At 62.6% G+C, this 57,671-nt stretch carries 46 protein-coding genes and 1 pseudogene (1 of these 47 only partly in view); 39 read left to right on the forward strand and 8 right to left on the reverse strand.

The genetic code is table 11. The features are described from left to right. Positions 1-93 precede the first annotated feature (93 nt). A complete protein-coding gene (locus ACTJLC_RS08110; protein ID WP_006050811.1) occupies positions 94-372 on the reverse strand; it encodes an HU family DNA-binding protein in 279 nt (92 codons plus the stop codon). 415 nt (positions 373-787) lie between these two features. On the opposite strand from ACTJLC_RS08110, the gene mnmC reads away from it, so the two are divergent. From mnmC to ACTJLC_RS08145, 7 genes are all read left to right on the forward strand, one after another. Beyond that, on the forward strand, positions 788-2,764 hold the full coding sequence (gene mnmC / locus ACTJLC_RS08115; RefSeq protein ID WP_310131459.1) for a bifunctional tRNA (5-methylaminomethyl-2-thiouridine)(34)-methyltransferase MnmD/FAD-dependent 5-carboxymethylaminomethyl-2-thiouridine(34) oxidoreductase MnmC: 1,977 nt from the start codon (positions 788-790) through the stop codon (positions 2,762-2,764). A gap of 826 nt (positions 2,765-3,590) precedes the next feature. Beyond that, entirely contained in the window at positions 3,591-4,796 is a 1,206-nt protein-coding gene (locus ACTJLC_RS08120) for a cation:proton antiporter (protein WP_073427932.1), read from the forward strand. A gap of 125 nt (positions 4,797-4,921) precedes the next feature. Next, a complete protein-coding gene (locus ACTJLC_RS08125; RefSeq protein WP_073427871.1) occupies positions 4,922-6,037 on the forward strand; it encodes a YbdK family carboxylate-amine ligase in 1,116 nt (371 codons plus the stop codon). Positions 6,038-6,569: 532 nt separating this feature from the next. Continuing rightward, positions 6,570-7,208 carry a MarR family winged helix-turn-helix transcriptional regulator gene (locus ACTJLC_RS08130; protein WP_073427870.1) on the forward strand — a complete coding sequence of 213 codons (639 nt, stop codon included), beginning with the start codon at positions 6,570-6,572 and terminating at the stop codon, positions 7,206-7,208. 128 nt (positions 7,209-7,336) lie between these two features. After that, positions 7,337-8,050 carry a glutamine amidotransferase gene (locus ACTJLC_RS08135; RefSeq protein WP_310131147.1) on the forward strand — a complete coding sequence of 238 codons (714 nt, stop codon included), beginning with the start codon at positions 7,337-7,339 and terminating at the stop codon, positions 8,048-8,050. Between the two features lie 73 nt (positions 8,051-8,123). Next, a complete protein-coding gene (locus tag ACTJLC_RS08140; protein ID WP_310131149.1) occupies positions 8,124-9,236 on the forward strand; it encodes an NADH:flavin oxidoreductase/NADH oxidase in 1,113 nt (370 codons plus the stop codon). Positions 9,237-9,452: 216 nt separating this feature from the next. Continuing rightward, complete coding sequence (locus tag ACTJLC_RS08145; protein ID WP_083086037.1) at positions 9,453-9,995, forward strand: SET domain-containing protein; 543 nt, start codon at positions 9,453-9,455, stop codon at positions 9,993-9,995. Positions 9,996-10,052: 57 nt separating this feature from the next. Here ACTJLC_RS08145 and ACTJLC_RS08150 read toward each other — a convergent pair whose 3' ends face one another. Both ACTJLC_RS08150 and ACTJLC_RS08155 read right to left on the reverse strand, forming a co-directional pair. Beyond that, positions 10,053-11,567: a sensor histidine kinase N-terminal domain-containing protein gene (locus ACTJLC_RS08150; RefSeq protein WP_310131151.1), complete on the reverse strand. Its 1,515-nt coding sequence runs from the start codon at positions 11,565-11,567 to the stop codon at positions 10,053-10,055. 134 nt (positions 11,568-11,701) lie between these two features. Further along, positions 11,702-12,388 (reverse strand): response regulator, encoded by a 687-nt coding sequence (locus tag ACTJLC_RS08155; RefSeq protein WP_073427865.1) that lies wholly within the window; start codon positions 12,386-12,388, stop codon positions 11,702-11,704. 142 nt (positions 12,389-12,530) lie between these two features. Here ACTJLC_RS08155 and ACTJLC_RS08160 point away from each other — a divergent pair, with 142 nt between their 5' ends. Beyond that, positions 12,531-12,755, forward strand: coding sequence for a DUF3717 domain-containing protein (locus tag ACTJLC_RS08160; RefSeq protein WP_073427864.1), 225 nt, complete (start codon positions 12,531-12,533; stop codon positions 12,753-12,755). A gap of 106 nt (positions 12,756-12,861) precedes the next feature. On the opposite strand, the pseudogene ACTJLC_RS08165 reads toward ACTJLC_RS08160, so the two are convergent. After that, positions 12,862-13,155 (reverse strand): annotated as a pseudogene (locus ACTJLC_RS08165) (4a-hydroxytetrahydrobiopterin dehydratase); the annotation flags it as partial. A gap of 227 nt (positions 13,156-13,382) precedes the next feature. On the opposite strand from ACTJLC_RS08165, the gene ACTJLC_RS08170 reads away from it, so the two are divergent. Further along, positions 13,383-13,874 (forward strand): Lrp/AsnC family transcriptional regulator, encoded by a 492-nt coding sequence (locus ACTJLC_RS08170; RefSeq protein ID WP_310131154.1) that lies wholly within the window; start codon positions 13,383-13,385, stop codon positions 13,872-13,874. A gap of 45 nt (positions 13,875-13,919) precedes the next feature. On the opposite strand, the gene ACTJLC_RS08175 is transcribed toward ACTJLC_RS08170, so the two are convergent. Together ACTJLC_RS08175 and ACTJLC_RS08180 are read right to left on the reverse strand one after the other, a co-directional pair. After that, entirely contained in the window at positions 13,920-14,456 is a 537-nt protein-coding gene (locus tag ACTJLC_RS08175; protein WP_073427861.1) for a class IV adenylate cyclase, read from the reverse strand. A 310-nt stretch (positions 14,457-14,766) separates the two neighbouring features. Next, positions 14,767-15,666 (reverse strand): LysR family transcriptional regulator, encoded by a 900-nt coding sequence (locus ACTJLC_RS08180; RefSeq protein ID WP_310131157.1) that lies wholly within the window; start codon positions 15,664-15,666, stop codon positions 14,767-14,769. A 131-nt stretch (positions 15,667-15,797) separates the two neighbouring features. On the opposite strand from ACTJLC_RS08180, the gene ACTJLC_RS08185 reads away from it, so the two are divergent. The 26 genes from ACTJLC_RS08185 to ACTJLC_RS08310 all read left to right on the forward strand — a co-directional run bounded on the left by ACTJLC_RS08185 (position 15,798) and on the right by ACTJLC_RS08310 (position 46,175). Continuing rightward, positions 15,798-17,336, forward strand: coding sequence for a CoA-acylating methylmalonate-semialdehyde dehydrogenase (locus ACTJLC_RS08185; RefSeq protein WP_310131159.1), 1,539 nt, complete (start codon positions 15,798-15,800; stop codon positions 17,334-17,336). 120 nt (positions 17,337-17,456) lie between these two features. Then, on the forward strand, positions 17,457-19,172 hold the full coding sequence (locus ACTJLC_RS08190; protein ID WP_310123466.1) for a GMC family oxidoreductase: 1,716 nt from the start codon (positions 17,457-17,459) through the stop codon (positions 19,170-19,172). A gap of 318 nt (positions 19,173-19,490) precedes the next feature. Next, positions 19,491-20,270 carry an ABC transporter ATP-binding protein gene (locus tag ACTJLC_RS08195; RefSeq protein WP_073427857.1) on the forward strand — a complete coding sequence of 260 codons (780 nt, stop codon included), beginning with the start codon at positions 19,491-19,493 and terminating at the stop codon, positions 20,268-20,270. Beyond that, positions 20,267-21,025, forward strand: a complete 759-nt coding sequence (locus ACTJLC_RS08200; RefSeq protein WP_073427856.1) for an ABC transporter ATP-binding protein — start codon at positions 20,267-20,269, stop codon at positions 21,023-21,025. Before ACTJLC_RS08195 ends, ACTJLC_RS08200 begins: the two co-directional genes overlap by 4 nt. A 53-nt stretch (positions 21,026-21,078) precedes the next feature. After that, positions 21,079-22,293 (forward strand): ABC transporter substrate-binding protein, encoded by a 1,215-nt coding sequence (locus ACTJLC_RS08205; RefSeq protein WP_073427855.1) that lies wholly within the window; start codon positions 21,079-21,081, stop codon positions 22,291-22,293. Between the two features lie 222 nt (positions 22,294-22,515). Continuing rightward, positions 22,516-23,400 (forward strand): branched-chain amino acid ABC transporter permease, encoded by an 885-nt coding sequence (locus ACTJLC_RS08210; RefSeq protein ID WP_073427854.1) that lies wholly within the window; start codon positions 22,516-22,518, stop codon positions 23,398-23,400. Beyond that, complete coding sequence (locus ACTJLC_RS08215) at positions 23,400-24,371, forward strand: branched-chain amino acid ABC transporter permease (RefSeq protein WP_440843635.1); 972 nt, start codon at positions 23,400-23,402, stop codon at positions 24,369-24,371. The genes ACTJLC_RS08210 and ACTJLC_RS08215 overlap by 1 nt, the downstream gene beginning before the upstream one ends. Before the next feature lie 524 nt (positions 24,372-24,895). After that, positions 24,896-26,062 carry an ABC transporter substrate-binding protein gene (locus ACTJLC_RS08220; RefSeq protein ID WP_114163370.1) on the forward strand — a complete coding sequence of 389 codons (1,167 nt, stop codon included), beginning with the start codon at positions 24,896-24,898 and terminating at the stop codon, positions 26,060-26,062. A 359-nt stretch (positions 26,063-26,421) separates the two neighbouring features. Then, positions 26,422-27,582, forward strand: coding sequence for an ABC transporter substrate-binding protein (locus ACTJLC_RS08225; RefSeq protein WP_073427851.1), 1,161 nt, complete (start codon positions 26,422-26,424; stop codon positions 27,580-27,582). Positions 27,583-27,793: 211 nt separating this feature from the next. Further along, positions 27,794-28,849: a branched-chain amino acid ABC transporter permease gene (locus tag ACTJLC_RS08230; RefSeq protein WP_440843546.1), complete on the forward strand. Its 1,056-nt coding sequence runs from the start codon at positions 27,794-27,796 to the stop codon at positions 28,847-28,849. Between the two features lie 4 nt (positions 28,850-28,853). Further along, complete coding sequence (locus ACTJLC_RS08235) at positions 28,854-30,638, forward strand: branched-chain amino acid ABC transporter ATP-binding protein/permease (RefSeq protein WP_440843548.1); 1,785 nt, start codon at positions 28,854-28,856, stop codon at positions 30,636-30,638. 11 nt (positions 30,639-30,649) lie between these two features. Beyond that, positions 30,650-31,402 carry an ABC transporter ATP-binding protein gene (locus tag ACTJLC_RS08240; protein WP_310317355.1) on the forward strand — a complete coding sequence of 251 codons (753 nt, stop codon included), beginning with the start codon at positions 30,650-30,652 and terminating at the stop codon, positions 31,400-31,402. A 172-nt stretch (positions 31,403-31,574) separates the two neighbouring features. Then, on the forward strand, positions 31,575-33,533 hold the full coding sequence (gene mnmG, locus ACTJLC_RS08245) for a tRNA uridine-5-carboxymethylaminomethyl(34) synthesis enzyme MnmG (protein WP_440843551.1): 1,959 nt from the start codon (positions 31,575-31,577) through the stop codon (positions 33,531-33,533). Continuing rightward, complete coding sequence (rsmG, locus tag ACTJLC_RS08250; protein ID WP_440843553.1) at positions 33,530-34,213, forward strand: 16S rRNA (guanine(527)-N(7))-methyltransferase RsmG; 684 nt, start codon at positions 33,530-33,532, stop codon at positions 34,211-34,213. The genes mnmG and rsmG overlap by 4 nt, the downstream gene beginning before the upstream one ends. A 78-nt stretch (positions 34,214-34,291) precedes the next feature. Beyond that, positions 34,292-35,083: a ParA family protein gene (locus ACTJLC_RS08255; RefSeq protein WP_083086018.1), complete on the forward strand. Its 792-nt coding sequence runs from the start codon at positions 34,292-34,294 to the stop codon at positions 35,081-35,083. Positions 35,084-35,100: 17 nt separating this feature from the next. After that, the gene (locus tag ACTJLC_RS08260) at positions 35,101-35,988 is read left to right on the forward strand and encodes a ParB/RepB/Spo0J family partition protein (RefSeq protein ID WP_114163362.1); all 888 of its coding nucleotides are present in this window, start codon (positions 35,101-35,103) and stop codon (positions 35,986-35,988) included. 554 nt (positions 35,989-36,542) lie between these two features. Further along, the gene (locus ACTJLC_RS08265) at positions 36,543-37,088 is read left to right on the forward strand and encodes an ATP synthase subunit I (protein WP_310131182.1); all 546 of its coding nucleotides are present in this window, start codon (positions 36,543-36,545) and stop codon (positions 37,086-37,088) included. Positions 37,089-37,247: 159 nt separating this feature from the next. After that, entirely contained in the window at positions 37,248-38,099 is an 852-nt protein-coding gene (atpB, locus tag ACTJLC_RS08270) for a F0F1 ATP synthase subunit A (protein WP_073427842.1), read from the forward strand. A gap of 80 nt (positions 38,100-38,179) precedes the next feature. Continuing rightward, positions 38,180-38,449 carry a F0F1 ATP synthase subunit C gene (atpE, locus tag ACTJLC_RS08275; RefSeq protein ID WP_007180033.1) on the forward strand — a complete coding sequence of 90 codons (270 nt, stop codon included), beginning with the start codon at positions 38,180-38,182 and terminating at the stop codon, positions 38,447-38,449. 139 nt (positions 38,450-38,588) lie between these two features. Then, entirely contained in the window at positions 38,589-39,059 is a 471-nt protein-coding gene (locus ACTJLC_RS08280) for a F0F1 ATP synthase subunit B (protein ID WP_073427841.1), read from the forward strand. Positions 39,060-39,061: 2 nt separating this feature from the next. Next, the gene (locus ACTJLC_RS08285) at positions 39,062-39,601 is read left to right on the forward strand and encodes a F0F1 ATP synthase subunit delta (protein ID WP_073427840.1); all 540 of its coding nucleotides are present in this window, start codon (positions 39,062-39,064) and stop codon (positions 39,599-39,601) included. A gap of 58 nt (positions 39,602-39,659) precedes the next feature. Continuing rightward, entirely contained in the window at positions 39,660-41,201 is a 1,542-nt protein-coding gene (atpA, locus tag ACTJLC_RS08290; RefSeq protein WP_073427839.1) for a F0F1 ATP synthase subunit alpha, read from the forward strand. Positions 41,202-41,292: 91 nt separating this feature from the next. Continuing rightward, entirely contained in the window at positions 41,293-42,177 is an 885-nt protein-coding gene (gene atpG, locus ACTJLC_RS08295; RefSeq protein WP_073427838.1) for a F0F1 ATP synthase subunit gamma, read from the forward strand. 107 nt (positions 42,178-42,284) lie between these two features. Then, positions 42,285-43,679: a F0F1 ATP synthase subunit beta gene (atpD, locus tag ACTJLC_RS08300; RefSeq protein WP_073427837.1), complete on the forward strand. Its 1,395-nt coding sequence runs from the start codon at positions 42,285-42,287 to the stop codon at positions 43,677-43,679. Between the two features lie 109 nt (positions 43,680-43,788). Continuing rightward, entirely contained in the window at positions 43,789-44,214 is a 426-nt protein-coding gene (locus ACTJLC_RS08305) for a F0F1 ATP synthase subunit epsilon (protein WP_073427836.1), read from the forward strand. Positions 44,215-44,444: 230 nt separating this feature from the next. Next, positions 44,445-46,175 carry an AMP-binding protein gene (locus tag ACTJLC_RS08310; protein ID WP_440843559.1) on the forward strand — a complete coding sequence of 577 codons (1,731 nt, stop codon included), beginning with the start codon at positions 44,445-44,447 and terminating at the stop codon, positions 46,173-46,175. Between the two features lie 802 nt (positions 46,176-46,977). Here the strand turns inward: ACTJLC_RS08310 and ACTJLC_RS08315 are convergent. After that, positions 46,978-47,775, reverse strand: coding sequence for a transporter substrate-binding domain-containing protein (locus ACTJLC_RS08315; protein WP_440843561.1), 798 nt, complete (start codon positions 47,773-47,775; stop codon positions 46,978-46,980). A gap of 230 nt (positions 47,776-48,005) precedes the next feature. On the opposite strand from ACTJLC_RS08315, the gene hemE reads away from it, so the two are divergent. After that, positions 48,006-49,106, forward strand: a complete 1,101-nt coding sequence (gene hemE / locus ACTJLC_RS08320; protein ID WP_073427930.1) for a uroporphyrinogen decarboxylase — start codon at positions 48,006-48,008, stop codon at positions 49,104-49,106. A 463-nt stretch (positions 49,107-49,569) separates the two neighbouring features. Next, positions 49,570-51,813 carry a primosomal protein N' gene (locus ACTJLC_RS08325; protein ID WP_440843563.1) on the forward strand — a complete coding sequence of 748 codons (2,244 nt, stop codon included), beginning with the start codon at positions 49,570-49,572 and terminating at the stop codon, positions 51,811-51,813. A 459-nt stretch (positions 51,814-52,272) separates the two neighbouring features. Here ACTJLC_RS08325 and ACTJLC_RS08330 read toward each other — a convergent pair whose 3' ends face one another. Continuing rightward, on the reverse strand, positions 52,273-52,440 hold the full coding sequence (locus ACTJLC_RS08330; protein ID WP_167363269.1) for a hypothetical protein: 168 nt from the start codon (positions 52,438-52,440) through the stop codon (positions 52,273-52,275). 315 nt (positions 52,441-52,755) lie between these two features. Between ACTJLC_RS08330 and putA the strand changes: the two genes are divergently transcribed. Together putA and ACTJLC_RS08340 are read left to right on the forward strand one after the other, a co-directional pair. Continuing rightward, positions 52,756-56,694: a trifunctional transcriptional regulator/proline dehydrogenase/L-glutamate gamma-semialdehyde dehydrogenase gene (gene putA, locus ACTJLC_RS08335; protein WP_440843566.1), complete on the forward strand. Its 3,939-nt coding sequence runs from the start codon at positions 52,756-52,758 to the stop codon at positions 56,692-56,694. Positions 56,695-56,781: 87 nt separating this feature from the next. Then, positions 56,782-57,671, forward strand: partial view of a branched-chain amino acid ABC transporter substrate-binding protein gene (locus ACTJLC_RS08340; RefSeq protein WP_073427832.1) — the 5' portion only. Its footprint extends 259 nt past the window's final position; only the first 890 of its 1,149 coding nucleotides appear in the window; the start codon lies at positions 56,782-56,784; its stop codon lies beyond the right edge, outside the window.

Below are 57,671 nucleotides of genomic sequence, written 5' to 3' on the forward strand. Positions count from 1 at the left end.
TGCGAGGCGTCGCGGCCAATCCATTCCGCGCAAAGCTTGCGGACGAAAAAAAACCCGCCGTTGGCGGGTGTCAACTGCCAGGCAGTAATCTGCTTAGCGCTTGTTGACTGCGTCCTTGAACGCCTTGCCAGCCGTGAACTTGACGGTCTTGGCTGCCGGGATCTTGATGGTCTCGCCGGTCTTGGGATTACGACCCGTACGTGCTGCGCGCTTGCCCGAACCAAAGCTGCCGAAGCCGATCAACTGGACCGCGTCGCCCTTCGACACGGACTTCTTGATCACTTCAAGCAACGTGTCCAGCGTCTCACCGGTTTGAGCCTTGCTGGCGCCCGTCTGTCCTGCGACGGCGTCGATCAGTTCCTGTTTGTTCATTAAGGTTCCTTTCTGAGTTTAGGTTGATACGAACAGCGCGAACGCGCCGATTATACGTGCGCGGGCCGCGCCGTCGAGCAGCTGCGGCTCCGGATCCCGTCCGGACCAATAGCGCCGGACAGATAACCGTCCGTCGGCCGTGCTGCCGCTCCCTTCGCGGCGCTTGCTATGATAGCGCAGCGCAAACCCAATCAGGATAAGGGTTTCGAAGATTTCAGCGGTTCCAGGGCCGTGACAGCAAGGAAACCGCTCTTTTTGCTGTTCGAGGGCGCCAACCGAGGGCTGAAACCCAGCATGGACGGGGCTTGACGTTGGTTTTTGCCAACGTTCGGCGCGTCTTTTTCGCCGTCCGGCGAGCTGCCCGCGCTGGCGGTAACGTTTGATCCGCTCTTTCGAGCGTCATTTTTCGCCGCGCATGACCGATCCGCTGATCCCCGCCGTCCTCGCGTTTCGCGACAACGGCACGCCTTTTTCCCCGTTTTACGACGATATCTATCACAGCGCCGTCGGCGGTCTCGAACAGGCTCACCACGTTTTCCTGCGCGGCAACTCGCTGCCTGAGCGGTGGCGCGACCGCCGCGTTTTCACGGTGCTCGAGACAGGCTTCGGCATGGGCATCAACTTTCTGACGACCTGGGCCACGTGGCGTGCCGATCCGTCACGCTGCGAGCGGCTGCACTTCGTGTCGACCGAAAAACATCCGTTTACGCTCGCCGACTTGCGCAGCGTGTATGCGGCCACCGTTTCCGATCCGTCGATCGCGGCGCTGGCCGACACGCTTGCGAGCGCATGGCCGATGCTCGTGCCCGGCACGCATCGGCTCGAATTCGAGGGCGGCCAGGTCGTCCTCACGCTCGTGTTCGGCGACGCGCTACAGACGCTGCCAGCCTTGAGGCTGCGCGCCGACGCGTTTTACCTCGACGGCTTTGCGCCAGCCAGGAATCCCGAGCTCTGGGCCCCCGCGATCTTCAAGGCGCTCGCGCGCGTGGCGGGCGAGGGCGCCACTTTCGCCACCTATAGCAGCGCCGGCGAAGTCAAGCGCGCGCTGACGCAATGCGGCTTTGTGTACCAAAAAATCGACGGCTTCGGCTGGAAACGGGCGATGCTGGCCGGCCACTTCGCGCCGCGCTGGCGCGTGCGCCGCCATGAGCCGCCCGCGCCGCTCGCAGTCCACGAACGGCATGCGGTCGTGATCGGCGCGGGGCTCGCCGGTTGCGCGGTCATCGAACGGCTCGCGGCGCGCGGCTGGCGCGTTACCTCGCTGGAACGGCATGCATCGGTCGCGCAAGATGCGTCGGGTAATCCGGCCGGTGTTTTCCATCCGATGATCTCGCGCGACGACAGCGTCGCCTCGCGCGTGACGCGTGCCGGCTTTCTGTACACGCTTGGGCGCTGGGCCGCGCTCGAACGGTTGGGTCACCAGCCGTTGCGCGGCGGCCGGGGCTTGTTGCAAATCGCCACGGACGACGAAGAAGCCCGCTCGATCAGCGAGGCGATCGCCGCGTTCGGTTATCCGTCCGAGTACGTGACGCCGGTCGGCTCGAGCGAAGCGCACAGGCTCGCCGGCGTGCCCCTCGCGCGCGGCGGCTGGTTCTTTCCGCACGGCGGCTGGATCGACCCCGCGTCGCTGTGCGCCGCGCAATGCGCCGCGGCGGGCGGCTTGCTGGACCGGCGCTTCGGCGTCGACGTCGCGCGCATCGAGCGCTCCGGCGATCAATGGACGGTGTTCGACACAGCGGGCCAAGCCGTCGCCCGCGCGCCGGTAGTGGTGGTGGCGAGCGCCCACGATGCCGCGCGCATCGCCGGTTTGCGGTATGCGCCGACGCGCAGCATTCGCGGCCAGTTGACCTTGCTGCCGGCCGGCACTGTGCCGCGACTCGAGGTGCCGGTGATCGGGGAAGGCTACGCGGTGCCGCTCGCAAACGGCGTCACGCTGACCGGCGCCACCTACGAACTCGACGATCCGCATACGCTGCTGCGCGCGGGCGGTCATCTGGAAAACCTCGAGCGCGTGGCGCTCATGCTGCCGTCCTTCGCGGGCGTCGCCGGCGAGGCCAGAAACGCTCAGTCGGCCGAGTTCGCCGGACGGGTCGCGTTCCGCTGCGTCACCAGCGACCGCATGCCGATGATCGGCAATCTCGCCGATGAAGCGCAGGCTGCGCTCGACGCGCGGCAACTGCGTGGCGCATGGCCGCTCGACCTGCCGCGTAGCCAGGGCTTGTACGGCGCGTTCGCCTATGGGTCGCGCGGGCTCGTGTGGGCCGCGCTCGGCGCGGAACTGATCGCTTCGCAGATCGAAGGCGAGCCGTGGCCGCTCGAACGCGATCTGGCCGAGGACATCGATCCCGCCCGCTTCCTTTTGCGGGCATTGCGTCAAGGGGTCGTAGGTTAACCGCGCGCGGGACTTATCCACCGCGGGATGTGGATAAGCAGGTGGTTTACCGGCGCAACTCGTGTGGAACCGTTGTGGACGTAAACGGGGTAACTTGACCGCCGTCGAAAATCGCCGAAAGTTACCCTTGAGTCCCGGCTGTTCCCTCACATGCTGTGCATCCGGTTATGCCGTCGGCAAGCTCATGATTTGCTTCGGTAAAAATGGGTTATCCACAGAAACCGAGGCAGCTTGTTAACTGTTACTACGTATACATACAGTAAACCTGTAAACAGAAAGGCCTAGGGCAGCCGAAGACATTCGGCATGAGCAAGGCCTTCAAAAATCCGCGGCACGGCCCCTGCTGTGTGAACGCGCCGATGCGAGGTCCCGCGACGGTTCGTTATCCGCTATCGCGATCGAATCACGGCCATAAAACGGTCGCTTTTTCCTGGCATCATGAAGATAAGGTGCGTTTTTACCGTTTTGACGGCGCGTTCGTGTCTTTTCGGTCAAGGCAGAAAAAGCTATGGCACAATCGCCGTTCTTTTCCGCGTCGTGCCTCGCCTCGAACGGCACACGCAACCACGGAACGGTGCCGGTCAATCAGAATCTGATTCAAGTCGACGGCTTCCTTTCACCGTGCCGTGCCGGTTGCTGCGGCCGCACCCCCGAACGCGCCGAGCTCCCTGCGGCCGCGGCGCGTTCCGATCATCCGATCGTTGAAAACTCGCAACGCTGGTCACGCGAAGCGATCGCGATAGTGAGCGCCTCACGCGCCACTCGCTCGCCGGTGTTTGCGCCGGTTCGTGTCGTCCGCCGTTGCTGCAAAGGAGAACCCATCACGATGAAGTCGGCGTTTTCATTTTTTCCGGCCTGGCCTCTCGCACCCGACGCCATTTTTTGGGCTGGCCTGGCTTTGCTCGCCGCGGGTCTGTGCGGTGAACTTTGCTATCGCGCGTGGCGTTTGCCGCGCATTTCCGGGTATGCGGTCATTGGTTTGATAGCCGGCGCGGCGGGTTCGGGCGTGATCGACTCGGATTCCGCGAGCGCCGCGCGGCCATTGCTCGATGTCGCGCTCGGTTTGCTGCTGTTCGAACTCGGCAGCCGGCTCGATCTGCGCTGGATCCGTCGCAATCCCTGGCTGATCCTGTCGAGCGTCGCCGAAGCCACGCTTACTTTTGCACTGGTTTTGCCGGTCTTGCTGTTCCTCAACGTGCCGCTGATGGTGGCGACCGTGCTCGCGGCGATCGCCATGGCGACTTCGCCCGCGATGGTGATTCAGCTCAAGACCGAATTGCGCGCGGAAGGCCAGGTCACCCAGCGTCTGTTGACGCTCACCGCGCTCAACAGCATGTATGCGGTGGTGATCGAAAAGCTCGTGTCGAGCTGGCTGCATCAGGAGGTCTACGGCAACGTTTTCGCCACCATTCTGCAGCCGCTGTATCTGCTGGTCGGCTCGCTCGTGCTCGCCTATCTGCTCGCGCGCACCTGCACGTTCTTTTATCGGCGGCTGAGCATGCAGGACGAGCATTCGTTCGTCGCGCTGTTCGGCCTCGTGCTGCTGGCGATCGCACTCGCGCATCTGTTCAAGCTGTCGACGATTCTCGCGCTGCTGGCCGCCGGCATCATCGTCAAGAATCACGAAGCGCGCCCGCAGTTGTGGCCGCAGCATTTCGGCACGGCCGGCTGGCTCCTGACCGTGATTCTGTTCGTGCTGACGCTCACGTCGTTCGAATGGAAACACATCGCGCTCGGCGGTGTCGCGGCGCTGGGTCTGATTGTTGCGCGCCTCGTCGCGAAACTGGTCGGCGTCCTCGCGTTCGCCAGGCCGAGCGGCTTGAACTGGAAGCAGGGCATGGCGCTCGGTTTGTCCTTGTCGCCGATGTCGGCGCTGGCTTATCTGCTAGTCGACGACACCTACAACCTTTATCCGAATTTCGATCCGCAGTTGCGGGCCATCGTGATGTGTTCGATTTTCGTGCTGCAGATTCTCGGGCCGTGGCTCGTGTATCGCAGCCTCGCGCTCGTGGCCGAACGGCGCGAAGAGTAGGCGTATCTAAAGGCACGTCAGCGCGCGGTGCGCTGTTCGGGCCCGACGCGCCTGATCCAACTTATTCGATTCAAAATCGGCCGGGCATCTGACACATACCGGGCCGATCCGACCCAGGGGACGCCATGTCACTCGAACCCTTCATCGATTCGAAACCGTTCACATTCGGCGTCGAACTCGAGATGCAAATCGTCAATACGCACGACTACGATCTGACCCGAGCCGGCTCCGATCTGATGCGGCTCATCAAGGACGAAAAGATTCCGGGCAACATCACGCCGGAAATCACCGAAAGCATGATCGAGTTGTCGACCGGCATTTGCACGACGCATGAACAGGCCGTCGCCGATTTGCGCAAGATTCGCGACACGCTGGTTTCCGCGGCGGACCGCCTGAACGTGGGGTTGTGCGGCGGCGGCACGCACGCTTTCCAGCAATGGAGCGAACGGCAGATCGTCGACACGCCGCGCTTCCAGTACCTTTCCGAGTTGTATGGCTATCTTGCCAAGCAATTCACGGTGTTCGGCCAGCATGTGCACATTGGCTGCCCGGATCCGAACAGCGCGCTCTACCTGCTGCATTCGATGTCGCGCTTCATTCCGCATTTCATCGCGTTGTCCGCCTCGTCGCCGTTCGTGCAGGGCGTGGATACCGGTTTTCATTCGGCGCGCCTGAACTCCGTGTTCGCGTTTCCGCTGTCGGGCCGTGCGCCGTTCGTGCTGACGTGGGACAGCTTCGAGGAATATTTCTCGAAGATGGTGCACACGGGTGTCGTCAACAGCATGAAGGATTTCTACTGGGACATCCGGCCGAAGCCGGGCTTCGGCACGATCGAAGTCCGCGTGATGGACACGCCGTTCTCGGTGGATCGCGCCGCGGCGATTGCCTGCTACATCCAGACGCTGGCGCGCCATCTGTTGCTCGACAAACCGATCACGCCCCGCGAGGACGATTACCTCGTCTACACGTTCAACCGTTTCGAGGCATGCCGTTTCGGGCTTGCCGGCACCTGCATCAATCCGCAAACGGGTGAACGCAAGACGATCTCCGAAGACATTCTCGAAACGCTCGATCTGATCGCACCGCACGCCGAAGCATTGGGTTCGGGCAAGGCGCTCGCCGAAATCGGCGCGATCGCTCGCAATCAGGTGAACGATGCGACGTGGTTGCGCGGCGTCGTCGATCGGGAAAAGTCCTTGCATGAAGCCGTTCGGCAGCAGTGTCTGCAATGGCGCGCTTAGCTCGACCCGCGTTGCGGGGAATTCGTAAGGAAACCCGCCTCGAGCGGGTTTTTTTCCGTAATTTATTTTCCAGATCGGCGCGCTTAAGGGTTTTTAGAAATCCCGTATACAAAAGTAGTAATAGTTAACAAGCATCGCATCCGCCTGTGGACAACTGACCAATGTCGTTCAAAGTCAAGACACTACGTAAACCATAACCGGGCTGATCGAAGGTGGGCCGATGCCGCGACGCGAGGACAACTCAGAGACGGGCAGCGCGGTCAGCCGGCTTATCAAGAATCGGTGCACAGGTCGTCCCCGTGTTTTCCCGCGGTTATCCACAGATCGCGTTGGATAAGTTAGCTGTACGATTCGCCGCTCTCGCATAGAATGTCGTTTTCGCCGCCTTGGCCAGTCAGGCGGTAAATTTTTGAGATAGTCGAAACGGTCTCGCCCGCGACTGGGACGAGGCTACCCCACAAAGGCTACGGGCACGGTCGGCAGAACGGTCGCCGATCCTGCACGAGGGCTGTAAATAAACCAATCGAAGATTATGAGCGAAGGCGTATACGGAGAACAGGCGACCGGGCGGGTGACCCACAGCCTATTGCGATTGAGCACGGCGATGCGAAGCCAGGCTTGGGAATGGGCCGAAGGCGCGGGTCTCACGCCGACTCAGGGCGAGATCCTGGTCTTGTTGATGCAGCGCAAGGGTCCGATGCGCCTGGGCGAGATCGCGCGTGAAACGGCGCTGACCGCCGCGACCACCAGCGATGCGGTGAGCACGCTCGAAGGCAAGGGTCTGGTCGAAAAGCGCCGCGCGCTCGACGACGGCCGCGCACTCGCGGTTCGCCTGACGGCGCGTGGCCGCACGGCCGCCAAGCGCGCCGCGCAATGGCCGGACTTTTTGGCCAAGGCGGTCGGCACGCTGCGCGACGACGAGCAGACCATGTTCTATCGCACGCTGCTGAAAACCGTTCATCAACTGGAAGCGCAAGGCACCATTCCGCCGCACCGCATGTGCCTGAGCTGCGCGCACTTCGAGCCGAGCAAGAATCCGAAGAAGACGCCGCATTACTGCGCGCTGCTCGACCTGAAGCTGTCGGATACGGATGTGCGCCTCGATTGCTCGGTGCATGAAACTGCCGACGCCGCCACCCAGAAAAAGACGTGGAAGATCTACGCCCAATAAGGCGGCTTCTTTCACGACAATCCGCTACACTGCCAAGCCGGCTACGGCGGTCGGCGCACATGCCGACCGCCAGCCGTTCGAGCGCCGCATAGCGGCAAGTCCTTAGTCAATCTGAAGGTGGGCAGCCGATGAATCGCGAAGTTCTGGCCATTCGGCACGTGTACTTCGAGGATCTGGGCAGTCTCGAGCTGGTGCTCGGCGAGCGCGGTCGCCCGGTCCGCTATCTCGACGTCGGCTTCGCACGTATCGAGGCGCCCGACCCGGTTGCCGCGTCGTTGATGGTGGTGCTGGGCGGTCCGATCAGCGCAACCGACGACGCGCTTTACCCGACACTCGGGCCACTGCTGTCCAAGATCGAAAAACGCATCGCGGCCGGTTTGCCGACGCTCGGCATCTGCCTCGGCGCTCAATTGATCGCGCGCGCGCTCGGCGCGCGCGTCTATTCCGCAGGCCATACGGAACTCGGCTGGACGCCGCTCACCCTCACCGAGGCGGGCCGCGCTTCGCCGGTGCGTCATCTGGATGGGGCGCACACGTCCATGTTGCATTGGCACGGCGACACCTTCGATTTACCTGACGGCGCCACGCGGCTTGCTTCGACGCCGGCCTGCGAGAACCAGGCGTTCGCCTTTGGCGATCACGTTCTGGGTCTGCAATGTCACCCGGAGATTCGTGCCGACCGCTTCGAGCCCTGGCTGATCGGCAATGCCGGCGAGATTGCCGGTCACGGTATCGATGCCCGTCAGTTGCGCGCCGAGACCGCGCGTCTTGGTCCGGCGCTGGAAGCCGCCGCGCGCCGCATGTTCGGCGAATGGCTCGATCAGGTCGAGGCGACACCCTGACCAGGGCTTGACTGCAGTAAATCACTCGCGATGCTATGCTCGACCGCTCTCGGGTTCTTACTGGGCGGAATTCATGAGCGCGCTTTTTTCTCCGCTCACGCTGCGTAGCGTGACGCTTCCCAACCGTATCGTCGTGTCCCCGATGTGCCAGTACTCCGCCGAGCGCGGCGAGGCGACTGCATGGCACATGATCCATCTCGGCAGTCTCGCCTTGTCCGGCGCGGGCATGTTGTGCATCGAGGCGACCGCGGTCGAGCCCGATGGCCGCATCACGCCCGGCGATCTTGGACTGTGGGACGACGCCACGGAAGCCGCGCTCGTGCCGGTGCTGGCCGCTATCCGCAAGCATTCGCGCATCAGCGTGACGATGCAGTTGGCGCACGCGGGGCGCAAGGCCTCGAGTCATGCGCCGTGGGAAGGCGGGCAACTGATTCCGGTGTCGCAAGGCGGCTGGCTGCCGCACGCGCCGTCCGCGTTGCCGCATAAGGCGGGCGAAGAGCCGCCTCTCGCGCTCGACACAGCCGGCTTGAACCGGATTCGTGAAGCATTCGCGGCGTCTGCGCGGCGCGCCGCGTGCCTGGGTATCGATGCGTTGGAAGTGCACGCGGCACACGGCTATCTGCTGCATCAGTTCCTCTCGCCGATCGCCAATCAACGCGGTGACGAGTACGGCGGCTCGCTCGGCAACCGCATGCGTTTTCCACTCGAAATCTTCGACATCGTGCGCGCCGCATTTCCCGCCGACAAACCGGTGGGCGTGCGGGTTTCCGCGACCGACTGGGTCGAAGGCGGCTGGACACTTGAAGATACGATCGCATTTGCCGACGAGTTGAAAAAGCGCGGCTGCGACTGGATCGACGTGTCATCGGGCGGTGTCTCGCCGCTTCAGAAAATCCCGCTCGAACCGGGCTATCAGATTCCGTTCGCCAGGGCGGTCAAGCAGGCCACCGGCCTCACCACCATCGGCGTGGGACTCATCACCGATCCGGTCCATGCCGAGCAACTGATCGAAGCCGGTAACGCCGATCTGATCGCATTGGCCCGTGCCTTGCTGTACAACCCGCGCTGGCCCTGGCACGCCGCGGCGCAACTCGGCGCGACGGTCGAGGCGCCGCCGCAGTACTGGCGCTCGCAACCGCGAGAGCAGAAAGCGCTGTTCGGCGAGATCTCGTTCGGACAACGGTGAAGATGCCGGCGCGTCTTGCGCTGAGCGCTTATTGACGGTTGAACGAAGCCGTCTTGAGCGTGTAGGATGCCGGTTGTGGCGCATGGGCGTCCAAGGTTCGCGGCGCTCGCAAGGCGCCGCGTTTGCTATCGGCGTCAGCAAAAGCAGCGCGTCAGACGCGAGCATGGCTGACGGCTACCGGAACTTCACTTTCAGTTCTTCACAAGGATTCATTCAATGAGTTCACGCAGGATCGCCGTGCGTCGTTCGGGTGTGCACGGCAAAGGCGTGTTTGCCCTCGAACCGATTGCGGCCGGCGAACGGCTGATCGAATACAAAGGTGAGCGGATCTCTTGGAAAGAAGCGTTGCGCCGTCATCCGCATAATCCGGCGGAACCGAATCACACGTTCTATTTCGCGCTCGACAGCGGCAAGGTCATCGACGGCAAGGTGAACGGCAATAGTGCGCGATGGATCAACCATTCATGCGCGCCGAACTGTGAAGCCGAGGAAATCGACGGTCACGTGTACGTGCATGCGTTGCGCGACATTGTTGAGGGCGAGGAAGTCTTTTACGACTATGGCCTCGTGATCGACGCGCGTCAGACCAAGAAGCTCAAGAAGGAATACGAATGCCGTTGCGGCGCGCGCAAGTGCCGCGGCACGATGCTGGCGTTGCCCGAGAAAGAGAAGGGCGCGGGAAAATCGGACAAGGCGGCGAAGTCGGTCAAGTCGTTGAAGAAGGCCGCGGCGCCGGCGAAAAAAGCGAAGAAGAAATGAAACGCGGGCGGCCTGAGTCGACGATAAAGTCCAGGCCGCCCGCGTTGACCCGCATCGTCACATATCGATCGGCGCCGAGTGCGCCGATTTTTTTTCGGGCTGTCCGGGGCCTTCTTCTGTCTGCGCACCGGGGCTGCTCTGAGCGGTGGTGGGCACGAGCGGAATGCGGACGATAAAACGTGCTCCGCCTTCCGGTGCGTCTTCGTAATGCACGCTGCCGTGATGCAGCACCATGATGTCGTGAACGATCGCGAGCCCGAGACCGGCGCCGCCGTCCACGCCGGAGTCGCTCTGGCCATCGCCGCGGAAGAATCGTTTGAACAGATCGGCTTGCTGCGTGAGCGGCACGCCCGGCCCGTTGTCCTCGACGATGATCTCGGCCATGCGCACCTGGTCGATCACCGTTTGCGACACCGTCACCGTGATGCGCCCGCCATCGAAGCGCGACGGCGGCACGTACTTCAGCGCGTTATCCAGCAGATTCGCCATCACTTCGTGCAGCAGCACGGGATTGCCGCGTGCCATCAGCGGATGATCGTTGGCGGGATCGTCGAGCCGCTGGAAACCGAGGTCGACGTGAAACGCCAGCGCGCGCGGCACCCATTCCGCACCCGTGTCGAACGCGAGCGCGGCCATATCGACATCGACGAAGCGGGCCGCCTGTTCGCCCGGCTCGGCGCGCGCGAGCGACAGCAGTTGATTCGACAGCCGCACCGCGCGGTCGGCTGCGGCGCGCAGCTCGCCCACCGCGGCCAGCGCTTGCTGCGGGTCGCGCGCCACAGCGGCTTGCTCCGCATGCAGCTTGACGGCGGTGAGCGGCGTGCGCAGTTGATGCGCGGCGTCGGCGATGAATTTGCGCTGGCCGTCGAGCGCGGTTTTCAGGCGATCGAGCAGGGCGTTCAGCGCGCCGGTGAGCGGCCGGATTTCGACCGGCACGTAGGTTTCGTCGACCGGTTCGAGCGAGGTGTGGGTCTGCCGGTTCAGCGAGTCGGCAAGATCGGTCAGCGGATTGAGCTGCTGATTGACGACGCGCCACACGATGATCCACCCCGCCAGCAGCAACAACAGCAGCGGCATCATGATCGCGACCAGAAACTCGGCGGCGATTTGAAAACGGTGATGCACCGGCTGACCCACTTCGACGACGATCGGATTGCCGACCGGCTGGTCGACGCGCACCTGCGCCACGCGCACCGTCACGCCTTCGTGCTGCGTTTCGAACACATACGCGTAGTGCATGCGCCGCACGCTGGTGCCTTGCAGCGGCAGCTTCGGATCGCCGGCGATTTCGGTTTCGCCGTTGCTGATCCGGTAGACCAGGTGTTCGACCGGATCGGAGAACATGGCTTGCGCGAGCGGCGGCACGGTGAACCGCGCATCCGCTCCGGCAATCTGGATCTGTTTGGAGATGGCGGTGGCGAGATCGGCGAGCGAGCGGTCCACCACGTGCTGCGTGTACTGCCACGCGAGCCAGTAAGCGATCAGGCCGCTCATCAGCGCGAGCAGCGAAAGGGGAGCGGCGAGGCGCCGCAGCAGCGTGCGGCGCAGACTATTGGCGGCCGGCTGGGGCATGATCGAACGCGCGGGAAAGTGGCAACGGCGAAGGCGCCGTGAAATTCCGCCGGATGCCGGCGAATCGCGCACCATGTGCGCGGCGCCGGCCCGGCGCCGTCAGGCCGCGACGAAGATCGCGGCCCTCAGGGCGATTATGCGGCCTGGCGGATTTCCTGCAACAGATAACCGAAGCCGCGCACCGTGACGATTTCGACGCGGCAGCTTTCGAGCTTTTTACGCACCCGGTGCACATAGACCTCGATCGCGGTGTCGCCGAGATCGCCGCCGAAGTGCGTCAGATGGTCTTGCAATTGCGCCTTGCTGACCACGCGGCCATGACGCAGCAACAGCATTTCGAGCACGGCGAATTCACGCGGCGACAGTTCGAGCGGCTTGTCGTCGTTGAAAATGCGGCGGTCGACGCCCGACAGGCGCACGCCGCCGAGCGACACTTCCGGACGCGGCATGTCGCCGTGCGGACCGCTGCGGCGCATCACCGCGCGAATGCGCGCTTCGAGTTCCGCGGGTTCGAACGGCTTCAGCAGGTAATCGTCGGCGCCGGAATTCAGGCCTTGAACGCGGTCGTTCAATTCGTCGCGCGCGGTGAGGATGATCACCGGCGTATGACGATTGCTCTGACGAAAACGTGAGAGCAGCGTCATGCCGTCGATACCGGGCAGACCCAGATCGAGGATCACCAGTTCATGGCGGTTTTGCGTGAGGGCCTGCTCGGCGAAGATGCCGTCATGGACCATGTCGACGGTGAAGCCGGCTTGTTCGAGACTGCTTTGGATGCCGCGTGCGATGGGGCGGTCATCTTCAATCAGAAGGAGTCGCATGGGTTTCGCTCAATTACAATGGGTTAGGCATGTGGGCAAGCGGTTCGCCGGGGCGCCTGCCGCACAGCCGGGGCGTGCGCCGCGGCCGTGCCGATAACCGGCACGAACCGCCGCGAAGCAGCCACTGAGCGATCACGAAGTCATGTCCGAGATAACGATTCACGAACTGGAAGCCGCGATCAACTTCTGGCGCGCCCGCTCACCTTCGAGCGGCGACGAACTCGTTCTGTGCAAGGAGGCAAGCGCGCTCTCCAAGCCGTATGCGTTGATGATTGTACAGCGTCAGCAGACGCTATCGCGGGATCGTTTGGACGCGGTTGCGCGGCAGGCGTGGGATTCTTACGTGTACCTTAAGAACAGCCTGTAGAACTGAAGGTTTGGATGCCCGATAGCCTGCAATGCCCTTTCAGTACTGACCGAATCGTTCGATAAACCTCGATCGAACGCCCCGGCACGCAACCTGAGCGCAGGTGTTACGAAGTAATACTGTCGATGAACCGGGCCAGTTCGATGTCGCGCTCGCTCAAGCCGTCGACCTCGTGCGTGGACAACGTGATTTCCACCTTGTCGTAGACGTTGAACCATTCCGGGTGGTGGTCCATCTCCTGCGCCTTGATCGCCACGCGCGTCATGAAGCCGAATGCTTCGTTGAAGTCGGCGAATCTGAACTGCCGCTGGATTGCGTCGCGGCCGGCCACGGCTTGCCAGCCGTGCAGTTTCGCAACCTGCGTCGCACGTTGCTCGGAAGTCAGTTTATGAATCATGGCGCTACCTCGTTGGGCTGGACAGGCGCGCCGAAAAAGCCGGGCGCGTCCATTATCTTTTCACGGATCCGGCGAGCTTGCCGTGCGTGTCGTCGGCGTTTGTCTTCGGATATCGCCGCGCGCTCGCCGGCCTTTGCGTGAGCCGCTTCCGCCGGGGCGACCGTGCTCGAGTCTGGGAACCCGCGTGCAATAATCGCGCATTCAACGGCGATTCCGTGCGGACACTCATCATGTTGGAACTCGATCACTTCGATCTCGCGTTGCTGGACGTTCTTCAGCGCTTTGGCCGCGCCACGCATCAGCAATTGGCGGAGCAAGTGCCGCTGTCGCCGTCGCAGATCGGACGGCGTTTGCAGCGGCTGGAGCAACTGGGGGTGGTGGACGGCTATCGTGTCGTGCTGCGTCCGGAGAAGCTCGGGCTCGGCGTCACGGCCTTCACGAGCTTGAAGTTGAAGCACCACGGCGATTCGGTCATCGAGCAATTCCAGCAGCAGATCGAGGTGCTGCCTGAAGTGCTGGAATGTCACGCGGTAGTCGGCGACGCCGACTACTTGTTGCGCATCGTGGCGCCCGATCTGAACTATCTGTCGACGTTCGTCATGAAGAAGCTGATGCGCGTGCCGGGCGTCGATAGCGTGCGCTCGAATATCGTGCTCACCACGTTCAAGCGTAACGGGCCGTTGCCGCTCGGCCATCTGTCGCCCGGAGCGGCTGCGGTTTAAGTAACGGCTGTTGCACGGGCTCGCCCGCAACCGCGCAGCGATCATTCATGCCGCTTGCTTCGGCTCGCTTTCCGGGCTCAGCAAATCGACGTAGGCCACCGCCACCAGATCCGCTTCCGGCACGCCGAGGCTCGCGAACATCGCATGCGCTTCGGCGTGGCCGCTTTCTTCGTCGTCATCCTGGGCGAGCACGACTTCGAGTTCGACGAAGTCACCGAGACCGTCCACGCGGTCCAGGTGAATCCGCGTGCGCCCGGTCAGATACACATGACGTTCCTTCGTGACGATGCCGCGCGTGGTCAGCGCGGTGGCGAGCAGCGCGTGCATCGCTTCGGGGTTGGTGACGGGGCTGCGCGTGTAATACGACGCTTTCGGGCCGTCGCGGTCGTCGCGCTGATAGAAGATCAATTCGGCCGGCGTGCCGTCGTCGAACTGGCGCAGTTTCAGGCGGCCGCGCGGCACGTCGTAGAAAAAGTCCTGCTGGCGGAAGATCAGCGGCGCGTCGGGCGCGAGCTGCGCGGCGCGTTCGCGCAGTTGCTCGAAATGCTGGGCGCGGGCTTTGATTTCAATGTTGCGTGCCATGTCAGGCTCCTGTCGATGAATGGAGTGGTCGGCGGCTTCCGGTGTTGACGGGCGAAGCTGCCGGGAAGGACGAAGTCAGACGGAACAGAAAACGATGCGGGGCCGGCGCGTGAGCGCGAAGCGTCAATCTAACAAAAAGTCCGTGACGGCGTGGTTTCAGATGAGAGCATGGCGCGCGGAACTGCGCTTGGCCGGCCGCTCGGGCCAAGCGCGGACGAACTGGCAGCGAGCATGAGCATCGAACGTGCGGCTGTCATGAGAACGGCTCATATCGGTTCCGCGCCGCTTCCAGCCGCGTCCACGTCCACCCTCATGCCGCCCATTGCTGTTCGATCAGCTTCAATGCCGCCGCGATCGCCGGCTCGTCCTTGCGCGCCGCGAGCGTAATGAAACTGAGCTGGGTCGGCACGGTGACGCCTTCCACGATGGTCAGCGCGTGCGCATGCGCTTCGGCGATCGCGGTGGCGTCGCGCGCCAGCGTCAGGCCGACGCCCGACTTGACGAGATCGAGCATCGACGGCTCCTGATCCACTTCCGCCACTTTCAGCGGTTTCACGCCCGCTTCGCCGAAGCAGCGCGACAACAAGCGGTTGTGCGCGGAGGCGGGCGGCGTCCAGATCCACGGCAGCGCCGCGAGCGAGCGCCAGTCGCGCGCGCCCTTCACGCGGTCCTTCCAGCCGGGCGGCGCCAGCACGCGATACTGGAAATGCGTGAGCGTGACGGCGTGGAAGGCCGCGCCGTCGCGTGGATCGTCGTCGGAGGGCAGGCCGATGTAGTAGCCCACGTCCAGTTCGCCCGCGCGAACCTGCTCCAGCACCCAGCCCGACATGCCATGCCGCAAGGCCGTCTCGATGCGCGGCCAGGTTTCCACCAGTTGCTTCAGAAAGCCGCCCAGGCGCAGAAACGTCGGGTCGAGAATCGTGCCGATCTGCAAGCGTCCGCGCACTTCGTGACGCAGCGACTCCGCCGCCCGCTGCACGTCGCTCGCGGCGGCGAGCGCCCGCTCGGCGTGCGGCAGAAGCGCCTGACCATCGCGCGTGAGCGAGAGCCCGTGGGAGGTCCGCGTGAACAGCGTGACGCCCAGCGTCTCCTGCAAATGTTTGATTTGCAGGCTGACGGCGGGTTGGGTCAGGTGCAGTTGCACGGCGGCACGCGTGAGGTTGCCCTCGCGTGCGACGGTAACGAAAGCCCGGAGCAGAGTCAGATCCATATCCTGATATTAGCGCGGCTTATAGCGCAATTGAGCATTACTCATTGGATTTGTGCGCCCGAAGCGCCTTACGCTTGCGTTCATCACGCCGGTCGCGTCGGGCGGAAGACCTTCACACCAAGAGGAACGAGATGAGCGAGACACATCAGGACGAGACCGTCCGCAGCGAAACGAGCGCCCGCGCGCTGACCCATTTCATCAACGGCAAGACGGTCGACGGCACCAGCCATCGTTTCGGCGACGTCTTCAATCCCGCGCTCGGCGCCGTGAGCGCCCGCGTGCCGCTGGCGAGCGTCGCCGAAGTGGACGCGGCGGTCGCCGCCGCCCGCGACGCGTTCCCCGCATGGAGCGAAACCGCGCCGATCAAACGGGCGCGCGTGCTGTTCAAATTCAAGGAATTGCTCGATCGCCACCACGACGAACTGGCGGAATTGATCACACGTGAACACGGCAAGGTGTTCTCGGACGCGAAGGGCGAAGTGATGCGCGGCATCGAGATCGTCGAGTTCGCGTGCGGCATTCCCAATCTGCTGAAGACCGACTTCACCGATCAGATCGGCGGCGGGATCGACAACTGGAATCTGCGGCAGCCGCTCGGCGTGGTCGCCGGAATCACGCCGTTCAATTTCCCGATGATGGTGCCGTGCTGGATGTTCCCGGTGGCGATCGCGTGCGGCAACACGTTCGTGCTGAAGCCGTCGGAGCGTGATCCGTCCGCGTCGATCCGTCTCGCCGAATTGTTCAAGGAAGCCGGCTTGCCGGATGGCGTGCTCAACGTCGTGCATGGCGACAAGGTCGCGGTCGACGCCTTGCTCGTGCATCCCGAAGTGAGCGCGTTGTCGTTCGTGGGCTCGACGCCGATCGCCGAATACATCTATACGGAAGGCACGAAGCACGGCAAGCGCGTGCAGGCGTTGGGCGGCGCAAAGAATCACCTGGTGGTGATGCCGGACGCGGATCTCGATCAGGCTGTCGACGCATTGATCGGCGCGGCCTACGGTTCGGCGGGCGAGCGCTGCATGGCGATTTCGGTGGCCGTCGCGGTGGGGCATATCGCCGACGAATTGATCGAGCGGCTCACACCGCGCGTGAAGAGCCTGAAGATTCTCAACGGCATGGAATCGGCCGCCGAAATGGGGCCGCTGGTCACAGCCGCGCATCGCGAGAAAGTGACGGGCTATATCGAAGCGGGTGTCGCCGCGGGTGCGAAGCTGGTGGTCGACGGACGCGGTCATCAGGTGCCCGGGCACGAGCAGGGCTTCTTTCTCGGCGGCACCTTGTTCGACGATGTCTCGACCGACATGAAGATTTACCGCGAGGAGATTTTCGGACCGGTGCTGTGCGTGGTGCGGGTGCCGGATTTCGCTTCCGCGGTGGAGCTCATCAACGCCAACGAGTTCGCCAACGGCGTGTCGCTGTTCACTTCCGACGGCGGTGTCGCGCGGGCTTTCTCCCGTCAGATCCAGATCGGCATGGTGGGGATCAACGTGCCGATTCCGGTGCCGATGGCGTGGCATTCCTTTGGCGGCTGGAAGAAGTCGCTGTTCGGCGATCATCACGCTTATGGCGAGGAAGGCGTGCGGTTCTACACGCGCTATAAGAGCATCATGCAGAGATGGCCCGACAGCATCGCCAAGGGTGCCGAGTTCACGATGCCTGTCGCCAAATAGTTTGAGACGTTTGCCTTCGGCGGCGCTGTTTCGCGGCGCGCCGAAGGCACGAAATGAACGGGCGCATGCAGGCAAACAGCAAACCAGACGCCTTGCGGAAAAAAGCCAGGAGACAAAACAATGAGCGACACCGATAGCCCATCCCGGGCAGCCCGGCGCCTGGAAGGCGAATTCGATTACATCATCGTCGGCGCGGGCACGGCGGGTTGCGTGCTCGCCAATCGCCTCACTGAAGATCCGGAAATCCAGGTGCTGCTGCTCGAAGCCGGCGGCAAGGACGATTACCACTGGATTCACGTGCCGGTCGGCTACCTCTATTGCATCGGCAATCCGCGCACGGACTGGCTTTATAAAACCCAGGCGGAGCCCGGCCTCAACGGCCGCGCGCTGTCCTATCCACGCGGGCGCGTACTCGGCGGCAGTTCGTCGATCAACGGCATGATCTACATGCGTGGTCAGCGGGAGGACTACGACGAGTGGGCGCGCGTGACCAACGACGCGTCGTGGTCCTGGAACGCGGTCCTGCCCATCTTCAAGCGCAGCGAAGACCACCACGCCGGCGCGAATGAATCGCATGGCGCGGGTGGGCCGTGGCGGGTCGAAAAGCAACGACTCAAATGGAAAATCCTCGAGGAGTTTTCGCACGCCGCGCAACAGACCGGCATACCCGCTACCGATGACTTCAATCGCGGCGACAACACCGGCGTCGGCTACTTCGACGTCAATCAGAAACGCGGCATTCGTTGGAACGCATCGAAGGCGTTTCTGCGTCCCGCGCTCAAGCGGCCGAATCTCACGATCATCACCGGCGCGCACACGCAGCGCGTCGTGTTCGAAGGACGCCGCTGCACCGGTGTCGAATATCGCGGCGACAACACCGACTATCTCGCCAAGGCCCGCTGCGAAGTGATCCTCAGCGCGGGCGCGGTCAATTCGCCGCAACTGCTCGAGCTATCCGGCATCGGCAACGGCGCGCGTCTGCAAAATCTGGGTATCGCCGTCGTGAACGATCTGCGCGGCGTCGGCGAAAACCTGCAGGACCATTTGCAATTGCGGATGGCTTATCAGGTCGACGGCGTGCGCACGCTCAATACCGCGTCCGCGCACTGGTGGGGCAAGCTGATGATCGGCGTGCAATACGCGCTCTTTCAAAGCGGGCCGATGTCGATGTCGCCGTCGCAACTCGGCGCGTTCGCCAGGTCCGACCCGGATGACCGCTCGATTACGCGCCCCGACCTCGAGTATCACGTGCAGCCGCTCTCGCTCGATCGCTTCGGCGAACCGCTGCATCGCTTCAATGCGTTCACAGCCTCGGTGTGTCATTTGCGGCCGACTTCGCGCGGCAGCATTCATATCGAATCGGCGGATGCGTCGGCGCCGCCGTTGATCGCGCCCAACTATCTCTCCACCGATTACGACCGGCACGTCGCCGCGAACGCGCTGCGTCTCACGCGCCGCATTGCCGCGGCGCCCGCGCTCGCGCGCTATCGGCCGCGGGAAATTTTGCCCGGTCTCCAGTATCAGACCGAGGAAGAACTGCAGCAGGCCGCAGGCGCGGTCGGCACCACGATCTTTCATCCGGTCGGCACCTGCCGCATGGGTACGAGCGATGATCCGGGCGCGGTGGTCGATAACCGGCTACGAGTTATCGGTGTTGACGGCTTGCGCGTCGTCGATGCATCCGTCATGCCCACCATTACTTCGGGCAACACCAACTCGCCCACGTTGATGATCGCCGAGCGTGCGAGCGACATGATCCGCGAAGATCGCCGCGCGCGCGTGGCCGGCAGCGTGGCCGCGCAAATCAGCGCCACGCCGTCGATGTCCGCTTTGTGACAGGCGAGAATGCTTGCCGCATAGGCGACTCGCCGCATGTGTCGGACAGACGTGTCGTGCAATGAAGAAAGGTTGAGCAAGCAACGTGCACGCATCGACCGTGCGCGAGACGGCGTCATCCACTAAGTGCAAATCCCAATGAATGCGCTGCATCATTGGCGCGACAATGGCAGCCATGCTGCGTGCCGCCTTTGGATTACCGTCCCGATTGGTGCAGCACGCCAATGAGCGGCATGGGGTGCCGCCATATAAAAAAGTCGCGCAAGGATTCGCGCGGAAGATCGTAGTGCTTCGCCTTACTCCGTCACGGAAGGGAACATGATTCTCGGCGATACGATTCTCGAAACGCGGGGGCTTACCCGCGAGTTCAAAGGCTTCATCGCCGTGAATGGGGTGAACCTGCGCGTTCGGCGCGGCTCGATCCACGCGCTGATCGGGCCCAATGGGGCAGGCAAAACCACCTGTTTCAATCTGCTCACCAAGTTTCTCGAACCCACCGCGGGTCAGATCGTCTTTAACGGCATTGACATTACCGGTGAGCGTCCCGCGCAAATCGCGCGCCGCGGCATCATCCGGTCATTCCAGATTTCCGCTGTATTTCCGCATCTGACGGCATTGCAGAATGTGCGGATCGGTTTGCAGCGCTCGCTCGGCACCGCGTTTCATTTCTGGAGGAGCGAGCGCACGCTGCGCCAGCTCGACGATCGCGCCATGGATCTGCTCACCCAAGTCGGCTTGACCGATTTCGCCGATGTGCTGACCGTCGAACTTTCATACGGCCGCAAGCGCGCGCTGGAAATCGCCACCACCCTCGCGATGGAGCCTGAACTGATGCTGCTCGACGAACCGACGCAAGGCATGGGCCACGAAGACGTCGATCGCGTCACGGCGCTGATCAAAAAAGTATCGAGCGGTCGCACGATTCTGATGGTCGAGCACAACATGAACGTGATCGCCGGCATCTCCGACACGATCACCGTGCTGCAACGGGGTGAAGTGCTGGCCGAAGGCAGCTACGCCGAAGTGTCCAAGAATCCGCTCGTGATGCAAGCCTACATGGGCAGCGCCGACGCGGCGCTCGCCGGAGCCCACGCATGAATACGATTGCCGAGCGCGAAAGCCTCGAAGTGAGCGACACGGGCGGCGCCGCGCCTGCGCTGGAGATCACCGGTTTGCAGGCGTGGTACGGGGAATCCCATATCCTGCACGGCGTCGATCTGACGGTGAACCGCGGCGAAGTCGTCACGCTGCTTGGCCGCAATGGCGCGGGACGCACCACGACATTACGCGCCATCATGGGGCTGACCGGGCGGCGCACGGGTTCGATCCGCATCGGCGGACGCGAAACCATCAACTTGCCCACGCATCGCATCGCGCATTGCGGCATCGGTTATTGCCCGGAAGAGCGCGGTATTTTTTCGAGCCTCTCGTGCGAGGAGAATCTGCTGTTGCCGCCGCCCGTCGGCGACAAGGCGCACATGATGTCGCTCGAGGAAATCTATTCGATGTTCCCGAATCTGCAGGAACGCCGCATGAGCCAGGGCACGCGGCTCTCGGGCGGCGAACAGCAGATGCTGGCGGTCGCACGCATTCTGCGCACCGGCGCGAGCCTGCTGCTGCTCGACGAAATCTCGGAAGGGCTCGCGCCTGTCATCGTGCAGGCGCTCGCGCGCATGATCATCACGCTCAAGGCGCGCGGCTATACGGTCGTGATGGTCGAACAGAATTTCCGTTTTGCGGCACCACTTGCCGATCGCTTCTATGTGATGGAGCACGGCGCGATTGTCGAGCACTTCGGGGCGAGTGAACTCGAAAGCAAGATGCCGGTGCTGCATGACTTACTAGGCGTGTAGAAACACGCCTGATTGCCTCTGATAACCACAAGCGAAGAACCCAGGAGACAGGAATGAAAAAGAACCCACTCGCGCGGCTTGCCACACTCTGTTTCGCGGTCGCCGCCGGCGCCGCTTCGACGATGGGCACCGCGCAAGCGGCTGATGATGCGGTGAAGATCGGTTTCGTTACCGACATGTCCGGCCTGTACGCGGACATCGACGGCCCGGGCGGCCTCGAGGCGATTCGCATGGCGGTGGCGGACTTCGGCGGCAAGGTCAACGGCAAGCCGATCACGGTGGTCTACGCCGATCACCAGAACAAGGCGGATATCGCGGCGTCGCGCGCACGCGAGTGGTTCGATCGCGAAGGCGTCGATCTGCTGATCGGCGGCACGAACTCGGCAACCGCCTTGTCGATGAACACGGTGGCCAACGAGAAGCACAAGGTCTATATCAGCATCGGCGCGGGCGCCGACACGCTGACCAACGAGCAATGCACGCCGTACACGATCCACTATGCGTACGACACCACCGCGCTCGCCAAGGGCACCGGCTCCGCGGTGACGAAGCAGGGCGGCAAGACGTGGTACTTCCTGACCGCCGACTACGCGTTCGGCAAGGCGCTCGAAAAGAACACAGCGGACGTGGTGAAGGCAAACGGCGGTCAGGTGCTGGGCGAAGTGCGCCATCCGCTGTCGGCGTCGGACTTCTCGTCGTTCCTGCTGCAGGCGCAATCGTCGAAGGCGCAGATTCTGGGCCTCGCCAACGCAGGCGGCGACACGATCAATTCGATCAAGGCCGCCAAGGAATTCGGCGTCACCAAGACGATGAAGCTGGCCGCGTTGCTGGTGTTCATCAACGACATCCACAGCCTGGGGCTGGAAACGACCCAGGGCCTCGTGCTAACGGATAGCTGGTACTGGAACAAGGACGCGACGACGCGCAAGTGGGCGCAGCGCTACTTCGACAAGATGCGGAAGATGCCGTCGAGCCTGCAGGCCGCCGACTACTCGGCGGCCATGACCTACCTGAAGGCCGTGCAGGCTGTCGGCTCGACCGACTCCGAGAAGGTCATGGCGCAACTGAAGAAGGCGAAGGTCGACGACTTCTACGCGAAGGGCTACATCCGTCAGGACGGCAGCATGATCCACGACATGTACCTGATGCAGGTGAAGACGCCGGCTGAATCGAAAGAGCCGTGGGACTACTACAAGATCGCCGCGACGATCCCCGGCGAGCAGGCGTTTACCACCAAGGCTGAAACGCGCTGCGCGCTGTGGAAATAAGCGCGGACCGAGCGCCTGAAAGCCTGAAGGCGGCCTGCCCGGCGTCTTGCCTCGCGCCTCGCCGTTAGTCGACGTCGAGTAGCGAGGCGAGCGCCGTGCGGACAAGCAGGCAGGCGGCAAACCGTTTCACATGCCGCGTGCGTTTGGCGATGTGCTTGCCGATCGCGCGCCGGCCGGATCGTGCGTCAGCCGATCTCACCTTGGCGATGGGTTAAGGCTTCAATGGACATCTTTGGCATTCCGCTACCGGCGATGCTGAGCCAGCTGCTGCTGGGGCTCGTGAACGGCTCGTTCTATGCGATTCTCAGCCTCGGCCTGGCGGTGATCTTCGGCTTGCTCAATGTGATCAACTTCGCGCATGGCGCGTTGTTCATGCTCGGCGCGATGCTCGCGTGGATGGGCTTTTCGTATTTCGGCCTGCCATATTGGCTGATGCTGGTGCTGGCGCCGCTGATCGTCGGGCTGTTCGGCGTGGCGATCGAGCGCTCGATGCTGCGCTGGCTCTACAAGCTCGACCATCTTTACGGCCTGCTGCTGACGTTCGGCCTCACGCTCGTCGTGGAAGGCGTGTTCCGCTCGATCTACGGTTCGTCGGGCCAGCCTTACGATGTGCCCTCGGCGCTCTCCGGCGCGACCAATCTCGGCTTCATGTTCCTGCCGAACTATCGTGCCTGGGTAGTGGTGGCCTCGCTCATCGTGTGCTTCGCGACGTGGTTCGTGATCGAGAAGACGCGCCTCGGCGCCTATTTGCGCGCGGGCACCGAGAACCCGAAACTGGTGGAAGCGTTCGGCATCAACGTGCCGCTGATGATCACGCTCACCTACGGCTTCGGCGTCGCGCTGGCCGCGTTCGCCGGCGTGCTCGCGGCGCCCGTGATCCAGGTCTCGCCGCTAATGGGCCAGCCGATGATCATCACCGTGTTCGCGGTGGTCGTGATCGGCGGCATGGGTTCGATCATGGGCTCGATTCTGACCGGCCTGATGCTCGGCGTGATCGAAGGGCTGACGCGCGTGTTTTACCCCGAGGCGTCGGCGACCGTCGTCTTCGTGATCATGGCGCTCGTGCTGCTGGTGCGTCCGGCGGGTCTCTTCGGCAAGGAAAAATGATGCAGAGAAAAGTGCTCTACGGCCTGCTGCTGGTCGCGCTCCTCGCGGTGCCCGTGCTCGGCATCTATCCGCTCTTCGTGATGAAGGTGATGTGCTTCGCGCTGTTTGCGGCGGCGTTCAATCTGCTGATCGGCTACACCGGCCTGCTGTCGTTCGGCCACGCGATGTTTCTCGCCTCGGCGGGCTACGTCACCGGCTATGCGATGCAGACGCTCGGCTTCTCGCCGGAGCTGGGCGTATTCGCCGGCACCGCGGCGGCGTCCTTGCTCGGCCTCATCGTCGGCATCTTCGCGATTCGCCGTCAGGGCATCTACTTCGCAATGGTGACGCTGGCGCTCGCGCAGATGGTCTATTTCGTGTTCCTGCAGGCGCCGTTCACGCACGGCGAGGACGGACTGCAAGGCGTGCCGCGCGGCAAATTGTTCGGCTTGCTCGATCTGTCGTCCGACGGCACCTTGTATTTCGTCGTGTTGACCGTGATGGTGCTCACGTTCCTGCTGATCGTGCGGATCGTGCATTCGCCGTTCGGGCAAGTGCTGGTGGCGATCAAGGAGAACGAGCCGCGCGCGGTATCGCTCGGCTACGACACCGATCGCTTCAAGCTGCTCGCGTTCATTCTGTCGGCGGGGCTCGCGGGCCTCGCGGGTTCTCTGAAGGTGCTGGTGCAAGGCTTCGAGACGCTGAGCGACGCCTACTGGACCATGTCGGGTCTCGTCGTGCTGATGACGCTCGTCGGCGGCATGGGCACGCTGTTCGGGCCGCTGCTCGGCGCGGCGCTGATCGTCGCGCTCGAGGACCGGCTCGGCGATATCGGCGGCACGCTGGCGGCCACGACGGGCATCGAATGGTTCCGCTCGCTGGGCGAGTCGGTGACCATCGTGACCGGCGTGATTTTTATCGCCTGCGTGCTGGCGTTCCGGCGCGGCATCGTCGGCGAGATCATCGCGCGGGTGCGGCCGTTGCGGGCTTGAAGCGAGGCAAAGCAAAGCACGTCGTTGCTTTGGGATCCGATATAGGCGCGTCCGTCGAAAGCGGTCACGGCAATGCTGCGGCCTCGAATGGTCGTAAGGCATTTGGCGACGAGCTTTGCTCATACCCGCCCCAAATCGGTGCCGCACTGCACCACTAGGGTAATTGCTAGTTGTTGCATGCCAGGTGCTCGTTTAACCTTCATGCAGTTCTGACGCACCACGAAATTTGCAGGTGGAGAACGAGGAGACAATGAGGCACTCAGTGCCCAGACGAAAGCGCTGTTGGATTGATATCCAACAGCGCTTTTTATTTGTCTTTTCGTTTATGCGCGATTCGAATCGTCCACTCATTCGGCGATCTTTTTTATTCACCGAAGCCCTTCCTGTTTCGCCTGCGTAAAGCCCGTAAAACGCTTGCAGCGTGCGGCTTTGCTCCGCTACACTCGCGATTCGCCGACCGCTGGGTCGGGGTTTAAATCCGCGGATTTAAACCCGAATGAATAACGGGTAGACAGAGGAGCGGGATGAAGTCGGCATTGCGTTGGATCAGCGCGGCATGGGTCGCCACGGGAGTTTGCGCGGCATGGAGCGGCCATGCGTTCGCGGACGTGAAAATCGGCGTAACGGTATCGGCAACGGGGCCCGCCGCGTCGCTCGGTATTCCGGAAAAGAACACGGTTGCGCTGCTGCCCAAGGAAGTGGCGGGCCAGAAAATCGACTACATCGTGCTCGACGACGCCACGGATTCGACCCAGGCCGTCAAGAACGCGCGCAGGCTCACCAGCGAAGATCACGTGGATGCGCTGATCGGCTCGACCGTCGTGCCGAACTCGCTGGCGATGATCGACGTCGCCACTGAAAGCGCCACGCCGATGATTTCCATGGCCGCCGCGGCGAGCATCGTCGAACCGATGGATGCAAAGCGCGCGTGGGTCTTCAAGACGCCGCAAAACGACATTCTGATGGCCACCGCGATCGCGCAGCACATGGCGAATCACGGTGTGAAGACGGTCGCGTTCATCGGTTTTGCGGACGCCTATGGCGAGAGCTGGTTCAGGGAATTCGGCAAGGCTGCGGATCTCGCGAAGATCAAGGTCGTCGCTAACGAGCGCTTTGCGCGCAACGACGCGTCGGTGACCGGTCAGGTGCTGAAGATCATGTCGCAGAATCCGGACGCGGTGCTGATCGCCGGCGCGGGCACACCGGCCGCGCTGCCGCAAAAAACGCTCAGGGAGCGTGGCTACAAGGGCAAGTATTATCAGACGCATGGCGTCGCCAATAACGACTTCCTGCGCGTGTGCGGCAAGGATTGCGAGGGCACGTATCTGCCCGCCGGCCCGCTGCTCGTCGCCGAGCAATTGCCTGACTCCAACCCTGTGAAGAAAAGCTCGCTCACCTACAAGCGCGCGTATGAAGCCGCGTACGGCGCGGGCTCGGTGTCGACATTCGGCGGTCACGCATGGGATGCGGGCTTGCTCTTGCAACGCGCGATTCCTCTCGCGTTGAAGAAGGGGCAGCCGGGCACACCCGCGTTCCGCGAGGCGCTGCGCGCGGCGCTCGAAGGCACGAAAGACGCGCCCGCCGCGCACGGCATCTTCAACATGAGCGCGAACGATCATGCCGGCCTCGACCAGCGGGCACGCGTGATGGTGGAGATCGTCGGCGGCAAGTGGAAGCTGTCCGGCGACTGAGCGAAGGCGAATCGACACGGAGCCCACCTAAAAAAGACGCGTGCAGTTGACGCGTCTTTTTTATTGCACGCGCAACGCGAAAGGTGGGGTCGCACGGGTTCAGGACAAACCCGCATTCGGGCTGCAGTCTATTGACCGTGACCGATGCAGAACGCAATATCACTAGCATGTTAGTGGTTTGCCCGGAATAGAAATCGCAGCAGCAGTTCGCAGCAGGGGAGTGGCACGAGAGCGGCGAAGGCATTCATGCTCGGCAGGGAAAACCATGCTTGGCATGCCTGGACCCGATAACTAGATTCAGACACCCGGCCGGTGAGCCGGATTACGGATACGCGCTTCAAAGCGTTCGGAGACTTGCAATGAAAAAGACAAAGCAGTGGGTATGCACCAGCATCGCGATGGCATTGATGTGCGGCGCGGGCGCGGCCTACGCGCAGGTGAAAATCGGCGTGACGCTGTCCACCACGGGGCCGGCTGCGTCGCTGGGAATTCCTGAAAAGAATACGATCGCTCTGCTGCCGAAAGAGATCGGCGGCAAGACCGTGCAGTACATCATCCTCGATGACGCATCGGACACCGGCAAGGCCGTGCAGAACACGCGCAAGCTGATCGACGAAGATCACGTCGACGCGATCGTCGGCTCGACCGTCACGCCGAATTCGCTGGCCATGCTCGACGCGGTGGCTGAAGGCAAGACGCCGATGATCTCGCTGGCGGCCTCGGCCGCGATCATTTCGCCGATGGACGCGAAGCGCGCATGGGCCTTCAAGCCGCCGCAAAACGACAGCCTGATGGCCGATGCGATTGCCGATTACATGGAGCATCACGGCGTGAAGACGGTGGGTTTCATCGGCTTCGCGGATGCCTACGGCGATAGCTGGAACAACGTGTTTACCGCCGCGGCCAACGCGCACAATCTGAAGGTCGTTTCCAACGAGCGATTCAACCGCACGGACGCTTCAGTCACCGGCCAGGTGTTGAAGACGATGGGCGCGAATCCCGACGCGGTGCTGATCGCGGGCTCGGGCACGCCGTCGGCGCTGCCGGCCAAGACGCTCAAGGAGCGCGGCTACAAGGGCAAGGTTTATCAGACACACGGCGTCGCGAACAACGACTTCCTGCGCGTGTGCGGCAAGGACTGCGAAGGCGAAATCCTGCCGGCCGGTCCGATCCTCGTTGCCGATCAACTGCCGGACTCGAATGCGGTGAAGAAGTCCTCGCTGGCCTATAAGGCTGCGTACGAGAAGGCCTATGGCGCGGGCTCGGTCGCGACCTTCGGCGGTCACGCATGGGACGCCGGCCAGATGCTGCAACGTGCGATTCCCGAAGCGCTGAAAACCGCGCAACCGGGCACGGAGGCATTCCGCGTGGCACTGCGCGGCGCGCTCGAAAACATCAAGGAATTGCCGGTCTCGCACGGCATCATGAACATGACCACGACCGACCACAACGGCCTCGACAAGCGCGCACGCGTGATCGTGCAGATCGTCGACGGCAAGTGGAAGCTGCAGAACGACTGACGATAAAACGGTACGCGCCTCTCGCGCAATGTGCGGCCTGTGACGCCGCATTGCCATTCTGTTCGATGACAATGGCAACGACCGCCGCGCCGTGTTCCGGCGCGGCGGTCGCCTTTTCAGGCATGACAGCCTGACGGCCGCGGCTGCGAGTTCTGCCGCTGCCGCCACGATTGTTTCCCGGTTTCGATTTCGACGCTTCAGGACGAGGAAGATGGATCTATCAATTGCGGCGATCCTCGCGCAGGACGGCATCACCACCGGCGCGATCTACGCGCTGCTCGCGCTCGCGCTGGTGCTGGTGTTCTCCGTGACGCGGGTGATCTTCATCCCGCAGGGGGAGTTTGTTTCATACGGCGCGTTGACACTCGCCGCCTTGCAGACACAAAAATTTCCCGCCACCTGCTGGCTGCTGATGGCGATGGGCGCTGCGTGCTTCGTCGTCGAGACGGCGGGGTTGGTGCGGCATCCCGAGCGGCGCCGGCATGCGGCACGCACGCTGGTGACGCTGGTCGGCAAATACCTGGTGTTTCCGATCGCGGTATACGCGCTCACGCGCGGCGTTTTCCTTCAGCCGCTGCCGATGATCGTGCAGATCGCATTGACGCTACTGATCGTGATTCCGATGGGCCCGTTCGTCTACCGGCTCGCGTATGAGCCGATCGCGGAGGCGACCACGTTGTTGCTGCTCATCGTGGCGGTGGCGGTGCACTTCGCGATGGTCGGCCTGGGGCTCGTGATGTTCGGCGCTGAAGGCTCGCGTACCACGGCGTTTTCCGATGCGACCTTCACTGCCGGCAGCCTTTCGATCTCCGGGCAAAGTCTGTGGGTGGTAGGCACGGCGGTGGTATTGATCGGCGCGCTTTACCTGTATTTCGACCGCTCGATCTCGGGCAAGGCGTTGCGCGCCACGTCGGTGAACCGGCTCGGCGCGCGGCTCGTCGGCATCGGCACGACGCAGGCGGGGCGCCTCGCGTTCACGCTCGCGGCAGGGCTCGGCGCGCTGTGCGGCATTCTCGTCGCGCCGCTGACCACCATTTATTACGACTCGGGCTTCCTGATCGGTTTGAAGGGCTTCGTGGGCGCGATTATCGGCGGCCTCGTCAGCTATCCGCTGGCGGCGGCGGGCTCGATCCTGGTCGGCCTGCTGGAGTCGTATTCGTCGTTCTGGGCGAGCGCATACAAGGAAGTGATCGTGTTCACGCTGATCATCCCGGTGCTGCTGTGGCGCAGTCTAGCCAGCCCGCACGCCGAAGAAGACGAGGAGTGACGCGATGAAACGGATCATGCAAAACAAGTTCTTCTGGCTGTTCCTGATCGTGCTGTTCGCGCTGCCGGTGCTGCCGCAGCCGATCCATGTGCCCGAGTACTGGGTGACGCTGCTCAACTACATCGGCTTGTACTCGATCGTGGCGATCGGGCTTGTCCTGCTGACCGGCATTGGTGGGATGACGAGCTTCGGGCAGGCAGCGTTCGTCGGTATCGGCGCCTACGCGACCGCCTATCTCACGACGCGGTTCGGCGTATCGCCGTGGCTCGCGCTGATCGCCGGCGTGGTCGTGACCGCCTTGATCGCGCTGATGCTGGGTCTCGTGACGATGCGCCTCTCCGGTCACTTTCTGCCGCTCGGCACGATCGCATGGGGACTCGCGCTGTTCTATCTGTTCGGCAATCTTGAAATGCTCGGCAAGTACGACGGCATCAACGGGATTCCGGTGCTAAATGTTTTTGGCATCAACCTGGAATCGGGGCGCCATATTTATTACCTGATCTGGCTGGTCGTGCTCGGCGCGGTGGTGTCTGTTCAAAATCTGCTTAATAGCCGGCCCGGGCGAGCGATCCGTGCACTGCGCGGCGGTGGCATGATGGCCGAAGCCATGGGCGTGAATACCGGCTGGATGCGCGTGGTGATTTTCGTCTATGCCGCTGTGCTGGCGTCGATTTCGGGCTTTCTCTACGCCCACCTGCAACGTGCGGTGAATCCCACGCCGTTCGGCTTGAATCACGGCATCGAGTTTCTGTTCATGGCGGTGGTGGGTGGCGTGTCGCATGTTTGGGGCGCGGTGCTCGGCGCGGCGATCCTGACCGTGTTGCAAGACTATCTTCAAACGCTGCTACCCAGGTTGCTCGGGGAGAACGGGAACTTCGAAGTGATCGTATTCGGCATCCTGATGGTGCTGTTGTTGCAATACGCCCGCCAAGGCGTATGGCCGTTCGTCGCACGTTTCTTCCCGCGCGGGCCGCGCGCGCATCTGCCGGATCACGCTGAGCCCTTGCCGCAGCGCAGCAAGCCGGTCGAGGGAGAAGGTCTGCTGACGGTGAATAAGGCGCGTAAGCAGTTCGGCGGGCTCGTGGCGGTGAACGACGTCAGCTTCGAGGTGAAAGCAGGGCAGATCATCGGCCTGATCGGTCCGAACGGCGCGGGCAAGTCGACCACGTTCAATCTGGTTACCGGGGTGTTGCAGGCGACCAGTGGAGAGATTACTTTCCGCGGCGAACGCATCGATTCGCTGAATTCACGTGAAATCGTCAAGCGCGGAATCGGCCGCACGTTTCAGCACGTCAAACTTTTGCCGGGCATGACCGTGCTCGAGAACGTGGCGATTGGCGCGCATCTGCGTGGACAGGCCGGCGTATGGCGTAGCATCGCCCGCCTGAACGGCGCGGAAGAAGCGCGGCTGATGGCTGAAGCCGCGCGCCAGATTCGCCGCGTCGGACTCGAGCAGCACATGTACGACGAGGCCGGCAGTCTGGCGCTAGGGCAGCAGCGGATTCTCGAAATCGCCCGTGCGCTGTGCTGCGATCCGACCTTGCTGCTGCTGGATGAGCCGGCGGCAGGTCTGCGATATCAGGAGAAGCTGCAACTGGCTGATCTGTTGCGCCGACTCAAGGCTGAAGGCATGAGCGTGCTGCTGGTCGAACACGACATGGATTTCGTGATGAATCTCACCGATCGGCTGGTGGTGATGGAGTTCGGCACGCGTATCGCGGAAGGTTTGCCGCTGGAGGTACAGCAGGACCCGGCGGTGCTCGAAGCGTATCTCGGCGGGGTGGAATGATGGAGAACACGATGAATGCCGCTGCACCGATTCTCGACGTGACCGGTTTGTCGGTCCGGTATGGCAAGGTTGAGGCACTGCACGGCGCGGCCATCAAAGTGGGGGCTGGACAGATCGTCTCGGTGATTGGGCCGAACGGCGCGGGCAAGTCTACGTTGCTGAATGCGATCATGGGCGCGTTGCCGACCACGGGCCATGCGAAGGGCACCATTCTGTATCAGGGCGAAGACGTCAGCGCGGTGCCGGTTGAAAAGCGGGTCGCGCGCGGCATGTGTCTCGTGCCAGAAAAGCGTGAGCTGTTTGCGTCGATGACGGTCGAGGACAACCTCGTGCTCGGGGCTTATCGACGCAAGCGCGCGGGTGAGCGTAACTTCCTCGACCAGTTGGAGCCGGTCTTTACGCTGTTTCCTCGGCTGAAGGAGCGCCGCAAGCAGCCGGCAGGGACGTTGTCCGGGGGCGAGCGGCAAATGCTCGCGGTAGGACGAGCGCTGATGGGGAAGCCCGATCTACTGATGTTGGACGAGCCGAGTTTGGGTCTCGCGCCGTTGATCGTGAAAGAGATTTTTCACATCATTAGCGCGCTGCGCCAGACGGGCGTCGCCACATTGTTGATCGAACAGAACGCCCGGGCGGCGCTGCAAATCTCCGACTATGGCTATGTGCTTGAAACGGGCGAGCTGGCGCTCGAAGGCCCGGCGGCTGATCTTGCGCAGAATCCGCGGGTGATCGAGACCTATCTGGGGCTGGCTAAGAAAGTGGCTTAGCGTCGGTCGCGTCATTGTTTTCTCGCTGTTCGAAGCGGCGTGTTTCACGTGAAACACGCCGTTTTTTATTGATTGGCCGTTCGGACGAAATTCGGGCCTAAACCGAACCCGTTATAATTCGTCGATACATTTCCTTTAAAGGCTCACGCGACGATCTGGCGTGAGATCCGCCATGCTTTTTCCCACAGAATTTGACGTAATCGTCGTCGGAGGTGGTCATGCCGGCACCGAGGCTGCATTGGCTTCGGCGCGCATGGGCAATACGACGCTGCTGCTGACGCACAACATCGAGACCCTCGGACAGATGAGTTGTAATCCGTCGATTGGCGGCATCGGCAAGGGCCATCTCGTGAAGGAGGTCGATGCGCTAGGCGGTGCAATGGCGGCCGCGACGGACGAGGGCGGCATCCAGTTCCGCATCCTCAATTCGTCGAAGGGGCCGGCCGTTCGCGCGACGCGCGCTCAGGCAGACCGTCTGCTCTATAAGCAGGCAATCCGGCATCGGCTGGAGAATCAGCCGAACTTGTGGCTATTCCAGCAAGCCGTCGACGATTTGATGGTCGAGGGCGACCGAGTAGTCGGCGCGGTTACGCAGGTGGGCATTCGTTTTCGCTCGCGCGCAGTGGTCTTGACGGCTGGGACGTTCCTCGACGGCAAGATTCATGTCGGGTTAAACAACTATACCGGCGGCCGTGCCGGTGACCCCGCTGCGGTGTCCTTGTCCGCGCGACTCAAGGAATTGAAGCTGCCGCAAGGCCGACTCAAGACCGGGACGCCGCCGCGCATCGACGGACGCACGATCGATTTTTCCAAGCTCGAAGAACAGCCGGGCGACCTGGATCCGGTGCCCGTGTTCTCGTTTCTCGGGCGCGTTGAGCAGCATCCGCGGCAAGTGCCGTGCTGGGTCACGCACACCAATGAGCGTACGCACGACATCATCCGCGGCGGGCTCGACCGCTCGCCCATGTACACGGGCGTCATCGAGGGAGTGGGGCCGCGCTATTGCCCATCCATCGAGGACAAAATCCATCGCTTCGCGACGAAGGAATCGCACCAGATTTTCCTTGAACCAGAAGGGCTGACGACGAACGAGTTCTATCCGAACGGCATTTCCACGAGCCTTCCGTTCGACGTACAACTGGAACTGGTGCGGTCGATGCGCGGTTTGGAGCACGCGCATATCCTGCGGCCAGGCTACGCGATCGAATATGACTACTTCGACCCGCGAGGACTCAAGGCCTCGCTGGAAACGAAAGCGATCAACGGGTTGTTCTTTGCGGGTCAAATCAACGGCACGACCGGTTATGAGGAAGCTGCCGCGCAAGGTTTGCTCGCGGGCATCAACGCCGGATTGCACGTGCAGGGCAAGGAAGCCTGGTGTCCTCGCCGCGACCAGGCGTATCTCGGCGTGTTGGTCGACGATCTCGTGACCCGTGGCGTCTCCGAGCCGTACCGGATGTTCACGAGCCGCGCGGAATATCGTCTGAGTTTGCGTGAAGACAACGCCGATATGCGCCTGACTGAAATCGGGCGCGAGCTCGGCATCGTCGACGATATCCGGTGGAACGCATTCAGCCGTAAGCGCGACGCGGTTTCACGTGAAACAGAGCGGCTCCGCACAACGTGGGTCAATCCTAAGACGTTACCTGCGGAGGAAGCGACGGCATTACTCGGCAAGCCGATCGATCACGAGTACAGCTTGGCCGATCTACTGCGTCGCCCGGGCATCAGCTACGACGGCGTTTGCGCTTTGCGCGCAGGCACGTGTGGAGCGCCCGAAGTATTGGCCGAAGACGACGTGCTGCGCGCTCAGATCAAGGAACAGATCGAGATCGGCATTAAGTATCAGGGCTATATCGACCGCCAGGCCGGTGAAATCGAGCGCAATGAGGCGCACGAAAGCACGAGGTTGCCGGACGGCCTGGATTACGCCGAAGTCCGCGGGCTGTCGTTCGAGGCGCGCCAGAAGCTGACGCAGTTCCGCCCCGAGACCATTGGACAGGCGTCGCGCATTTCGGGCATCACGCCGGCGGCGATCTCGTTGCTGATGGTGCATCTGAAGCGCGGTTTGGGACGCCGTCCGGCGAAACCGGCTGCGCCTGACACCGACACTACGCCGGTAACGCAATGACTGTGAGCCAGAAGGGAGGCAGTAGGGAAGCGTTGGCGCCGTTGCTGACGGATGGTGCGCGCGAACTCGGCCTCGATCTGAGCGACGCCCAACTCGGCAAACTGCTCGATTACGTCGCCTTGCTGTCGAAGTGGAACGCCGTCTACAACCTGACGGCGATTCGTGATCCGCGGCAAATGCTGATTCAGCACATTCTGGATTCGCTCTCGATCGTGCCGCACCTGGCGCCGCGCGGTCCGTCCTCGGCGCTCGACGTGGGTTCCGGCGGTGGTCTGCCGGGTATCGTGCTGGCGATAGTTTTGCCTGAATGGACCGTCACTGTGAATGACATCGTTCATAAGAAGACGGCTTTTCAGGCTCAGGCCAAGGCCGAACTTGGCTTGGCGAATCTCTCGGTGGTGACTGGCCGCGTGGAAACACTGCGGCCGGGCGCCGAAGTTCCGGCGAAGTTCGACGTAATCGTCTCGCGCGCATTCGCAGAGCTCACGGATTTCGTTACACTGGCCCGTCATCTGGTTGCCGAGCACGGTGCAATCTGGGCGATGAAAGGGCAGCGTCCCGACGATGAGATCGAACGCTTGCCGGCGGGCGCCCACGTGGAACAGGTCATCCGGCTGAATGTGCCGGCGCTGGACGCCGAACGGCATCTGATCAAGGTTGTCGTGGACGCCGGGAACTGACGACCGCCGCTAGCCTCACGCGTCCGATACCAATAGCGCTTTTTATTTCATCCAGGCAGCAAAAGGGACACTCCAACGATGGCAAAAATCTTCTGCGTTGCGAACCAGAAAGGCGGCGTCGGCAAGACGACGACCGCAGTCAATCTGGCCGCGAGCCTGGCAGCGCAGGAACAGCGAGTCCTTCTCATCGATCTGGACCCGCAAGGCAACGCCACGATGGGCAGCGGCATCGACAAGGGCGCGTGTGCGAACACCGTCTACGAGGTGCTCGTGGATGGCGTGGCGGTGAGCGACGCGCGAGTGCGGCCGGAAGCTGTCGACTATGACGTACTGCCCGCGAACCGCGAACTGGCCGGAGCGGAGGTCGAGCTGGTCAGCGTCCAGAACCGTGAGCGTCAACTGAAGCTCGCGCTGGCCGCGGTCGAGGGCGAATATGATTTCGTGCTGATCGACTGCCCGCCGGCTTTGTCGCTGCTCACGCTCAACGGCTTGTGCGCCGCACACGGCGTCGTCATTCCAATGCAATGCGAGTACTTCGCGCTCGAAGGTTTGTCGGATCTGGTCAACACGATCAAGCAGGTACACGCCAATCTGAACCGTGACCTGAAGGTGATCGGCCTGCTGCGCGTGATGTTCGATCCGCGCATCACTTTGCAACAGCAGGTTTCGGATCAGCTGAAAGAGCATTTCGGCGACAAGGTATTCGATGTGGTGATCCCGCGCAATGTTCGTCTCGCCGAGGCGCCCAGCTATGGATTGCCGGGCGTCGTATTCGACAAGGCGTCGCGCGGCGCGCAGGCGTATGTGCAGTTCGGCGCGGAAATGATTGAGCGGGTGCGCGCACTGAATAACGCGCCCCAGGCGTCCTAAGCGATCGAGGAAGCACGATGAATGCAGTAGCAAGGAAGAAGGGGCTGGGCCGCGGGCTGGAAGCGTTGCTTGGCGGCAGTGCGGACATTACAGAGGCCGTGACGATCGAAGGTGCGCCGCACGTGCTGCCGCTCAGCAAGTTGCAGGCGGGTAAGTATCAGCCGCGCACGCGCATGGACGAGGGCGCGTTGCAGGAGCTCGCGGCCAGCATCCGTGCCCAGGGGCTGATGCAGCCGATCCTGGTGCGCCCCGTATCGGCGGACAAGTACGAGATCATCGCCGGGGAGCGTCGTTTCCGTGCGGCGCGCCTTGCGGGCCTCGACGAAGTGCCTGTGCTGGTGAAGGACGTGCCTGACCAGGCCGCTGCGGCGATGGCGCTGATCGAGAACATTCAGCGCGAGGATCTGAATCCGCTCGAAGAAGCGCAGGGCATTCAGCGCTTGCTCGATGAGTTCAACTTTACGCACGAGCAGGCGGCGGAGTCGGTCGGTCGGTCGCGTAGTGCGGTCTCGAACCTGCTGCGCCTGCTCAACCTGGCAACGCCTGTGCAGACCATGTTGTTGGCCGGCGACCTCGACATGGGGCATGCTCGCGCATTACTGGCTGTCGACGCCGCGACGCAAATCACGCTTGCCAATCAGGTCGTCAATAAGCGCATGTCGGTGCGCGAAACCGAAAAGCTGGTGACGTCGACCACCAAAGCGGCGCCGGCGGTTAAGGCGCGCGCTAATCCCGATGGCGGCCGCGATACGCGGCGACTCGAAGAGGAACTGTCGGATCTGCTCGCGGCAACGGTAAAGATCAAACTCGGCCGACGTGGTCGAGGGCAGGTGCTGGTGGATTTCGGTGACCTTGACGCACTGGAAGGCATTCTTGTCCGCTTGCGTGGTAATGCCACGGCGTAAGCAGGGTGATGTGCGCTGAATCTGCACGTAGCGGCCATTCTTGGGTTGCCAGCTCGAGTTCATGGCGACTGTAACCATCGCCGAATCTGAGTATCGAACGATGTTGACGGATCTGGAGTGCGACTGCGGGATCGGCTGGATTCCTAATTGATTCGGCGCCCGATGTTCGGAATCGTTGAACTGTGAGAGATGTGCGCGTCTATGCCTCCACCGCGACGGCTTCTCAGATGTCCACCCAAGGCGACGAAAAGCACTGTCTGTTGCATTTCAGAGACGTCTGTCGCCGCGCTTGCGCCGCCTGTCGATGAGTGCAGGCGCGCCGGATTCAATGCGTATATTTGATTGTCCCCCAAGCCGCCTTACATTCACCGTATTTTCATGCATCGGAAGGTGGTTTCCGCATCGTGAGCAGCGTTTTCATACCGGTTATTGAACGGCCTAAAGTCTTGAATTGCCTGCAACTATCGCTTACAATCGCCCGGATTTAATTGCACGGCAACCCCGTAAGCGCAGCGAAAGCTCGCGGGCTGGAACAAGACTTTCGGAACACTGCGATGGCGGTCAAAGCGTCGAATCAAGCGCCGAAGAATGGGCACGACGAACACCGCGCTGAACGCGCCGCTTCCGATGCGTCCACCGGTCCGCACGTTGCACCTGGCGACGCGTGGGATGTCGAGCAACAAGATAACAATATCGTTCCGCTCACGCGGGCCGAGGCTGAGAAGCTGTTTGGTCCCAATGTGAGTCGTCCGTCGCGCGTTACGCCGTTTAAGGTTGTGGCAGCGCAAATGGTTTTGTCCCTGGTTGCTACGCTGGTGTGGTGGCTGTTTTACAAGCCGCCGGGCGCTGCTGCGCTGTCCGCGTTCCTGGGAGGAGCGATCTGCTGGTTGCCGGGCGCGTTGTTCGCGGCACGACTGAGAACGTTGAGCGGCGCGGAAACAGTGATGAGCTGGATGATCGGCGAAGCGCTCAAGATGGGGACAACGATCGCGATGTTTGTGGCCATCGCCTTCTGGTATCACGACGTACGCTGGGTGCCGCTGCTCGTGACCTACCTCATCGCGCTCAAGACGTACTGGATCGCCCTCGCCTGGCGCTAGTTCGCGGCAACAAGGTAGCAGCAAAAAATTCAGGCCGGCGCGCAGCGCTGGTAAGGCGTGCGGATACGGTACGATCCGCACCCGGCGCGTTTCCGCAAGAGAGCATCGCCGCGGGAACGGCCTAAGACGATTTTCGACAATTTGGGTGGCTTTAACGATATGGCAGCTAGCGAAGGCACGCGCGCAATGGATCCGTCCGAGTACATCGCGCACCACTTGCAGAACTTTTCCACCGGACACCAGACGTCGATTTTCGACATCCACGTGTGGAATCTGGACACCCTTTTCTGGTCGATCGTTTGCGGTCTGGCCACCATCTTGATTCTGCATTTCGCTGCCCGCAAGGCGACGTCCGGCGTGCCGGGCCGATTCCAGTGCGCAGTCGAAATGCTGGTCGAAATGGTCGAGGATCAATCGAAGTCGATGATCCACGGCACGCGCACCTTCATCGCGCCGCTGGCGTTGACCGTGTTCGTGTGGGTCGCGCTGATGAACGCCCTCGACTTTATCCCTGTCGACCTGCCGGGCCACGTGATCGACTGGCTGGGCCTCTCCGGAGTCATCTCGCATCACCGCATCGTGCCGACCGCCGATCTGAACGGTACGCTCGGCATCGCCCTCGGTGTCTTCGCGCTGATGATTTACTACAACTTCAAGATCAAGGGCGCCGGCGGCTTCGTGCACGAACTGCTGTCCGCCCCGTTCGGCGCGCATCCGCTGCTGTGGATCCCGAACCTTGCACTGAACATCATCGAGTTCGTCGCGAAGACGGTCTCGCTCGGCATGCGGCTGTTCGGCAACATGTACGCGGGCGAACTGTTGTTCCTGCTGATTGCCCTGCTCGGCAGCATCTGGAGCTTCGGCGCGGACACGACGGTGCTTGGCTTCATCGGCCACGTGATCGCCGGCAGCGTGTGGGCCATCTTCCACATCCTGATCGTGCTGCTGCAGGCGTTCATTTTTATGATGCTGACGCTGGTATACATCGGCCAGGCACACGACACGCACTAACCCGCGCTGTCGACCAAAGAATCGCAGTTTTCAAATCCAGTTCCAACCAGTTCTAAAAGACTTTTCACAAAGGAGTGATCATGCAAGCTTTCATCGCCAACATCCAGGGTCTGACCGCCATCGGTATCGGCATCATCATCGGCCTGGGTGCAATCGGCGCCTGTATCGGTATCGGCCTGATGGGCGGCAAGTACATCGAAGCATGTGCGCGCCAGCCGGAACTGATGAACCCGCTGCAAACCAAGATGTTCCTGCTGGCTGGTCTGATCGATGCGGCGTTCCTGATTGGCGTTGGTGTGGCAATGCTGTTTGCGTTCGCGAACCCGCTGCTGTCGAAGCTGGCAGGCTAAGGTTCCTCGGAAGTTTGCGCCTGAGCTATAACTGGTGAAGGCGCAGGGCGGAACGGGCACTCGGGCGCTGATCGAAGACAGAATCGATGAGCGCCTTGCCGTTTCACTTTTCCGAACTAGCAACGTTTAAGGAAACACCGTGAATCTCAACGCAACCCTGTTTGCGCAAATGGTCGTGTTCCTGATCCTCGCGTGGTTCACGATGAAGTTCGTGTGGCCGCCGCTGATCAACGCCCTCGACGAGCGCTCAAAGAAGATTGCTGACGGTTTGTCTGCCGCTGAAAAGGGCAAGGCTGAACTCGAAGCCGCTCACAAGCGCGTCGACCAGGAACTGGCTCAGGCACGCAACGACGGTCAGCAACGTATTGCTGACGCAGAAAAGCGCGCTGTGGCAGTCGCTGACGAAATCAAGACGCAAGCACAAGCCGAAGCGGCCCGCATCATCGCGCAAGCGAAGGCCGACGCGGAACAGCAAGTCGTCAAGGCGCGCGAAACGCTGCGCGGTGAAGTCGCCGCATTGGCTGTGAAGGGCGCTGAACAGATCCTGAAGCGTGAAGTCGACCAGGCAGCTCACGCTGACCTGCTGAATCAACTGAAAGCCGAGCTCTGATCATGGCCGAACTTGCAACCATCGCCCGTCCGTACGCAGAAGCGCTGTTTGGCGTGGCCGAAGCTGGTGACATCGCCGCCTGGTCCACGCTCGTGCAGGAGCTGGCACAGGTTGCGCGTCTGCCCGAAGTGCTGTCGATCGCCTCGAGCCCGAAAGTAAGCCGCGCCCAGGTCAGCGAACTGCTGCTGGCCGCGGTCAAGTCGCCGCTCAAGGACAACGCGCAAGCGAAGAACCTGGTGCAAATGCTGGTCGATAACCATCGCTTGCAATTGCTGCCGGAAATCGCCGTGCAGTTCGAAGAGTTGAAGAACGCCCGCGAAGGGGCGGCAGATGTGCTGATCGTCAGCGCATTCCCGCTCGAAGGCGCGCAGTTGAACGACCTCGTCGCAAGTCTCGAACGCAAGTTCAAGCGCAAACTGAAGCCGACGGTCGAAGTCGACTCGTCGCTGATTGGCGGCGTGCGCGTGACGGTTGGCGACGAAGTGCTCGATACCTCGGTCCGCGCGCGGCTTGCCAGCATGCAAACGGCTCTGACGGCCTGAAGCGCCTCTTGCGCTGAAGCGGCTGGCACGCAACAGAATTGACTATCAGGAGCGAATAATGCAACTCAATCCCTCTGAGATCAGCGAGCTGATCAAGAGCCGGATCCAGGGTCTTGAAGCGAGCGCGGACGTTCGCAACCAGGGCACTGTGATCTCCGTGACCGACGGCATCGTGCGTATTCACGGCCTGTCGGAAGTGATGCAGGGCGAAATGCTCGAATTCCCGGGCAACACGTTCGGTCTCGCACTGAACCTCGAGCGCGACTCGGTCGGCGCCGTGATTCTGGGTGAATACGAACACATTTCGGAAGGCGACATCGTCAAGACGACGGGCCGCATTCTGGAAGTGCCGGTGGGTCCGGAACTGCTCGGCCGCGTGGTCGACGCACTCGGCAATCCGATCGACGGCAAGGGCCCGATCAATGCAAAGAAAACCGACGCAATCGAAAAGATCGCGCCGGGCGTGATCTGGCGTAAATCGGTTTCCGAGCCGGTCCAAACCGGGCTGAAATCGATCGACGCGATGGTGCCGGTTGGCCGTGGCCAGCGCGAGCTGATCATTGGCGACCGCCAGTGCGGCAAGACCGCGGTCGCAGTCGATGCGATCATCAACCAGAAGGGCAAGAATCTCTTCTGTATCTACGTCGCGATCGGCCAGAAGGCTTCGTCGATCATGAACGTGGTGCGTAAGCTGGAAGAAACCGGCGCGCTGGAATACACGATCGTCGTGGCAGCTTCGGCTTCGGAATCGGCTGCGATGCAATACCTCGCGCCTTACGCGGGCTGCACGATGGGCGAGTACTTCCGCGATCGCGGGCAGGACGCGCTGATCGTCTACGACGACTTGACCAAGCAAGCTTGGGCATACCGCCAGATCTCGCTGTTGCTGCGCCGCCCGCCGGGTCGTGAAGCTTATCCGGGCGACGTGTTCTACCTGCACTCGCGTCTGCTGGAGCGTGCTGCTCGCGTCTCGGAAGAGTATGTCGAGAAGTTCACCAACGGCGAAGTGAAGGGCAAGAGCGGTTCGCTGACGGCGTTGCCGGTCATTGAAACGCAAGCAGGTGACGTGACGGCGTTCGTTCCGACGAACGTGATTTCGATTACCGACGGCCAGATCTTCCTGGAAACCGATCTTTTTAACGCAGGTATCCGCCCGGCGATCAACGCCGGCGTGTCGGTGTCGCGCGTCGGTGGCGCAGCTCAAACCAAGGTCGTGAAGAAGCTGTCGGGCGGTATCCGTACCGACCTCGCGCAGTATCGTGAACTGGCTGCGTTCGCGCAGTTCGCCTCGGACCTCGACGAAGCCACCCGTAAGCAACTGGAGCGCGGCCGCCGCGTGACGGAACTGCTCAAGCAGCCGCAGTATCAACCGCTGCAAGTGTGGGAACTGGCGATCTCGCTGTTTGCCGCGAACAACGGCTACCTCGACGATCTGGAAGTCGCACAGGTGCTGCCGTTCGAAAAGGGCCTGCGCGAATACCTGAAGTCGAGCCACGCTGACCTGATCAAGCGCGTCGAAGACACCAAGGAACTCTCGAAGGACGACGAAGGCCTGCTGCACACGGCCGTCAAAGACTTCAAGAAGTCCGGCGCTTATTGATCCGCGAGTGACCCGCAAGGCATAAACGGACCTTGAAGCGGCGCGGGCCGCAGGCAACTGAACCCGCGCTGCTTCGATCAAGGAGCAAGCAATGGCTGGAATGAAGGAAATTCGCGGCAAGATCAAGAGCGTGCAGAACACGCGCAAGATCACGAAAGCGATGGAGATGGTGGCCGCATCGAAGATGCGCCGCGCTCAGGAGCGCATGCGCGCTGCTCGCCCGTACGCCGACAAGGTCCGCGATATCGCTGCACACATGAGCCGTGCGAATCCCGAGTATCGTCACCCGTTCATGGTGTCGAACGAGGGCGCGAAGACGGCCGGCATCATCCTCGTCACGACCGACAAGGGTCTGTGCGGCGGCATGAACACCAACGTGCTGCGTGCGTCGCTGCAGAAGTTCAAGGAACTGGAAGGCCAGGGCAAGACGATCGAGGCAACCGCGATTGGCACCAAGGGTCTCGGTTTCCTGAACCGTCTGCGCGCGAAGGTGGTGTCGAATGTCGTGCATCTGGGCGACACGCCGCATCTGGAAAAGCTGATCGGCGCGGTGAAGGTTCAGCTCGACCTGTACTCGGAAGGCAAGGTTTCGGCGGTGTACCTGGCGTACACGCGCTTCGTCAATACGATGAAGCAGGAGCCGGTGATCGAGCAACTGCTGCCGCTGTCGGCAGACCAGTTCGAGCGCAAGGAAGAAGACGGCGCGACGCCGAGCACGCAGTGGGACTACATCTACGAGCCGGATGCGCAGGCCGTGGTGGACGAACTGCTGGTGCGTTATGTCGAAGCGCTGGTCTATCAGGCCGTCGCGGAAAACATGGCATCGGAACAGTCGGCACGAATGGTGGCGATGAAGGCCGCTTCCGATAACGCGAAGACGGTCATCAATGAACTGCAGCTCGTGTACAACAAGAGCCGCCAGGCCGCAATCACGAAAGAACTGTCGGAAATCGTCGGTGGCGCCGCTGCGGTCTGATCGTCAAGACGACAGGCAGGCCAACGCCGTGAGGCGGGCCCAACTGAGCGGCACCCCGAAACTGCGCCTTTGCGCGAGTGAAGAATTGAGTATCTAAAGGAAAAGCGATGAGTACTACTGCTTTGGTAGAAGGCAAGATCGTACAGTGCATCGGCGCGGTGATCGACGTGGAATTCCCGCGTTCGGACATGCCGAAGATTTACGACGCGCTCATTCTCGAAGGTTCGGAACTGACCCTCGAAGTCCAGCAACAGCTGGGCGACGGCGTCGTCCGTACCATCTGTCTGGGTGCATCCGACGGTCTGCGCCGTGGCACGACGGTGAAGAACACCGGCAAGCCGATCAGCGTGCCGGTCGGCAAGCCGACCCTCGGCCGGATCATGGACGTGTTGGGTCGCCCGATCGACGAAGCCGGCCCGATCAATTCGGACGTGGTTCGCGGCATTCACCAGAAGGCTCCGGCGTTCGACGAACTGTCGCCGTCGACGGAACTGCTCGAAACCGGCATCAAGGTTATCGACCTGATCTGCCCGTTCGCGAAGGGCGGCAAGGTGGGTCTGTTCGGCGGCGCCGGCGTGGGCAAGACCGTGAACATGATGGAACTGATCAACAACATCGCGAAGGAACACGGTGGTTACTCCGTGTTCGCCGGCGTTGGCGAGCGTACCCGCGAAGGGAACGACTTCTATCATGAAATGAAGGACTCGAACGTTCTCGACAAGGTCGCGCTGGTGTACGGCCAGATGAACGAGCCGCCGGGCAACCGTCTGCGCGTCGCGCTGACCGGTCTGACGATGGCCGAGCACTTCCGCGACGAAGGCCTCGACGTGCTGTTCTTCGTCGACAACATTTACCGTTTCACGCTGGCAGGCACGGAAGTGTCGGCACTGCTCGGCCGTATGCCGTCGGCAGTGGGCTATCAGCCGACGCTGGCTGAAGAAATGGGTAAGTTGCAAGAGCGTATTACGTCGACCAAGACCGGCTCGATCACGTCCGTTCAGGCCGTGTACGTCCCTGCGGATGACTTGACCGACCCGTCGCCGGCTACGACTTTCGGCCACCTCGACGCAACGGTCGTGTTGTCGCGTGACATCGCATCGCTGGGTATCTATCCGGCTGTGGACCCGCTCGATTCGACCTCGCGTCAGATCGACCCGAACGTGATCGGCGAAGAGCATTACTCGATCACGCGCGGCGTGCAGCAAACGCTGCAGCGCTACAAGGAACTGCGCGACATTATCGCGATTCTGGGCATGGACGAACTCGCGCCGGAAGACAAGCTCGCCGTCGCGCGCGCTCGTAAGATCCAGCGTTTCCTGTCGCAGCCGTTCCACGTTGCGGAAGTGTTCACGGGTTCGCCGGGCAAGTACGTGCCGCTGAAGGAAACGATCCGTGGCTTCAAGATGATCGTCGACGGCGAGTGCGACCACCTGCCGGAACAAGCGTTCTACATGGTCGGCACGATCGACGAAGCCTTCGAAAAGGCCAAGAAGATCCAGTAAAGGTCGGGTGTAACCAAGCGGGCGCCGGCCTCGCGCGTATCGCTGCCTTCGCGGTGGCGCAACGCAAAGCCGGCGCCTCTTACTACGCTCAACCCAGGAGTCGACATTTATGGCAACTATCAAGGTAGACGTCGTCAGCGCGGAAGAGCAGATCTTCTCGGGCCAGGCGAAGTTCGTCGCGCTGCCGGGCGAGGCGGGTGAACTCGGCATCCTGCCGGGCCACACGCCGCTCATCACGCGGATTCGTCCGGGTGCGGTGCGCATCGAAGCTGAAAACGGCGAAGAAGAGTTTGTGTTCGTCGCCGGCGGTATTCTCGAAGTTCAGCCGGGCGCTGTCACGGTTCTCGCCGACACTGCAATTCGCGGCAAGGATCTCGACGAAGCCAAAGCTGAAGATGCACGCAAGCGTGCGGAAGAAGCGCTGCAGAACACGGGCTCGAACCTCGAATACGCTACCGCGCAAGCGGAACTGGCGTACGCAACGGCTCAACTCGCGGCAATCCAGCGCCTGCGTAAGCTGCGCGGTCAGAACTAGGCAATACGTATCAGAGAGAAAGCAGCCTCCTCGGCTGCTTTTTTTTGATCGTCACTTGACGTTTACGGAAGGGTAATCAAAATTGCGCAATAGAATCGATTGATGCCTGGCCGTACTGGTCCCCGGATGCGCTGCGGGTAAGACTTGATGCCGTATGGAGATGCGCCGGTGGCACAATCGATTTCAAATCCATTTCAATAGGGCGAGCTTTCGCTCACGGAGACAACACCATGGCAACGCATGTGTCAGGCGAGGGCGCACTTATCGAACCCAGAGACGGGTTGTCGTACGTCCGTGGATCGACCGATATTCCGTTGAGCGATGCGACGATCGGTCAGTTTCTGCGCGACACGGCAGCGCGTTTTCCTGACCGTCCTGCCGTGGTGTTTCGCGAGCAGGGTATTCGCTGGACGTGGAAGGAGTTTGCGGAAGAGGTCGACGTGCTGGCCGCAGGATTGCTTGCGCTCGGCATCGTGAAGGGCGACCGCGTCGGTATCTGGTCACCGAATCGAGTGGAATGGGTGCTCACGCAGTTCGCGACGGCGCGCATCGGCGCCGTACTCGTCAACATCAACCCGGCCTATCGGCTCGCCGAACTCGAATATGCGCTGAACAAGGTCGGCTGCAAGGCGATTATCGCGGCCGAGCGTTTCAAGACGTCGATGTACCTGGAGATGCTGCAGGCGCTCGCCCCGGAGTTGGCCACGCACGCGCCGGGCGACCTGCATGCTGCGAGGCTGCCCGATTTGCGCTATGTGATCCGCATGTGCGACACGGAAACGCCGGGCATGCTGAGCTTCTCGGATGTGATCGAGCGGGGCCGCGCGACGCTGGACGTCGCAAGGCTCGATGGAATCGGCGCCACGCTTTCGTGCCATGAGCCGATTAACATCCAGTTCACCAGCGGCACGACGGGTAATCCGAAGGGCGCGACGCTGACGCACAGCAACGTCGTCAACAACGCGCGCTATATCGCGATGGCAATGCGGCTGACCGAGCAGGATAGCCTGTGCATCCCCGTCCCGCTTTATCACTGTTTCGGCATGGTGCTCGCGGTGCTGGCGTGCGTGTCGGTCGGGGCGAACATGGTGTTTCCGGGCGAAGCTTTCGATCCGGCCGCAACGCTGGCCGCCGTCGCGGAAGAAAAGTGCACCGCGCTGCACGGTGTGCCGACCATGTTCATCGCTGAGCTCGATCATCCGAACTTTGCCGATTACGACCTCTCGCATTTACGCACCGGGATCATGGCCGGCTCGCCATGCCCGATTGAGACGATGAAGAAGGTCGTTTCGAAGATGCATCTGAGCGAAATCACGATCGCCTACGGCATGACGGAAACAAGCCCGGTGTCGTTTCAGAGTTCGACCACCGACCCGCTCGACAAACGCACGACGACCGTTGGCCGCATTCAGCCGCATCTCGAAGTGAAGATCATCGATCCGCTCGGTGCGATCGTGCCGGTTGGCGAGACCGGCGAGCTATGCACCCGCGGCTATTCAGTTATGCAAGGCTACTGGGGGGATGAGGAGAAGACGCGGGAAAGCATCGTGGACGGCTGGATGCATACCGGCGATCTGGCGACGCTCGACGCGGAAGGCTATTGCAACATCGTCGGCCGCCTCAAGGACATGCTGATCCGTGGCGGTGAGAACATCTATCCGCGGGAAATCGAAGAATTTCTGTTCCGTCATCCGAAGATCCAAAGCGTGCAGGTGTTCGGCGTGCCCGATGCGAAATACGGCGAGGAAGTGTGCGCGTGGATCGTGTTGCGGTCGGGCGAGCAGGCCACCGCCAAAGAGATCCAGCAGTTCTGCCAAGGCCAGATTGCGCACTACAAGGTGCCGAAATACATCCGCTTCGTCGACGAACTGCCGATGACGGTGACGGGCAAAGTGCAGAAATTCGTCATGCGGGAGCGCATGATTAGCGAATTGAAGGTGAAGGAAGATAAAACGGCTTGAGGCTCAGCGCGGGCGCAAATCTCGCGTTGTGCTGGATGGACCAGCCGCCGCGCACGCTCGCAAAACAACTCGCAAACGTTTGGCAAGACGAAAAAAAAGCGGGCCTGGAGCCCGCTAAAAACCACACGCTACGGGGTTAGCGCGAGGAGACCAAAGTAGGAACCGACTGAGACGACGACCCGGCGTCGACTACGGCCCCAGCAGGGATGCCCCTTTACAGGGCTTCGGCATACGCCGACCGGCAAGTGCAAAGTATCCGCTCACACCGCGCACCCAGCCACATCCGTGTTGAAACCGTTGAGGGCATTGTGGGCGAATTAACCTTTGAGCGCGGTAACAAATTGTTTCAGGTTGTAACGCCCGCCAGATAAGGCGTTGCGGGATTTATTGCCAAAACGAAACCTTTAAAACGTAAATTTTACCTATGACTCGACGGCAATTTCATACGCCCGATTGATGCTATTCGCGAAGCATATTGCGGCGTAAATTGTTAAGTCGATTCCGCATGAACTCGTTGCACACTCACCTTTTTGCCGCCGATCGCCTTTGTTACAGGTGCTTTTCGAAACCGCTCGAAAATCGTCCCATGTGCGATGGCAACGACATTGCATCGCAGCACCGAACCCAGCCGGCGGGCCGGTGCAGAGGGCCGGTTCGCTGCGAAGACAAGCGTCCGCGCCGTTCTGCGTACGGTTAAGCGCGCTGAGGGCCGTTACACGATTGTGCGACGAACATCGAACCATCAGCGCCTTCTAATCCCGCCTTTTCCGTCGGAATTGAAAGGGCGGCCGAGCGCAAAGCTCTATTTCAGCCACTTATCCGCAATCGTCTGATATTCGCCGGTTGCGCGGGCCAGGTGCAACCACTGGTCCACGTACTGCTGGAGCGCGACATCGCCACGCGGCAACAGCCACGCCTTCTCGCCGTACTGGAACGGCTTGTCTGGATGCACCGAGCAAAGGCCTGGATTGAGCTTTTGCTGCAGCAGGGTCTCGGATGCATCTGTCACCATGACGTCCGCCTTGCCCGCGAGAATCTGCTTGAAGATCGTGACATTGTCCGGATAGACGGTGACGGCCGCGTGCGTGAAATACTGCTTCGCGAAACGCTCGTTCGTGCCACCTGGATTGACGATCACGCGCGTTGCCGGTTGATCGATTTGCGCCACCGTTTGATATTTGCTGACGTCGTCGCACCGAACGATCGGCGTCTTGCCGTCCACCATATACGCCTGCGTGAAGAACGCACGTTTTTGCCGCTCGAGCGTGGGCGAGACCCCGCCGACGCCGATATCGCATTTCGCCACGAAGTCGTTCATCAGGTTCGGCCACGACGTTTTGACGTACTCCACCTTCACGCCGAGCGATTTAGCTAGCGCCTCCGTCATGTCGACGTCGATACCTTCGAACTGGCCATCCGACTTATAGAAGGAGTAAGGCTTGTAGTCGCCGGTCGTGCAGGCGCGCAACGTGCCGCGAGCGAGAATGTCGTCGAGTCGCGAAGCGGCCGCGGCGGGGGCGCTGGTCTGCGCGTTGGCCGCGCCTGCGTAAATCAGAGCGCCGGCCAGGGCGCCGAGCAATGCGATTGCTGCCTTGTTCATGGAGTCTCCTTGGTTGTTTCGTCGTTGTTTGATAAGACCGTCGGATGATAGCCAGGCAATTTTCCCTTGAACATCGGCCGTTCGGCCAGGTCATGACGCGGCGGACGGTAGGCCCACAACCGCGGGATAAGCGGCCGCGACCGATCCGGGCGACAGTTATTGCCCGCATCGAGCACGATGCGGCGAGCCGGCTCCGGTAAAATGCCCCTTTGCTCTCAGTCGTACGCAACGTGGCCCATACCCTCCTGAACGACACCTTCCTGCGCGCGCTGCTGCGCCAGCCGACCGACTACACCCCTGTCTGGCTGATGCGGCAAGCCGGTCGCTACCTGCCGGAATACAACGCCACGCGCGGCCGCGCGGGCAGTTTCCTGGCTCTCGCCAAGAACCCGGCGTTCGCGACGGAAGTCACGCTGCAGCCGCTCGAGCGTTATCCGCTCGACGCCGCGATTCTCTTCTCCGACATCCTCACGGTGCCCGACGCGATGGGCCTCGGCCTCGAATTCGTGACCGGCGAAGGGCCGCAATTCGCCCGGCCGGTGCGCACGGAAGCCGACGTGGCGCGCCTCGCGGTGCCGGATATCGACGCCACGTTGCGCTACGTGACCGACGCCGTGCGCGAAATCCGCACCGCGCTCACCGACGCGCAAGGCCGTCAACGCGTGCCGCTGATCGGCTTTTCCGGCAGCCCGTGGACGCTCGCGTGTTACATGGTCGAAGGTAGCGGCTCAGCGGACTTCCGCACCGTCAAGTCGATGCTGTATGCGCGCCCGGACCTGATGCATCGCATTCTCGACATCAACGCAAAATCTGTTGCGGCGTATCTGAATGCGCAGATCGAAGCCGGCGCGCAGGCGGTGATGATTTTCGACACGTGGGGCGGAGCGCTGGCCGACGGTGCGTATCAACGTTTTTCACTGCATTACATTCAGCAAGTGGTGGCCCAGTTGAAGCGCGAGCACGACGGCGAGAAAGTGCCGGTGATCACCTTCACGAAAGGCGGCGGCCTGTGGCTCGACGAAATCGCGGATACCGGCGTGGACGCGGTCGGGCTCGATTGGACCGTCAACCTGCGCAAGGCACGCGAGCGCGTGGGCAGCAAGGTCGCGCTTCAGGGCAATATCGATCCGTCGGTGCTGTTCGCGCCGCCGGCTTCGATCCGCATGGAAGCCCGCGCCGTGCTCGACAGTTTCGGCAACCATCCGGGCCACGTTTTCAACCTCGGCCACGGCATCTCGCAGTTCACGCCGCCGGAAAACGTCGCCGAACTCGTGGACGAAGTGCACCGTCATAGCCGTGCAATTCGCAGTGGCGCTCATGCACCAGCATGAAGCCGTAATCGTTGCCATTTTTGTTGCAGCGCAATGAACTGGGCTCTCGACCTAAGGGAAAGTTCGGGGGCAAGAGGCCGTCAGTTGGCGATCTTGCGGTTGTCAAGACTTGACTTATACACATTCATTGCGCTGCGGCGCGGTAGAAGCTTTCGTCGCCCGCCAGCCCTTGCACATCGCGGGCGCATTTGATCCAAGCCTTATCTGGCAAGGGTTTCGCGGGGCCGCCGTGGAGTGTGCGGAATCCCACAGAAGGCCGCTGCGACGCGGCTTCCAGCCCTTCGAGGCAAAGTTCTCAACAAAGTTATCCACAGCCAGAGAGCCGGGTGCAATTGTTCTGCGGAATCCAAAACTTAGCGGCGAAGTTGAAGCTTTACCTTAACTTCGAAGAGTTCGCTGTCTGCCGACGCGACGCGACCATGCGGCATTCGGCCGCGTCGCTTCAATCATTCTGCATAGCCGCGTGAGCGAAGTATTCGTTCGTGTCGCGCTGGATCATCCGCTGCCGACCCTGTTCGACTATCGCTGCGACACACCCGAGGCGGTCGCGCCGGGCGTGCTGGTGAGTGTGCCGTTCGGCAAGCGTCATGTGGTGGGGCTCGTTTGCGAAGTGGTTGCTCACAGCGACGTGCCGGCCGACCGTCTGCGGGATTTGCATGGCGTCTGCACCGCTTGCCCGCCGTTGTCGCCGCACTGGCTGGGTTTGGCCGCCTTCGCCGCCGACTATTACCAGCGTGGCCTCGGCGAAGTGGCGCTGCCCGCGCTGCCGCAGGCGCTCCGCGACGCCTCACGCTGGGCGCGCCTGTTCGCGCCCGAGGAACGTTACCGAATGACGCCCGAGGGTCGTCGCGCATTGCCCGATGCGTTGCCCGCGCGCGCCAGCGCGCTGAGAAAGTTGGCCCAGGCGCTGGCCGACGCCGAATCCCTGCTTGCCGCGGATGCCCGCGCGCTTCATCCCAAGGCCATCGCCACGCTGAACGCATGGCAAGCGGAAGGCTGGGTCGCACTGGACGTCATCGAAGCCGCCGCGGTGCTTGCGCCGTCTTCCGCCGACGCGCCGGCGCCCCTGCTGCCTACCCTCACCGACGAACAGTCGGCCGCCGTGGACGCGATCCGCGACGCGAACGGTTTCGCGCCCTTCCTGCTGCACGGCGTGACGGGTAGCGGCAAGACCGAGGTGTATCTGCGTGCGCTCGCCGAGATTCTCGCCGCGAAGCCCGACGCCCAGGCGCTCGTCCTCGTGCCCGAAATCAATCTGACGCCGCAGTTCGAGGCGGCTTTCCGTGCGCGCTTCGCCGCCCTGGAAGGCACGTCGATCGTCACGCTGCACAGCGGTCTCGCCGAGGGCGAACGCGCGCGCAACTGGTTCGCCGCGCACACCGGACGCGCGCGCATCGTGCTCGGCACACGGCTGGCGGTGCTCGCGTCGTTGCCGAAGCTCGCAATCATCGTCGTCGACGAGGAGCACGATCCGGCCTACAAACAACAGGAAGGTTTGCGCTATTCGGCGCGCGATCTGGCGATCTATCGCGCCAAGCAACTCGGTTTGCCGGTCGTGCTCGGTTCGGCCACGCCGTCGCTGGAGAGCTGGTGGCAGGCCGATCAAGGCCGCTACAAGCGCCTCACGTTGTCGCGCCGCGCGGTCGCCGATGCCGTGCTGCCGACCGTCAAACTGATCGATCTAGAAGAAGAGCGCCGCCGCGGGCGGGCCTCGGTGGAGGGATTGTCTGGGCCGCTGATCGCCGCTTTGAAGGCGCGGCTCGAGCGCGGCGAGCAAAGCCTCGTGTTTCTCAACCGGCGCGGCTATGCGCCGCAACTCGCCTGCGACGCCTGCGGCTGGGTCGCCGGCTGTCCGCGTTGCAGCGCTTACGTGGTGTTGCACAAGCCCGAACGCGCACTGCGCTGCCATCATTGCGGCTGGGAATCGCGCATTCCGCGCTCGTGTCCGGATTGCGGCAACGTCGACATCGCGCCGATGGGACGCGGCACGCAACGCGTCGAGGAAACGCTGGCGAGCGCGGTCCCCGGCGCCCGTGTGCTGCGTATCGACGCCGACAGCACGCGCCGCAAAGGCAGCGCCCAAGCGCTGTTCTCCGACGTACATGCGGGCGAAGTCGACATCCTCGTCGGCACGCAAATGATCGCGAAGGGTCACGACTTCCAGCGCGTGTCGCTGGTCGGCGTGTTGAACGCCGACACCGCGCTGTTCTCACACGACTTCCGTGCGAGCGAACGCCTCTTCGCGCAGTTGATGCAGGTGAGCGGCCGCGCTGGCCGCGCCGGTTTGCCCGGCGAGGTGCTGGTGCAAACGCGCTATCCGCGCCACGCGCTGTACCACGCGCTCGGGCGGCATGACTACGTCGGCTTCGCCAATTCCACGCTGGCCGAGCGGCGCGACGCGCACTTGCCGCCGTTCGTCTATCAGGCGTTGCTGCGCGCCGAAGGGCGCACGCTCGAAGCCGCGCTCGCGTTTCTTCAACAGGCCGCCGCGGCGCTCACGGAGATTCCGGCGGCCGAACGCGTGACGGTTTATGACGCCGTGCCGCTCACCATCGTCAAGGTGATGCACGTGCATCGCGCGCAGTTGCTGATCGAAAGCGCATCGCGGGCCGCGTTGCAGGCCACCTTGCGCGCATGGCAGCCGCTGCTGCGCGGAATGAAAGGCGTGTTGCACTGGAATCTCGAAGTCGACCCGCTCGACATCTGACACCGGCCGGCAGGCGTCGTCGTCAATATCGCCAGCGGCTGCGCGCGGTTCGCGCACGGGTTCGCACCGTATTGGAATAGCTCGGGACAGGGCTCGCAACGGACGTGGCCGTCCGCCTCGCCAGCACCGCCGACGCACGCGAGGCAGCGTGTGCGCCCCGCTGCGCAAGCTGCCGGTATCGCGCCGAAGATCGATATTCACTCGAGCAGAGCATGCCGGTCTCGCTGTTTCGGGTTCGGATCGCGCGAGCGTGGAGGACAGGCGGCGTTGCCGTCTGCATGACCCGCCCGTGTCGGCCGGCGACGCGCTCGCCTAGTTCAAGCCGGTCTTTCCCAACTGAGGGGCGCACACCCGTTCGCCGCCAAACGCCAACCCGGCGGTGCGTTCCATGCTCGCTTCGCTGTCAGTCGGAAGACCGGCGCCGCTATGTCGATCGCGAGTCGCCGGGCGGCTTCGCTCTTAATCGTTCAGCGCGGCCCGCGCATCGCCCGCCGATGCACGCGAAGCCGGGCGCGTGCGTGCGTTGGAGACCCGCTTGCCCGAGCCGCCCGTCGCGCCGCGAATGAACAGCACCGCGCAAGTCGCGCACATCATCCAGATGCCCAATACCACCAGCCACTTTTCCATTTCCCGAGTCCTCTGAAACCCCGTACTGTTTTTGTGTGCGTGCCGTGAGGCCCGCCTCCGCTGTGTCCTGTATAACGGCACGCGCAGTGACTCTGATAAGGGTAAATGCAAAAAGAAACACGCCAGGGAAAGTACTGAGCGCCACCGCCGTTGCCGCGCGCCGCCCCATCGCGCGGAAACCCCCGCCGTACAGGGCTTTTAAAGAGGTGCAACCATCCGTCGAGCAGGGTTGCACCTTTTTTTTGGGAAGCGTAGGATTCGCTCAACTTTTAGTCTTTCGCCAGCGCGATTCGTCTGGTATCCGAAGAAGGAAACATGGCTAGCACCACCCTTGGCGTCAAGGTCGACGACCTCCTGCGTTCCCGGCTGAAAGATGCCGCCACCCGCCTCGAACGCACTCCGCACTGGCTGATCAAGCAGGCGATCTTCGCGTACCTCGAAAAGATCGAGCACGGCCAGTTGCCTCCCGAACTGTCGGGCGCAACCGGTTCGGCCGACCTGGCCGACGGCGTTGCGGTCGAAAACGACGAAGACGGTGCCTCGCACCCGTTCCTCGAGTTCGCGCAAAACGTGCAGCCGCAATCGGTGCTGCGCGCGGCGATCACCGCCGCATACCGCCGTCCCGAGCCGGAGTGCGTGCCCTTCCTGCTCGGTCAGGCGCGCGTGCCGGCCAATCTCGCGGGCGACGTGCAAACCATGGCCGGCAAGCTCGTCGAGGCGCTGCGCACCAAGAGCAAGGGCGGCGGCGTCGAAGGGCTGATCCACGAATTCTCGCTGTCGAGCCAGGAAGGCGTGGCGCTGATGTGTCTCGCCGAAGCGCTGCTGCGCATTCCCGACCGCGCCACGCGCGACGCGCTGATCCGCGACAAGATCAGCAAGGGCGACTGGAAATCGCACGTCGGCCAGGCGCCGTCGCTGTTCGTCAACGCCGCCACCTGGGGCTTGATGATCACCGGCAAGCTGGTGACGACCAATAGCGAAACGAACCTTTCGTCGGCGCTCACCCGTTTGATCGGCAAGGGCGGCGAGCCGTTGATCCGAAAGGGCGTCGACATGGCGATGCGTCTGATGGGCGAGCAATTCGTCACGGGCGAGAACATTTCCGAGGCGCTCGCCAACAGCCGCAAGTACGAAGCGCGTGGCTTTCGCTACTCGTACGACATGCTCGGCGAAGCCGCCACCACCGAAGCCGACGCGCAGCGCTACTACGCGTCGTACGAACAGGCGATCCACGCAATCGGCAAGGCCGCCGGCGGCCGCGGCATCTACGAAGGCCCGGGTATCTCGATCAAGCTCTCGGCGCTGCACGCACGCTACTCGCGCTCGCAGCAGGAGCGCACGATGAGCGAACTGCTGCCGCGCGTGCGCTCGCTGGCGATCCTCGCGCGCCGCTACGACATCGGCCTGAACATCGACGCCGAAGAAGCCGACCGCCTCGAAATCTCGCTCGATCTGCTCGAGGCGTTGTGCTTCGATCCCGAACTGGCCGGCTGGAACGGCATCGGTTTCGTGGTGCAGGCGTATCAGAAGCGCTGCCCGTTCGTGATCGACTACATCGTCGATCTGGCGCGCCGCAGCCGTCACCGGATCATGGTGCGCCTCGTGAAGGGCGCGTACTGGGACACCGAAATCAAGCGCGCGCAAGTGGACGGCCTCGAAGGCTATCCGGTCTACACGCGCAAGATCTATACGGACGTGTCGTATCTCGCCTGCGCGAAGAAGCTGCTCGGCGCGCCGGACGCGGTTTATCCGCAGTTCGCCACGCACAACGCGCATACGCTTTCGGCGATCTATTACCTCGCGGGCAACAACTACTATCCCGGCCAGTACGAGTTCCAATGCCTGCACGGCATGGGCGAGCCGCTCTACGAGGAAGTCACCGGCCGCGACAAGCTGAACCGTCCGTGCCGCGTGTATGCGCCGGTCGGCACGCACGAAACGCTGCTCGCGTACCTCGTGCGCCGTCTGCTTGAAAACGGCGCGAACACGTCGTTCGTGAACCGCATCGCCGATGAAAACGTCGCGATCAAGGACCTGATCGCCGACCCCGTCGAGGAAGCATCGAAGATCGTGCCGCTCGGCGCGCCGCACGCGAAGATTCCGCTGCCGCGCCACCTGTTCGGTTCGGAGCGGCTCAATTCGATGGGCCTCGATCTGTCGAACGAGCATCGGCTGGCGTCGTTGTCCTCAGCGTTGCTCGCGAGCGCGCATCATCCGTGGCGCGCCGCGCCGATGCTCGACGACAACGAAATCGCCGTGGCTACCCGTGGTGTCGCACGCGACGTGCGCAATCCGGCGGATCACCGCGATCTCGTCGGCACGGTGATCGAAGCAACCTCGGAACACGTGAGCGCGGCCCTGGCGCACGCGGTTGCCGCCGCGCCGATCTGGCAGGCCACGCCGGTCGACGCGCGCGCCGATTGCCTCGCGCGTGCCGCCGACCTGCTCGAAGCGCAGATGCACACGCTGATGGGCCTGGTCGTGCGCGAAGCGGGCAAATCGCTGGCGAACGCGGTGTCGGAAATCCGGGAAGCGATCGACTTCCTGCGCTATTACTCCACGCAGATCCGCAGCGAATTTTCCAACGACACGCACCGTCCGCTCGGTCCTGTCGTCTGTATCAGCCCGTGGAACTTCCCGCTGGCGATTTTCATGGGCCAGGTGGCCGCGGCGCTCGCCGCCGGCAACACGGTGCTCGCGAAACCGGCCGAGCAAACGCCGCTGATCGCCGCGCAAGCCGTGCGCATTTTGCGCGAAGCCGGCGTGCCGACGGGCGCGGTGCAACTGCTGCCGGGCGATGGCGAAACGGTCGGCGCTGCACTGGTCGCCGATCCGCGCACGCGCGCCGTGATGTTCACCGGCTCGACCGAAGTCGCGCGGCTGATCAACAAGACGCTGTCGAATCGCCTCGATCCCGAAGGCAAGCCGATTCCGCTGATCGCCGAAACCGGCGGCCAGAATGCGATGATCGTCGACTCGTCGGCGCTCGCCGAGCAGGTGGTGGCGGACGTGCTGCAATCGTCGTTCGACTCCGCCGGTCAACGGTGTTCCGCGCTGCGCGTTCTTTGTCTGCAAGACGACGTCGCGGACCGCACGCTCGAGATGCTGACGGGCGCGATGCGCGAACTGGCCGTGGGCAATCCCGATCGCCTGTCGATCGACGTGGGACCCGTAATCGACCTCGACGCGAAGCGCGGCATCGACGCGCATATCGCGGCGATGCGCGAGAAAGGCCGCAAGGTCGAGCAACTGCCGATGCCGGAAGGCGGCGCGCAAGGCACCTTCGTGCCGCCGACGCTGATCGAGCTCGACAGCATCGACGAACTCAAGCGCGAAGTGTTCGGCCCGGTGCTGCACGTGGTGCGCTACCGCCGCAGCCAACTGGACAAGCTGCTCGAACAGATCCGCGCGACGGGTTATGGCCTCACGCTCGGCATTCATACGCGCATCGACGAAACCATCGCTCACGTGATCGGCCGTGCGCATGTCGGCAACATCTACGTGAACCGTAACGTGATCGGCGCGGTGGTCGGCGTGCAGCCGTTCGGCGGCGAGGGCTTGTCCGGCACGGGACCGAAGGCGGGCGGCGCGCTGTATTTGCAGCGTTTGCTGGCGACGCGTCCGGCCGGCTTGCCGAAGTCGCTCGCGCAGGCGCTGGTCGCGGATGCACCGAAGGCTGCCGAAAACAGCGACAATCCGTCCGCCGCATTGACCGCGCTGCGCGACTGGCTGATCGACGAACGCGAGCCGCAACTGGCCGCACGCTGCGACGGTTATCTGTCGCATATGCCGGCGGGCGCGACCGCGGTATTGTCGGGGCCCACCGGCGAGCGCAACACCTACACGCTGGGCGCGCGCGGCACGGTGCTGTGTGTCGCGTCGACGGCGAGCGGCGCGCGCGTGCAGTTCGCCGCGGCGCTGGCTACGGGAAATCGCGCCTTGTTCGACGGCGCGGCTGGTGAACAATTGGTGTCGCGGCTGCCCGCGCCGCTCAAGCCGTATGCGAGCGTGAAGAAAAGCGCCGATACGCCTTTCGACGCCGTGCTGTTCGAAGGCGACAGCGACGAACTGCTGACGCTGGTGAAGGAAGTCGCCAAGCGTCCTGGGCCGATCGTCTCGGTGCAGGGTGTCGCGGCGGGTGCGCTGGAAAGCGGCGACGAGGACTACGCGCTCGAGCGTCTGTTGACGGAACGCTCGGTCAGCGTGAATACGGCGGCAGCCGGCGGTAATGCGAATTTGATGACGATCGGCTGAGCGAACCTCGTCGATTCCCTCAATAAAACGGAAGCGGTACGGCGACCCCGAAACCGCTCCATCCACACCTGGTACCAAGGAGAAGCTATGCAACACAAGATGAAACAGCTGGCAGGCGCAGCGCTGGTTGCGGCAATGTCGCTGGCGGGGACGGCCAACGCTCAATCGACGGAAGACGTGAAGATCGGCTTCGCCGGTCCGATGACGGGCGCGCAGGCGCACTACGGCAAGGACTTCCAGAACGGCATCACGCTGGCGGTGGAAGACATGAACGCGACCAAGCCGGTGATCGGCGGCAAGCAGGTTCGCTTCGTGCTGGATTCGGCCGACGACCAGGCCGACCCGCGCACCGGCACGACCGTCGCGCAGAAGCTGGTGGACGACGGCATCAAGGGCATGCTCGGCCACTTCAATTCGGGCACCACGATTCCGGCTTCGCGCATTTACGCGAACGCGGGCATCCCCGAAATCGCCATGGCGACGGCGCCGGAATACACGCAGCAAGGCTTCAAGACCACCTTCCGCATGATGACGTCCGACACGCAGCAAGGTTCGGTCGCCGGCACGTTCGCGGTGAAGACCCTCGGCATGAAGAAGATCGTGATCGTCGACGACCGCACGGCCTACGGCCAGGGTCTCGCCGATCAGTTCGAAAAGGCCGCGAAGGCCGCCGGCGGCACGATCGTCGATCGTGAGTTCACGAACGACAAGGCCGTGGACTTCAAGTCGATCCTGACCAAGCTGAAGTCGGCCAACCCCGACCTGATCTATTACGGCGGCGCGGATTCGCAAGCGGCGCCGATGGTCAAGCAGATGAAGGCGCTCGGCATCAAGGCGCCGCTGATGGGCGGTGAAATGGTCCACACGCCGACGTTCATCAAGCTCGCGGGCGACGCGGCGAACGGCACGGTGGCATCGCTCGCCGGCTTGCCGCTGGAAGAAATGCCGGGCGGCAAGGACTACGTCGCGAAGTACAA

Source organism: Paraburkholderia sp. 22099 (genome assembly GCF_052045835.1).
Lineage (GTDB): Bacteria > Pseudomonadota > Gammaproteobacteria > Burkholderiales > Burkholderiaceae > Paraburkholderia > Paraburkholderia terricola.

Excerpts from the sequence above, each read along its gene's own strand:
- ACTJLC_RS08110 (WP_006050811.1), bottom strand. The coding sequence starts at position 372 with ATGAACAAACAGGAACTGATCGACGCCGTCGCAGGACAGACGGGCGCC.
- mnmC (WP_310131459.1), top strand. The coding sequence starts at position 788 with ATGACCGATCCGCTGATCCCCGCCGTCCTCGCGTTTCGCGACAACGGC.
- ACTJLC_RS08120 (WP_073427932.1), top strand. The coding sequence starts at position 3,591 with ATGAAGTCGGCGTTTTCATTTTTTCCGGCCTGGCCTCTCGCACCCGAC.
- ACTJLC_RS08125 (WP_073427871.1), top strand. The coding sequence starts at position 4,922 with ATGTCACTCGAACCCTTCATCGATTCGAAACCGTTCACATTCGGCGTC.
- ACTJLC_RS08130 (WP_073427870.1), top strand. The coding sequence starts at position 6,570 with ATGAGCGAAGGCGTATACGGAGAACAGGCGACCGGGCGGGTGACCCAC.
- ACTJLC_RS08135 (WP_310131147.1), top strand. The coding sequence starts at position 7,337 with ATGAATCGCGAAGTTCTGGCCATTCGGCACGTGTACTTCGAGGATCTG.
- ACTJLC_RS08140 (WP_310131149.1), top strand. The coding sequence starts at position 8,124 with ATGAGCGCGCTTTTTTCTCCGCTCACGCTGCGTAGCGTGACGCTTCCC.
- ACTJLC_RS08145 (WP_083086037.1), top strand. The coding sequence starts at position 9,453 with ATGAGTTCACGCAGGATCGCCGTGCGTCGTTCGGGTGTGCACGGCAAA.
- ACTJLC_RS08150 (WP_310131151.1), bottom strand. The coding sequence starts at position 11,567 with ATGCCCCAGCCGGCCGCCAATAGTCTGCGCCGCACGCTGCTGCGGCGC.
- ACTJLC_RS08155 (WP_073427865.1), bottom strand. The coding sequence starts at position 12,388 with ATGCGACTCCTTCTGATTGAAGATGACCGCCCCATCGCACGCGGCATC.
- ACTJLC_RS08160 (WP_073427864.1), top strand. The coding sequence starts at position 12,531 with ATGTCCGAGATAACGATTCACGAACTGGAAGCCGCGATCAACTTCTGG.
- ACTJLC_RS08170 (WP_310131154.1), top strand. The coding sequence starts at position 13,383 with ATGTTGGAACTCGATCACTTCGATCTCGCGTTGCTGGACGTTCTTCAG.
- ACTJLC_RS08175 (WP_073427861.1), bottom strand. The coding sequence starts at position 14,456 with ATGGCACGCAACATTGAAATCAAAGCCCGCGCCCAGCATTTCGAGCAA.
- ACTJLC_RS08180 (WP_310131157.1), bottom strand. The coding sequence starts at position 15,666 with ATGGATCTGACTCTGCTCCGGGCTTTCGTTACCGTCGCACGCGAGGGC.
- ACTJLC_RS08185 (WP_310131159.1), top strand. The coding sequence starts at position 15,798 with ATGAGCGAGACACATCAGGACGAGACCGTCCGCAGCGAAACGAGCGCC.
- ACTJLC_RS08190 (WP_310123466.1), top strand. The coding sequence starts at position 17,457 with ATGAGCGACACCGATAGCCCATCCCGGGCAGCCCGGCGCCTGGAAGGC.
- ACTJLC_RS08195 (WP_073427857.1), top strand. The coding sequence starts at position 19,491 with ATGATTCTCGGCGATACGATTCTCGAAACGCGGGGGCTTACCCGCGAG.
- ACTJLC_RS08200 (WP_073427856.1), top strand. The coding sequence starts at position 20,267 with ATGAATACGATTGCCGAGCGCGAAAGCCTCGAAGTGAGCGACACGGGC.
- ACTJLC_RS08205 (WP_073427855.1), top strand. The coding sequence starts at position 21,079 with ATGAAAAAGAACCCACTCGCGCGGCTTGCCACACTCTGTTTCGCGGTC.
- ACTJLC_RS08210 (WP_073427854.1), top strand. The coding sequence starts at position 22,516 with ATGGACATCTTTGGCATTCCGCTACCGGCGATGCTGAGCCAGCTGCTG.
- ACTJLC_RS08215 (WP_440843635.1), top strand. The coding sequence starts at position 23,400 with ATGCAGAGAAAAGTGCTCTACGGCCTGCTGCTGGTCGCGCTCCTCGCG.
- ACTJLC_RS08220 (WP_114163370.1), top strand. The coding sequence starts at position 24,896 with ATGAAGTCGGCATTGCGTTGGATCAGCGCGGCATGGGTCGCCACGGGA.
- ACTJLC_RS08225 (WP_073427851.1), top strand. The coding sequence starts at position 26,422 with ATGAAAAAGACAAAGCAGTGGGTATGCACCAGCATCGCGATGGCATTG.
- ACTJLC_RS08230 (WP_440843546.1), top strand. The coding sequence starts at position 27,794 with ATGGATCTATCAATTGCGGCGATCCTCGCGCAGGACGGCATCACCACC.
- ACTJLC_RS08235 (WP_440843548.1), top strand. The coding sequence starts at position 28,854 with ATGAAACGGATCATGCAAAACAAGTTCTTCTGGCTGTTCCTGATCGTG.
- ACTJLC_RS08240 (WP_310317355.1), top strand. The coding sequence starts at position 30,650 with ATGAATGCCGCTGCACCGATTCTCGACGTGACCGGTTTGTCGGTCCGG.
- mnmG (WP_440843551.1), top strand. The coding sequence starts at position 31,575 with ATGCTTTTTCCCACAGAATTTGACGTAATCGTCGTCGGAGGTGGTCAT.
- rsmG (WP_440843553.1), top strand. The coding sequence starts at position 33,530 with ATGACTGTGAGCCAGAAGGGAGGCAGTAGGGAAGCGTTGGCGCCGTTG.
- ACTJLC_RS08255 (WP_083086018.1), top strand. The coding sequence starts at position 34,292 with ATGGCAAAAATCTTCTGCGTTGCGAACCAGAAAGGCGGCGTCGGCAAG.
- ACTJLC_RS08260 (WP_114163362.1), top strand. The coding sequence starts at position 35,101 with ATGAATGCAGTAGCAAGGAAGAAGGGGCTGGGCCGCGGGCTGGAAGCG.
- ACTJLC_RS08265 (WP_310131182.1), top strand. The coding sequence starts at position 36,543 with ATGGCGGTCAAAGCGTCGAATCAAGCGCCGAAGAATGGGCACGACGAA.
- atpB (WP_073427842.1), top strand. The coding sequence starts at position 37,248 with ATGGCAGCTAGCGAAGGCACGCGCGCAATGGATCCGTCCGAGTACATC.
- atpE (WP_007180033.1), top strand. The coding sequence starts at position 38,180 with ATGCAAGCTTTCATCGCCAACATCCAGGGTCTGACCGCCATCGGTATC.
- ACTJLC_RS08285 (WP_073427840.1), top strand. The coding sequence starts at position 39,062 with ATGGCCGAACTTGCAACCATCGCCCGTCCGTACGCAGAAGCGCTGTTT.
- atpA (WP_073427839.1), top strand. The coding sequence starts at position 39,660 with ATGCAACTCAATCCCTCTGAGATCAGCGAGCTGATCAAGAGCCGGATC.
- atpG (WP_073427838.1), top strand. The coding sequence starts at position 41,293 with ATGGCTGGAATGAAGGAAATTCGCGGCAAGATCAAGAGCGTGCAGAAC.
- atpD (WP_073427837.1), top strand. The coding sequence starts at position 42,285 with ATGAGTACTACTGCTTTGGTAGAAGGCAAGATCGTACAGTGCATCGGC.
- ACTJLC_RS08305 (WP_073427836.1), top strand. The coding sequence starts at position 43,789 with ATGGCAACTATCAAGGTAGACGTCGTCAGCGCGGAAGAGCAGATCTTC.
- ACTJLC_RS08310 (WP_440843559.1), top strand. The coding sequence starts at position 44,445 with ATGGCAACGCATGTGTCAGGCGAGGGCGCACTTATCGAACCCAGAGAC.
- ACTJLC_RS08315 (WP_440843561.1), bottom strand. The coding sequence starts at position 47,775 with ATGAACAAGGCAGCAATCGCATTGCTCGGCGCCCTGGCCGGCGCTCTG.
- ACTJLC_RS08330 (WP_167363269.1), bottom strand. The coding sequence starts at position 52,440 with ATGGAAAAGTGGCTGGTGGTATTGGGCATCTGGATGATGTGCGCGACT.
- putA (WP_440843566.1), top strand. The coding sequence starts at position 52,756 with ATGGCTAGCACCACCCTTGGCGTCAAGGTCGACGACCTCCTGCGTTCC.